This window comes from Halobaculum saliterrae, assembly GCF_009831625.1.
Classification (GTDB): Archaea; Halobacteriota; Halobacteria; order Halobacteriales; family Haloferacaceae; genus Halobaculum; species Halobaculum saliterrae.
The window spans coordinates 106,764-162,588 of sequence record NZ_WUUS01000010.1 but is presented as its reverse complement, the minus strand read 5'-3'; the positions used below and the strand labels follow the sequence as shown (position 1 = coordinate 162,588).

Below are 55,825 nucleotides of genomic sequence, written 5' to 3'. Positions count from 1 at the left end.
GGGTCCGTCCCCGCGGTACCGCTCATTGGGTGTGTGTGGCCGCGGTTCGGGCCTAAGGGTTTCGTTCGTGACGATCAGCCCGGATCGGTTCGATCCAGCTCATCCCCGTTGACTTCGTCCGGCAGCGTCGCAACTGGCTCGCTCGGAACTCACGTCGAGAAGTCGCACGAACTGTGCCGGGTCGAGTTACTGCAACTGGCCGGCGACCGCGTCGACGACGGCGTCGGTCACCTCGTCGCGGCGGCCCGCGAGGTACTCGATGCGGCCCTGGCGGACCCCGACGGCGGTGACGCCCGCGTCGGGCACCGCCATCGCGGCGTCGCCGGCGGCCGCGCGCACGTCGACGCCGTCGTCGGCGCGGACGTACAGCTCGTCGGTGCCGTACAGGACTGTCGCGTCACGGTCGTTCCGGCGCTGGAGTTCGTCCGCCAGCAGTGTCGTCGACGGGAAGTCGAACCGGTGGCTGTACGCGTCGGCGTCCAGCGTCGCGAACGTGCGACCGTCGACCTCACGCTCCTCGACGTTCGCCTCGGCGGTCTCCAGCTCCGTCTCGAGCTTCTCGCGGAACTGTCCCGCGATGTGGCCCGCGAGGTCGCCGCCCTCGGAGTCGAAGAGGATGTCGGTGATGAGCTCGCGCTTGTCCTGGTAGCTCTGGTAGTACGCCTCCAGCGCGACCGCCTCGCGGAGGTTCGTCACGCGCTCGTCGTCCACCCCCGCGTCCGTCGCGAGGTCCGCGTACGTCTCGGGCGTCTCCTCCCAGTAGCTCACTGCGGGGAGGTGCGCGAGGTCGTCGATCACGTCGTCGTTCACGGTCGCCGCCAGCACCGAGGCGAGCGCGCCCGTCGTCAGGTCGTCGGTCTCGGCGCCCGCGAGTCCGGGGTTGACGAGCGTCGCGACGGTGTCGGCGATCTCGGCGTCCGCCGTCGCCGCGTCGACGACGACGCGTTCGGCGTCGTACACGCCCAGCAGGTCGAGCCCGTCCTCGGACTCGACGGTGGAGCCGGTGCCGAGGAGGAGGACGAGCGGGAGCTGCTCGCCGTGGCGGTCCCGGTCCTGCAGCATCCGGGTGGTGTCCTTCGTCGCCGCGTCCATGTCGTACACCGGCTCGTCGATCGGTCGGCGCGTGAAGTAGTGGTACTCGGCGTCGCTCTTCGCGTGCTCCTCGCGAACGAGCGGCAGCACCGCGCGCTCGACGGCCGCGCCGGCGACGTAGCCGTCGGCGGTGGCGGCGTGGCGCACGACGATCGGGCGCGACTCGATGACTGCACGGCGGATGGACTCGGCGGCCTCGAGCAGGTCGTCGCCGACCGTGTCGATCGCCGGGTGGTCGCCGAGCGCGGCGACGCCCTCGGGGCGTGCCTCGTCGCTCAGCGCCTCGGCGAGCCGTCGTTCGACGGCCGCGGACTCATTTCCCTCGAGCGCCGCCAGCGCCTCGGTCTCGACCTGGATCTCGTTGCGCCGGACCTCGACGTCCCCCTCGAGCCGGACGATGTCGCCCACCTCGATCTCGGGGTACGCGCGGACGCCGGCCTGAACGAACGCCGCACAGTCGACCACGCCCGTCTCGTCGCGCAGCTCGAACACCGTCGGCCCGCCCGTCTGTCGGGCACCGACGACCTCGCCCTCGATCCGGACCGTCTCGCCGACTCGGTCCGACAGCGAGCCGATGTCGACGCGCTCGCCCTCGCCGTTCGGCGTCGACTGCTTCCGCTCGCGGAGCGCCTCGATGTCGTCGTCCTCGTCGGACCCGGCGTCGGACGGCTCCGATCGGTCCTCGCCTGCGGCCTCCTCGGCCCCGGATTCGTCGGTCTCGTCGTCGGTAGACCCGTTCCCGGCCTCGTCGTCGGCTGCGGCCTCACTGTCGTCGGATGCGGAGCCGCCGTCGTCGCGGGGATGGTCCGGGGTCGGCTTGTGAGTCACGGCGGAACCGTCGTCGCCGTCGTCGTCTTCCTCGTCGCCGTCCTCGGGGTCGACCTCCTGCGTTCCATCCTGAACCAGCACGCCACGGAACTCCCGTTCCTCCTGCCGAATAGACCACGCGAGGTCCACGTTCCCGTTGTCGCGGACGTTCTTGACCTGAACGAACACCTCGTCTCCGGGCTCCCAGTCGAGGGACTCGATCCGGCGGTCGAGCTCCGAGCGGTGGAGGAGACCGGTGACGTTCGATGACAGGTCGATGAACACGCCGAAGTCCGCGTAGCCGTCGACGATGCCGCCGTAGAACCGGTTCGGCTTCAGCTGGTTCGGATCGTTGCCGCGGAACTCGAAGACGACGTCTTCCTCGTGGGAGGAGCAGATGCGTCCGTCCACGGACGCACCACAAATGATACACTTGCCCATTTGTGTGAACGCAGTGGTCCCTGCCTAAAACGGTTGTCGAAACGTCGACGCTCCCCGTCGATACGCGATGGCCACGTGGCCCCCGATATCGTCGATAGGACCGTCGTAAGTCCCGTGACCGATCGGTCGGATGTCGACGAGTGACGGCGTCAGATGATGTACCAGCGGGTCAGCAGCGTCGCTATCGCGTCGAACCCGCGGAAGCCGTAGCCGAACACCAGCGACGCCGGAACGACCGTCGCCGCGACCGCCCGACCCGTTGTCGTGCCGTGAACCGACCGAACGCCCACGACGAGCAGGCCGGCACCGTACAGCGCACACGCCGCCCGGAGTTCGGGGATCGGGGCTCCCGCCAGCGCGCACGGAGCACTCGCGTACGCGAGCACCTGCACCGTCTCGCTGATCCCCGCCCGGTCACGAACGAACACGATCAGCAGGACCGTCTGCAGCGCCGCCGTCAGGTGGAGGCTCGCGGGCGCGACGAACACGGCCACGAACAGCAACGAGACGAACGCGGAGACGGCCGCTCCGCCGAACGCCGTGGGGATCGTCGTCGGATCGAGGAGGAACCGGACGCCGGCGAACGCGACGGCGACGCAGACGGCGAACACGAGCCCCGGCGCCTGATCGCCCGGAGCGATCCCGCTGGCGAAGAACCGGACCGGTCGAACGAGCACCTCTCCCCACGCTCGGGCGACCGCGGTCGGGCCGCGCGCCCGTCCCCCTTCAGGATCGTCGACCCACGTCGTCACACCCGGGATAACGACGGCCCGGCCATGACCGTTGCGGTCTCTCGGGCCGCCGCCGGCGTTCGCGCCCTCGGTCGATTCCCGATCGGGCTCAGTCGCGACGGAGCACGTGACAGTCCCGGCACCGGGCCTCGTAGCTCTCCTCGGCGCCGACGAGGATGGTCGGGTCGTCGGCGTGGGCCGGCTCGCCCTCGATGAGCCGCTGGTTGCGGGTCGCGGGCTCCCCGCACTCCGCGCAGATCGCCTGGAGCTTGTCGACGTACTCGGCGACGGCCATCAGGTCCGGGAGCGGGTCGAACGGCTCGCCGCGGTACGTCTGGTCGGTGCCCGAGACGATCACGCGGCGGTCGTCCTCCGCCAGCGTCTGGCAGACCTCGACGAGCGCGTCCGAGAAGAAGTTCGCCTCGTCGATCGCGACGACCATCTCGCCGTTGAGGCGGTCGCGGATGTCCCACGGTCCCTCCCCCTCGTTGTCGATGACGTTCGCCTCCCAGGACCGTCCGTTGTGGGTGCCGATAGTCGTCTCGCCGTACCGGTCGTCGAGCGCGGGCGTGAATACGGCGATCTCCTGTCCCGCGATCTCCGCGCGACGAAGCCGTCGGAGGAGCTCCTCGGTCTTCCCGGAGAACATCGATCCCGAGATGACCTCGATCCACCCGGAACCGGTGATCGCGTGCATACCAGTTGGGGGCGGTTCCTCCGCGGAAAACCGTTTCTCTCCGCGACTCCCACGCCGCTCGGGTCGACACCGTGGCCGTCGCTGGCGGGTGTAGTGTCGCGGAAGGATTGTGCGTGGGTGCTGTCTGTAGGGCGCCCCGAGGGGCGCACAGCACCTGCATCCGTGTGGATGCGTGGGACCGGATTTGAACCGGCGGACCTCTACAGGACAGCGCCCTCAACGCTGCGCCGTTGGCCTAGCTTGGCTACCCACGCATCGTGCGTCAGTACGCATGCCGTAGTACCCCGGTTATCGATAAAGGGCTTTCCATTCGGACGAGTCCGCGGTGGTGGATCGCATACGGCCGCGACGACGGGTCACGGCGGAGCTCGTTCGGAGCGTTCGGTCAGTTCTGACGCCACTCGGCGACGCCGCAGCGCCGACAGACCACCCGTCCGTGGGTGACTCGCATCTCCGTCGCTTCCCACGCGTGTCCGAGGACGCGACACACCACCCCTCCGCCGTTCGATGACTGCCCGAGACTCATTATTCAAGATATTACAGTAGTACCGCTTAAACTCTGTTATACATTCTACTCTCCGATCGAGTACCAAAATATCGGAGGGTCGAACACACATATCTGGTTGAATATTCAGATACGAGATGTCTCGTTACGCCGTCGAGGGGACCGCCCGGGCACACCGATCAGACAACGGCTTTGGTCTCCGCGTTCGTTCCACCCGACGATGAGTATGGACGGTACGTCGTCCGGTGGTCGTGTCTCCAGGTTCGCGCGCGAGCACAGCCTCGGCGTCGCCGGGGCCCTCTCGGCGGTCGCCCTCGGTCTCGTGTTCGCGGTCGTCGGCGGGGTCGTTCCCTCGACCGTTCTCCCACGCGCGCCGTCGGCGGTACTCGAAGCGATCCCGACGGCCAACGCCGCGGTCTCGCTTGCGGCGATCGTCACGATCACGCTGGGCGTTCGGGCGGCACGTGCACGCGACTTCGAGACCCATCGACGGTACATGGCCACCTCGACCGGGCTGTTCGCCGCGTTCCTCGCGATGTACCTCTACCGGCTCGCCCTCCTGGGAACGACCGACTTCGGCGGACCGGCGGCCGTCGAGCGGTTCGTCTACCTCCCGGTGCTCGCCGTGCACATTCTCCTCGCTATCGTCTGCGTCCCGCTCGTCGTGTACGTGCTGACGCTCGCGACGACGCGGCCGATCGCCGACCTGTTCGAGACCGCACACGGTCGGATCGGCCGGGTCGCGGCCGCGCTGTGGCTCGTCTCCTTCGCGCTCGGCGTCGTCGTGTACGTCCTCCTGTATCTCGTGTACTGAGGGTCCCCGCCGCGGAACCGTTGCTCGCGAGGACCGAAGCTTGAAATGCGGTACCGGGACCAACACCGTCGATGCGGTGAGCGTCGCCGCGGACCGACGGCGGGTGTGCGACACGACGGTCCGCGGGCGGAGCGTGTGTCGCCTGTTCGCCAGAACGCTCGTCCTCGCGTCAGTCGTCGGCGGGCGACGGCTCCCCCACCGTCGGCCGGCTCACCTCGCGGTCGGCCGCCTCGCCGTCGATATCGTACGGGTACTCCCCGGTGACGCAGCCGAGACACAGGTCCGCCTTCGTCGACGACAGCGCGCCGGCGACGGCGTCGACCGAGAGGTACGAGAGGGAGTCGGCGCCGATCTCCTCGCGGACCTCCTCGACCGATCGGTCCGCGGCGATGAGCTCCTCGCGGGTCGCCATGTCGATCCCCATGTAACACGGCGCGATGATCGCGGGCGCGCCGATGCGGACGTGAACCTCCTCGGCGCCGGCGTCCCGGAGCAACTGGACGAGCTGCGTCGAGGTGGTTCCACGCACGATCGAGTCGTCGATCAGGGTGACGGACTTCCCCTCGACGGTCGACCGGATCGGGTTCAGCTTGAGTCGCACCGCCCGCTCGCGCTCGTCCTGCGTCGGCATGATGAACGTCCGGCCGACGTACCGGTTCTTCATCAACCCCTCCGCGAACTCCACGTCTGCGCCGTCCTCCCCTGCGGCGTCGGCGTACCCGGAGGCGAACGCGCGTCCCGAGTCGGGGACGGGCATCACCACGTCCGAATCGACGCCGGCCTCGTCCCACAGCGCCCGCCCCAGGCTCCGTCGAGCCTCGTACACGAGCGTGTCGTCGATGACGGAGTCCGGACGCGCGAAGTAGACGTGTTCGAAGAAGCAGTGGGCGGTGTTGTCGGCCTCGAACAGCTGATACGAGTCGAAGCCGCTTCCGTCGCCGTCGAGGACGACGAGCTCGCCCGGGCGCACGTCGCGGACCAGCTCGCCGTCGAGCGTGTCTATCGCCGCCGACTCGCTGGCGATGACGTAGCCGTCCTCCAGTTCACCGATGCACAGCGGACGGTTCCCACCCGGGTCGCGCACGCCGATGACGGTGTCGTCGTGCATCACCGTGAGCGAGTACGAGCCGTGGATCCGACTCATCGTCCGCTTGACGGCCCGGATCAGGTCCGACTCCAGCAGGTTGCGCGCGAGGTCGTGTGCGATGACCTCGGTGTCCCCCTCGGAGGTGAACGCGTGCCCGGAGGAGGCGAGTTCGTCGCGGATGTCGTCGGCGTTGACGAGGTTTCCGTTGTGCGCGAGCCCGAGCGCCCCGGACTTGAACGACACCGAGAACGGCTGGGCGCATCGGGCGTTGACGCCTCCGGCCGTCGGGTAGCGAACGTGGCCGATCCCTGCGGACCCGGCGAGGTCGTCCAGATCCGACTGCGTGAAGGCGTCGCCGACGAGGCCCATCTCGATGTGATTGTGCTGCTGGAAGCCGTCGTGGGTGGCGATCCCGGCGGAGTCCTGCCCGCGATGCTGGAGCGCGTACAGCGAGTAGTACAGCGGCCGCGCGGCGTCGCGGTCCTCGAGCGCGATGCCGACGACGCCGCACTTCTCGGTCGGGCCGTCGACGGGGGCCGGCTCACGCGAGCCGTCGCCGAGCGGTTCGGTGAGCGATGTGACCGGCGCCGCCCGGTCCCCGGAGTCGCCGTGTGACATGGTCGCTACTGGAGGCCGATTCCACAAAAACCCTCGTTATCGTGCGTAGGTCGCCACGAGAACAGACGGAGGTATTCACGAATTTGAATACATCAGCCCATCCGCTCCCCTCGGGTCGATCCATCGGTCAGTCCGGACCGGTCGAGGTCGGACGGCCTGAGACGATATCGGTCGGCAGTCGGTCCTCCGGGTGCCCGGTTCCATTTCCCGTCGGCCAGCGGTCAACGGCCCGATCGCATAGCGGGGGGAGGGCCGGTTCCGTCGGTCCGGCGACGCCGCTGATCGACGTGAGATCCTGTGAAGGAGAGAGAGGAGACGCCAGTCAGTTGTCGCCGGCCTTCGACTGCCACTCGTAGTCGCGCCGCTTGGCGGACTTGCCGAAGCCGCACGAGGAGCACTTCTTCTTCTTCACGTGGTAGGACTTCTCGCCGCAGCGTCGACACTTGACGTGCGTCGTCTTGTTCTTCTTCCCCTGAGACGGCGTTCCGGCTCCGGTCATACGTTGATCGAGACGACGTTGTCGCCACGGATAATCGTTGTGTCTTCGACCTCGTCGTCGGTCGATCCCTCCAGTTCCGTGGGATCGAGCACGACGTTCATGTGCTGATCGTAGCCGGCGAGCACGCCGAAGTGGGCGGTGCCGTCCTTGAGGTGAACCGTCACCGGCGTGTCCAGGGTCTCCTCGAGTACGTCGAGCGGGCGGCCAGTCATGTTCGGTCCGTCGGCGGATTCGGGTTTAAGCGTACCGGACGCGCCCGCTCGGGTCGCGACACTGATCGCCGGCAGGGATGTCTCCATGAGGATCGTTGTCACGTGCGTGCATCGAACCCGAGCAGTTTTACCACCGGGCCTGTACTGTGCAGGTATCAGAGCCCGCGGGTAAGTACGGGGACCACCCCGTATAGCGGGATGCGGACCGACGCGCTGTAAGACGCCGGGGTCCACAGCGACCCGTACCGGGGCTTTCCGTACGAGCATCGGCCGCGCGTGACGCGCGGGATTCACGCTCGCAACGCAGACACCGAAACACAATGGAAGTAGAAATCGCAACAATCGGCGGCTACGAGGAAGTCGGTCGCCAGATGACGGCAGTTCGCGCAGGGGACGACATCGTCGTGTTCGACATGGGGCTCAACCTGAGTCAGGTCCTGATCCACGACAACGTCGAGACGGAGAAGATGCACAGCTTGGACCTCATCGACATGGGCGCCATTCCGGATGACCGGATCATGAGCGACATGGAGGGCGACGTGCAGGCCATCGTGCCGACCCACGGCCACCTCGACCACATCGGCGCCCTCTCGAAGCTGGCCCACCGATACGACGCGCCCATCGTCTCGGCGCCGTTCACGATCGAGCTGGTCAAACAGCAGGTCAAGAGCGAGAACAAGTTCAACGTCGACAACGACCTGGTCAAGATGGAGGCCGGCGAGACGATGTCCATCGGCGACTCGGGGAACGTCGAACTGGAGTTCGTTCACGTCACCCACTCGATCATCGACGCGATCAACCCGGTCCTCCACACGCCCGAGGGCGCGGTCGTCTACGGCCTCGACAAGCGCATGGACCACTCGCCCGTCCTCGAGGACCCGATCGACATGGAGCGGTTCCGAGAGATCGGCCGGGAGGGCAACGGTGTCCTCTGTTACATCGAGGACTGCACCAACGCGGGTCGGAAGGGCCGCACGCCCTCCGAGTCGCACGCCCGGAACCACGTCAAGGACACCCTGATGAGCATGGAGGACTACGACGGCGGGATCGTCGCCACGACGTTCTCCTCGCACGTCTCGCGGGTCTCCTCGCTCGTCGAGTTCGCCCAGGAGATGGGCCGCGAGCCCGTGCTCCTCGGGCGGTCGATGGAGAAGTACAGCGGGACCGCGGAGCGACTGGACTTCGTCGACTTCCCGGACGACCTCGGGATGTACGGCCACCGGAAGTCCGTCGACCGCACGTTCAAGCGGATCATGCAGGAGGGCAAGGAGAACTACCTCCCCATCGTCACGGGTCATCAGGGCGAGCCGCGCGCGATGCTCACCCGCATGGGTCGCGGCGAGACCCCGTACGAACTGGACGACGGCGACAAGGTCGTCTTCTCGGCCCGGGTCATCCCGGAGCCGACGAACGAGGGGCAGCGCTACCAGTCCGAGCGCCTCCTGAAGATGCAGGGCGCGCGCATCTACGACGACATCCACGTGTCGGGCCACCTCCGCGAGGAGGGGCACTACGAGATGCTCGACGCGCTGGAGCCCCAGCACGTCATCCCCGCCCACCAGGACATGAAGGGCTTCGCGCCCTACGTCGATCTCGCGAGACGGAAGGGATACAAGCTGGGGCGTGACCTCCACGTCACGGAGAACGGGAACATGATCCAGCTGACGGAGTAACGATGACGCAGGACGCGACGGCCGATCGGGTGCTCGCGGCGGTCCGCCAGCGCCGCGACCGCGTCAACGACGCCATCGACGAGGACCTCCCGATGGCCGAGCCGCAACGACTGTACGAGGCCAGCCGGTACATCCTCGAGGCGGGCGGCAAGCGCCTCCGGCCGACGGCGGCGCTGCTCGTGGCCGAGGCGCTCGCGGAGATCGACGCCGACGCGACGACGGACTACCGATCGTTCCCGGCGCTCGACGGCGAGCCGTTCGACCTCATGCGCACGGCCGTCAGCGTCGAGGTGATCCAGTCGTTCACCCTGATCCACGACGACATCATGGACGACGACGACCTCCGGCGCGGCGAGCCGGCGGTCCACCGCGCGTACGACACTGAGACGGCGATCCTCGCCGGCGACACGCTGTACGCGAAGGCGTTCGAACTGCTCTCCGACACCGGCGCGGATCCGGCGAACACGGTCGAGGCGGTCAACCGACTCGCGTCCGCGTGTACCCGGATCTGTGAGGGACAGTCGCTCGACGTGGAGTTCGAGAGCCGCGACGACGTGACGCCCGAGGAGTACCTGGAGATGGTCGAGTTGAAGACGGCCGTGCTGTACGGCGCGTCGGCGGCCATCCCGGCGGTACTCATGGGGGCGGACGACGAGACCGTGGAGGCGCTGTACCAGTACGGCGTCGACTCCGGGCGCGCGTTCCAGATCCAGGACGACGTGCTCGATCTCACGGTCCCCTCCGAGAAGCTGGGCAAACAGCGCGGCTCCGACCTCGTCGAGGGGAAGGAGACGCTCATCACGCTCCACGCGCGCCAGCAGGGCGTCGACGTGGACGGGCTCGTGAGCGCCGAGACCCCCGCGGAGGTGAGCGAGGCGGCCGTCGACGAGGCGGTGTCGACGCTGGACGACGCCGGATCGATCGACTACGCCCGCGAGATGGCCGAGGACCTCACCGAACGGTCGAAGGAGCGCCTGACCGTGCTCCCGGAGGGCCCGGCGAGCGACCTGCTCGCCGACCTGGCCGACTACCTCATCACCCGGGGCTACTGACGCCCCCGACTCGGGGCCGTGTCCTCGACGGACGAGGACCGGAGAGGACGCGTCGGCGACTCGCGTCGCTGGCGGGCCGCGATCCGGTCGTTCCGTCCGAAACGGAAACGCCGAAGTCCGTCCCGACCGCCCACGCACCTGTGAGTCTTCCGTGAGTACCGTCCGGAACGGGGCGCTGTTTCTCGCGCTCGGGATCTGCTGGGGCGGCAGCTTCCCGGCCATCGAGGTCGGACTGACCGAGCTCCGCCCGCTGCTGCTCGGCGCCTACCGGTTCGACGTCGGGGCGCTCGTCGCGCTGGCGTACGTCGGGTGGCGCGCCGAGGAGCCGGTCCCGCGCTCTCGGACCGACCTCGGCGCGGTCGCCGTCGCGGCGCTGCTGTTCGTCGTCGCCAACATCGCCTTCCTCGCGTACGGCCAGCGGTACACGACCGGCGGGATCGCCTCGATCGTCTACAGCCTCAACCCCATCCTGACGACGTTCTTCACCGTGTGGCTTCTCGACGAGGGAAGCCTCGACGCCCGCGGCTACGTCGGCGTGCTGCTCGGCGTCCTCGGCGTCGGACTGGTCGCCCAGCCGTCGCCGTCGAACCTCGGCGGCGACACGACGATCGGCGTCGCGCTGGTGTTCGTCGCCGCCGTCGCCGTCTCCTTCGGGAGCGTCGCCACTCGTTGGCTGGAACCGGAGTCGGAGGCGCTGCCGCGCACGGCGTGGGGGATGGCCCTCGGCGCCGTCGTCCTGCACGCCCTCAGCGTCGCCGCGGGCGAACCACAGGCCCTTCCGACGGAGCTGTCGCCGTCCGTGGTGTTCTCGTTGGCGTTCCTCGGCGTGTTCGCCTCGGCGATCGGCTACGCGATCTACTTCGGGCTGCTCGATCTGCTCGGTCCCTTCGAGATCAACCTCGTGAGCTACGTCGTTCCGATCGTCGCGACGATCGCGGGCGCGGTCCTCCTCTCGGAACCGGTCACGCTGCTGACCGTGGTCGGGTTCGTCGTGGTCGTCGCCGGCTTCGTGCTCGTGAAACGCGAGGCGATCCGCCGGGAACTCCGCGGGCACCGCTGGTGACGGAGGCGACAGTTCTCGGGAGTGAATCGACGTGCGGCGGGGATGCGAGTCGAGCGGTGAGGTGACGCCGAGTCGAACGGTGTGGTATCGAGTCGAGCCTACGAGTCAGCTTCACGCAGCTCGTCGATGTCCGCCAACAGCTCCTCGGCGTGGTCCTCGGGCGAGACGCCCTCGTAGACGCGCTCGATCCGACCGTCGGGACCGATGAGGTACGTGTTGCGGAACACGCCCTCGACCTCGTTTCCGAAGACGTTCTTCTCGCCGTAGGAGTCGTACGCGTCGGAGACGGAGCCGTCCTCGTCGGACAACAGCGGGAACGGGAGGTCGTGCTTCCGGGCGAACGCCTCCAGGTCCTCGACGGGGTCGTCGCTCACGCCGAGGATCGCCGCGTCGCGCTCCTCGAACTCGTCGTAGGCGTCGCGGAACCCGCACGCCTCGGTCGTGCACCCGGGGGTGTCGGCTCGGGGGTAGAAGTACAGAACGACGCGTCGTCCCTCGAACTCCGCGAGCGAGACCTCGCGACCGACGTGGTCGGGAAGCGAGAAGGCGGGCGCGTCCGTGCCGGTGTCGAGCATGGGCGTCGATCGGACGGCGGGACGAAAAGCGGTGTCGGTGTCGATGTCGGATTCGCCGGCGACGGGAGAGACGGCGTCGGCGACGAGCGAGTCGCCGCCGGGATCACTCGATCGGTTCGGCAGCGTCCCGCTCGACGAGGGGGTCGGCGTTCTCCGTGGGCAGCGTCACCACGTCGTCGTTCGCGAGCTCGTACTCGCGCTCGTCGACGCCGAGTATCTGTCCAACGTCGCGGGTGATCCGAACCGTCCGGCGGTCGGCGGCGTCGGCCGACGTCTCCGACCCTCCGCCGGCGGCGGGAGCCGTGGACGCGGTGGACTCGGTGGCGTCGGTGGAATCCGTGTTCGCGCCGCCCGCCCGGTCCGGTTCGGATCCTGGGACGAACTCCTCGGGGGGCGCGTCGGGATCGCCCGTCGATCCGGCGTGCGACTCGGCCTCTCCGGCTCCCGTCGACCCGGCATCGGCGGCCGCCGCCGACTGCGCCTCGGTCGTCGACCTGGTCGCCGAGTCGGTCGCGGTCGATCCGTCGCCGCCCATCGCGTCCGCGAGGACGCCGCTCCCGTCGGCCGCGTCGCCCCCGCCGCCGGGGGGCCCGCCACCGGCGTCGCTCGCGTCGGTCGTCGGGTCGGCCTCAGCCCCCCGCTCCGGCGGGGCGGGTTCGGGGGTTTCCGCGGCCGACGCCTCCCCGCCCTCCGGTGTCGTCGACTCGGGTTCGCCGGCGGGGGCGGCCGTCGCCGTGGCCTCGGTGGGGGCCGTCGCCGCGGCCGCCGCGTCGGCCTCGTCGCCCGCGAGGTCCACGTCGGCGCCGCCCTCCAGCACGTCGAGGACGCGGCTCTTGTTCTGCTCGATCCGGACGACCAGGTCCTCGAACAGCTCCGCCTCCTGTACGGTCATGCCGTCGGTGTCGGTGGGCGCGCCCGCGGCGGCGAACGAGGCGAGCTTGACCACCTTGCCGACTCGGCGCTCGTACAGCGACTCGACGACCTCCTCGGCGGTCTCGATCTCGTTGGAGAGCTTGCGGACCTGTTTGTCGGAGAACGGTTGGTCGACGCTCGCGGCGCGCTCGTCGCGCTGACGCTTGCGCTCGGCGATGTACGCGGCCACGTCCTCGTAGAAGGAGTCGCGCAGGTGTTGGAGGCTGTCCTTCGTGCGCTCCTTCGATTGTACCGAGCGTAGTTCGTCCAGATCCATCGTGTGTACTCCGTCGAGGCGCTACTCCCGCGCCTTCTCCGCGCGTCCGCGCGCCATGAGGAACACGCCGACGTACTCGGGGACGGATACAATTCCCTCCTCCACCTTATCTCTGTCGTCCCCCACGTCGACCGGCCCCGGATCGTGGACGTCGACGAGGATGTCGCGGCCGCGGAAGCGCTCGGGGACGGCGTCCGTCAGGGGATCGAAGTCGTCGATCGCGTCCCGGTCCAGCGGGCACACGAGCAGGCCGCTGCCGCCGTGGATGGAACCGGGGAGCCGAATGAGTCGGCGGATGTCGGTTGTCACCGGCTCGTCGATCGGCGCGGTCTGCTCGGCGGTGACGCGCTCGGCGATCGCTCGCACCAGCGTCGACGCGCCGGGGCCCAACTCGACGTTGCCCGACTTCACCCCCTCGGGGTTGCGCTCGAGGACGCCGTAGATCGTTCGGGCCGTCTTCTCGCCGACGCCGTCGAGCTCCTGTAGCTCCGCGAGCGCGTCGTCCTCCTCCATCGCGCGCAACCCCTCCGCGTAGGCGACCAGTTCCTCGTGGACGCGCCGTCCCCACCCCCCTTCGCGGCGGAGCCGCTTCTGGAGGGTCGTCCCGCGCTCGTTCGGCCGACGCTCGATCAGTCCGTCGTAGTTGAGGTCGACCGCGCGGACGTAGTCGACGACCTCGCGGCGGGCCGTCGAGTCCAGCTCCGCGACCGAGCTGTCGCGGACGTGGACGTGGTAGCCGCGACCGCCCGAGAAGACGACCCGCATGTCCGCGTCCGCGAAGCCGAAGTCGTCCTCGAGGACGTCCAGCAGCGCGAGCAGTTCCTCCTTGCAGGCGGCGAGCATGTCGCCGTAGCTCGTCTCTTCGGGGTCGACGCCCGGGAGGTGGTCGGCGTCGAGGTCGAACACCAGATCGGCCGAGCGCCACCCCTTCTCGCTCATTCGCTTGTTCGCCGGGTCGTCGTAGCGGGCCGCCGAGAAGTACGCGTGCCGCGGCGTCTCGCGCGCGAGGAACTCGCTCACCTCGCCGATGTCGAGCAGCGACTGGTGGCGAACCATCGTGGTGCCGTCGCCCGCCGTGAAGGGGATGTGTCCCCACTCGCGCTCGTTGGCCTCGGGCGGCGGGGAGACGGACGCGCTCCGGTAGTAGTCGCCGAAGCGGCCCCTCAGGTACTCGCGGGTGCGGCGGTTCATCTGACGGAGAATCGGTAGTGGCGACGCCGGTATGAGTGTTGCCGTCTCGTCCCGCCGAGCGGGACTCGGAGCGCCCGAACCTGGTGTGGACGGTCCGGGAAGTTCGTGCTTGGCGGAGGCGAGTTGGAGGGAAGGAGGGACGGGAGGAGCTGGGTCCCGGAACACCTAACCCCGAATGCGCCGACCACGCACGCATGATAGACGAGACGGTCGCCGAGATACGCGAGATGCAGACGCACTCCTCGTCGGTCGTCGCGGTGAAGGCAGCCCGCGCGCTGGGAGAGCTGCTCGACCGCGAGTACGCCACGCTCGACGAGTTCGAGCGCGACCTCGACCACAACACCGGCGCGTTGCGGCGAGCGAACCCCTCACACGCGAGTCTCCACCGGGCGATGCGCGCGGTCGCGGACGCGGTGATCGGGACCGCAGAGTCGGTCGATGGCGGCAAACAACTGCTGGAGACGGCGATCGAGCGGGAGGTCGAACGGATCGAGACCGGGAAGCGCGAGGCCGCGGCCAACGCCGCTCGGACGTTCGAGGACGGGGAGACGTTCCTCACGCACGACTACTCGTCGACGGTGCTGGAGGCGGTGGAGGCGGCGGCCGTCGACGGGGCACACATGACGGCGTACGTCACCGAGGCGCGCCCACGGTTTCTCGGTCGCAAGACCGCCCGCACGCTCGCGGGCATGGACCGCGTCGACTCCCACCTCGCGGTCGACGCCGCCGCCGGCTACCTCCTTCGGGAGGTGGACCCGGACCGCGTCGTCGTCGGCATGGACTGTATCGTCGGCGACACCCTCTACAACCGGATCGGAACGTTCCCGATCGCGGCCGCCGCCGCCGAGGTCGACGTCCCGGTCGTCGTCGTCGGCTCGGGCACGAAGGTGATCGACGACGGGTTCCGCTTCGAGAACGAGTCGCGCCCCCCGAGCGAGGTGATGCTCGAACCCGTCGACGGGATCACGCTGGAGAACCCCGCCTACGACGCGACGCCGATCTCGCTCGTCGACGAAGTGATCACCGACGAGGGCGTCCGCGAGTTCTGAGTCGACGCGGCGGGCCGATCCGTCGTGACGGATCGATCGGCGTGACGGATCAGTCGTCGCCGGCGACGCCGTCCGCGTCGGTCGGCGTCTCCGACCGTCCCGAGTCCGGCTCCCCGTCGTCCCCGAGGCGTCGGACACGGACGCTCGACACCTTGTACTCGGGGATGCCGCTCGTGGGATCGACGTGATCGCCGGTGAGCCGGTTCACGGCGCCGTCGGCGAAGTGCATCGGCACGAACACGACGCCGTCGCCGGGGCGGTCGCCGATCTCGGCGCGCACCTCGATCGCGCCCCGCGGCGACTCGACGCGGACGCGCTCGCCGTCGACGATGCCGAGGCGGTCGGCGGTCGCGGGGTTCACCTCGACGAACGCCTCGCCGACGTGATCGAGCAGTCCGTCGACTTTCCGGGTCAGCGTCCCGGTGTGCCAGTGGTAGAGCACGCGGCCTGTCGTCATCGTGAGCGGGAACTCCTCGCTCGGGATATCGCCCGGTTCGCCCGTGTCGGCGGGGACGAACCGCGCCCTCCCGTCGGGGAAGTTGAACTCCTCCTCGTACAGGTACGGCGTCCCCGGGTCCGACTCGTCCTCGCAGGGCCACTGGAGCCCGCCCTCCTCGCGGAGCCGGTCGTGGCTGATGCCGCCGTAGATCGGCGCGACCTCGGCGATCTCGTCCATCACCGTGGCCGGGTCGTCGTACGCCCACGCGTCGCCCGCGTGGTCGATCCGGTTCGCCAGTTCTTTGATGATCGCCCAGTCCTGTCGCGCGTCGCCGGGGGGATCGGTCGCCCTCCCAACCAACTGCACGCGCCGCTCGGTGTTCGTGAAGGTTCCCTCCTTCTCCGAGAACGTCGCGGCCGGGAGCACCACGTCGGCGTACTCGGCCGTCTCGGTCGGGAAGACGTCCTGCACGACGAGGAACTCCAGCGCGTCGAGCGCCTCCTCGGCGTGGGCCAGGTCCGGCTCCGACAGCGCGGGGTTCTCCCCCATCACGTACAGCCCCTCGACGTTGCCCGCGAGCGCCTCGTCGAACACCTCCGGCACGGTCAGCCCCTCCTCGGCGGGTGGGCGGACGCCCCATGTGTCCTCGAACTCGTCGAGCACCTCGGGGTCGCCCGGATCGCGGTAGCCGGGCAGGAGGTTCGGGAGCGTTCCCATGTCGCCGCCGCCGCCCTGAACGTTGTTGTGGCCGCGGAACGGCGAGACCCCGGCACCGGGCTTCCCGAGGTTGCCGGTGACGAGCGCGAGATCCGCCAGCGCGAGGACGTTCTGCGTGCCGTGGCTGTGCTGGGTCATCCCCATCGCCCAGCCGAAGACGACCGAGTCGGCGGCGGCGATGGTCTCTGCCGCCCGCTTGAGATCATCGGGCGCGACGCCCGCGAGCCGCTCCACCTCCTCGGGCGTGAACGGCTCCACCTTCTCGCGCAGGGCGTCGAAGTTCCGGGTTCGTTCCTCGATGAAGTCCGTATCGTGGAGGTCGTTGGCGACGATGTACCGGATCAGTCCGTTGATCCACGCCACGTCGTACCCCGGCTCGGTTCGCACGTACTGGCTCGCGTGCTCGGCGATCTCGACTTTGCGAGGATCGAAGACGACGAGGTCCGCGCCGTCGTCGACGTTTCGCTTGATCCGGGTGGCGAGGACGGGGTGGCTCTCGGTCGTGTTCGACCCGGTGATGAGGTAGGCGTCTGCCTCGCCGATGTCCTCGTTGATCCGGTTGGACATCGCGCCGTAGCCGAGCGTCTGCTTGAGCGCCGCGACCGTCGAGGAGTGGCACAGGCGCGCGCAGTTGTCGACGTTCTTCGTCCCGAGGACGCCCCGCGCGAACTTCTGCATCAGGTAGTCCTCCTCGTTGGTACACTTCGAGGAGGCGAACGCCGCCAGCGCGTCCGGCCCGGAACGCTCGCGGATCGACTCGAACCCCTCGGCGACCCGGTCGAGCGCCTCGTCCCACGAGGCGGGGCGCAGCTCCCCGTCGTCGCCCCGAACCAGCGGCGTCGTCAGTCGCTCGTCGGAGTTCGCGAACTCGTAGCCGAACTTCCCCTTCACGCACGTCGAGAAGTCGTTCACCGGCGCGTCGGCCGGGTCGTCGGTCGGCACCGCCCCGAGAACCTCCTCGTCCTTCGAGACCAACTGGAAGCGGCAGCCGACCGCGCAGAAGCCGCAGGTGGTCTCCGTGAACTCCACGTCCTTCAGTCGATGGTCCGCGACCCGGCTCGCGGCGTCGAACAGCCAGCCCTCCCTCATCGTCCGCGCCGCCAACGACTCGGCGGCGTGTTCGCCCGCCAGCAGCGCGGATCGGCCGGCGTCGCCAGCCTTCCGCTTCGCCCACCTGAACGCCGAGGCGAGGCCGTCCGATTCGGCGCGTTTGCGTGTCGGGGCGGGGCCGTCGTCGCGGCCGCGTTCCTCGATCGGGGAATCGTCGTCGCCGGCGTCGACAACTCCGCGCCGGCCCCCGGTCTCGCTCGTCGCGCGGGCTGGCTTCTCTCTGTCCGCCGTCAGCGACTTCCCGACGCTGTTGGCGTGCGTGAACCCCGGGATCGGCAGCGTCGCGAGCCCGGCGAGCCCCTGCTCGGTGAGCGACCCCGTGGGGCACACCGTCGCGCAGTGGCCGCAGGAGACGCACGCCGAGTCGGCCATCGTCTCGGCGTCCGACTGAAACCCGATCTCGGTTTCCTCGCCGGTCCCCTCGATCCGGAGGACGCCCGACACCTGCACGCCGTTGCAGGCGTCGACGCAGCGCGCGCAGGTGATGCACTTGTTGCGGTCGATCTGGATGAACGGGGAGGTGTCGTCCAGCGGCTCGTACTCGCTCCGCTCGTCGAAGACGCCGAACCGTGGCTCCTCGACGCCCGTCTCGATCGCTGCGTCCTGTAGCTCACAGCGCCCGTTCTGGTTGCAGGTCGTACACCGGAGGTTGTGGTCCGACAGCACCAGATCGAGGTTGACCTCGCGGCTCTCGCGGGCGTCGGGATCGTCCGTCCGGACTTCTACCCCAGCTTCCGCCGGCTGCGAGCAGGCCGCCACCAACTCTCCGTCGGCCTCGACGGTGCAGGTCCGGCACGTCGAGCGCGGCCCGATGTCGTCCGAGCAGTCGCCGCCGTCGCGGTCGTAGGCGCACAGCGCCGGGACGGTTCCCTCGTGCTCGACGCGTTCCATCGCGTCGAGCAAGGTTGCGCCCGTCGGAACCGACACCGCCGTACCGTCGACGGTGACGGTCACCGTCCCCGCCTCGCCTCGCTCGCCGGCATCGTTGCCATCAGCAACGTCTCTCTCCCCACAATCACACGAGCCACAGCCACCCCCGGCGTCGTCACTCGTGCCCACCGGCGGGTCCGAGGCGGTTCCGGGCGCGAACGTCTCGGTCAGCGGCGTCGACGTACGGGGGTCGGAGACCCGCGTCGCGTCCGGAACCCGCGGGAGCGGGTCGCGTCCGCCGCCCCCGTCACCCCCGCCGGCCCCGCCAGCGCCGTCGGCGCTCACGGGTCACACACCCCCGCGGGACAGCGGCCGTCGGCGTGCGCACGCAGGTAGCCCCCGAACTCGTCGAGCGCGGTCGCGAGCGGCCGCGCGGCGTCGCCTCCGAACTCGCACAGCGAGGTCCGGCCCATCGTCCGCGCCAACTCACGCAGTCGTGACTCGGCGAACGAGCCCGCGTACACCTCGCGGAGCAGCTCGTGGGCACGGACGCTCCCCGTGCGACACGGGACGCATCGACCGCAGTTCTCCTCGCGGGCGACGCGCATCCGTCGTCCCACGACGACGACCGGGCAGCCGCCCCCCGATCCCTCCTCGAACGGCTCGATCGAACCGTTCGTTCCCAGGCCGGCCCCGCGCAGCGCCGGCGCCGACGCCGGCGTGTCGAGATCGCGTGTCAGTCCGCCGAACTGACCGCCGACGCAGGCGAACGCTTCCGTGGGTCCGGTCTCTCCGAGGTCCCCGCCTCCGGCGTCCTCGGTCGCCTCCTTCCCGAACTCCTCCGCTACGAGCGCCCGCGAGAGGCTCGTGTCCGTCGGGAGCTCGACCGTGCGCCGCTCGGGACCGACGACCGTCACGAGTCTGGTTCCGGGGTCGGCGGCGTCGGCATCGAGGCGCTCCGGGTCGGCGACGGCACGTTCGACGGCCGCGAGCGTTCTGGGCGTGTGCACGAGCGTCGGCCGCTCGAACAGCCCCCACGTCTCCGGGTCGGGAGGTCGCCGTCGAGCCTCGATCCGGTCGTTCCCCTCCAGCGACTCCAATACGGCGGTGTGTTCGGCGGTCATGTAGTCGGGCTCGGCGGCGACGACCTCCACCGTCAGATCCGTCACCGCGGCGACGCGGTCGCCGACGGCACGAACTCGTTCGGCGACGACGGGATCGTCCTCGGGAAGGACAGCGACGACGTCCTCGGCGTCGACCGCGCTGGCGGCGACGACCGCGCCGGCCACGACCCGGCCGGGCAGGCTCCCGAGCAGCAGGCGGTCGCCGTCGGCCTTGGGGTCCGCGTCGAGGCCGTTGATCACGACCACCGGGTCGCCGTCGGCGTCGCGGGCGTCGCGCCAACCCGCTGCAAGCGGTTCGTCCTGTCGGGCGTCCCCCCAGCCGCGGCCGCGGACGCCGAGGTCCGACACGGTTTCGAGCGCCTCGTCACCGAGGGTTCCCGGCGACTCGAACGTGGTCGGGTCGGCCCACCCCGCGCCGCGGAGCGTCCGTCGCGTCCCCGCCGAGAGCGGCCCGTCGCCGACGGGGAAGTCGTCGGGCTCCGGCTCGTGGTCGACGACGGCCGACGCGCCGTCGACGGGGAGGTCGTCGTCGCCGTCGGCGAGTAGGCTCACCAGACTCGCGGCGCCGTTCGGATCGACCGACCGATGGACCGCGGTTCGACCCTCCCGAGTCACGGCGACCAGCGGCAGGTGGACCGTCCCCGGCGACCCGACGGCGAGCGTCTCTATCGGGGGTCCCTCCGCCTCGGCCGCGGCGTCGGCGGCTCGGCGGGCCGCCTCCAGCACCGCACGCCCGTCGGGGCCGTCGAACGCGACCCGGACGGTCGTCCCGACCGCGTCGGCTGTGGTCATGGCTCACGGTTCCGCGGATTCGGGCAAAAACGTTCGCACGGTCGGGGAGGACTGACGTGCTGCGCTTCGTGGCCCGTGTCAGTCGAGGTCGACGCGGGCGCCCTCGGCGTCGGAGCGTTCGACGGCGTCGAGCACGCGCTGGACCTCGTAGCCGTCGTCGAAGCTCGGGGAGAACTCCTCGGATCGCGCCACGCTCGTCAGGAACTCGTAGTTCTCGTGGACGAACGTGTGCTCCCAGCCGATGACGTGTCCCGGCGGCCACCAGTGCTCGATGTACGGGTCGTCCTCGTCGGTCACGAGCACGGTCTCGTAGCCCCGGGCGTCCCCGGTCATGACCTCCAACTCGTTGAGCCGCTCCAGCGAGAACTGCAGGCTTCCATCGCTCCCGTGGACGGCGATCGTGTGGTCGTTCTTGTGACCCTCCGTCACTCGCGAGGCCTCGAAGGTGGCCATCGCGCCGGAGTCGTACTCCACCTGCGCCGAGTAGGCGTCGTCGACGGTGACCGGGCGCGTCTCGTCGTCCCCGCCCTCGACGGGCCGCTCCTCGGTGAACGTCTGCAGGTGTCCGGAGACGCTCGCGGCCTCGCCGACGCGGTCGCCGACGAGGAAGCGCGCGAGGTCGACGGTGTGTGCGCCCAGGTCGCCGAGCGCGCCCGAGCCGGCCAGCTCCTCGTCGTTGCGCCAGCTCCACGGCGCATCCGGGTCCGAGAGCCAGTCCTGGAGGTATCGGCCGCGGACTTGTCGGATCTCGCCGAGTTCGCCCGCATCGATCAACCGTTTCGCGTACCGGACCGCCGGAACGAACCGGTAGTTGAACGCGCAGCCGGCGGGCACGTCGGCAGCGGCGGCGGCCTCGCGCATTTCCTCGGCCCCCGCAAGCGTCGGGGCGAGCGGCTTCTCACAGAGGACGGGCTTGCCGGCCTCCAGCGCCGCGATCGACGGCTCGACATGGAGGTGGTTCGGTCCGAGGTTGTAGAAGGCGTCCACCTCGTCGACCACGTCGCGCCAGTCGGTCGCGGTGTGCTCGAATCCGAGCGTCTCCGCGGCCTCAGCCAACGCCTCCTTGTCGCGCCCGATGACGGTGTGGCGGTTCGTCTCGGGCGCGTCCTCGAAGAACATGGGCAGGCGGTCGAGCGCGTTCGCGTGCGCCTTTCCCATGAAGCGGTACCCCAGTACGCCGATGTCGATGGGTTCGTCGGTCATGCGTTCGTCCCCTCACTCCGCCCAGTATGCGTCGCCCGGCGTCGTCTCGAAACGCGCGCGCTTCAGGAGGTCGACGGCCTTCTCCAGCCCCTCGCGGGAGGAGGTGAGCGCGTCCTCGTGCTCGATGGAGAGCGCGCCGTCGTAGCCGACCATCCGGAGCGTGCTGACCACGTCCTTCCAGTGCTCCTCGCCGTGACCGTAGCCGACCGACCGGAACAGCCACGAGCGGTTCTCGCCGTCCGCGTAGTCGGTCGTGTCGAGCACGCCCTTCTCGCGCGAGTTCGACTCGTACACCTTCGTGTCCTTCGCGTGGACGTGGTGGATCGCGTCGTGCTCGCCGAGCACGCGGATCGCCTCGGTCACGTCGATCCCCTGCCAGTAGAGGTGCGAGGGGTCGAAGTTGACGCCGACGCGCTCGTTCGTCAGCTCGCGAAGCTTCAGCATGCCGTGGGGCTCGTACACGAGCATGTTCGGGTGCATCTCGATCGCGAGGTCGACGCCGTGGTAGTCCGCGTGCGCGGCCAGATCCGACCAGTAGTCCTCGGCGACCTCCCACTGGTACGCCTCGGCCTCGGCGTGCTCGGTGGGCCACGGCGCCGTGATCCAGTTGGGCACCTCGTCGTTCGGACCGCCGGCGGGCAGCCCCGAGAAGCAGGTGACGGCGTCGACGCCGAACTCGTCCGCGAGCTCGATGGCCTCCCGGAGCTCGCGGTCCGCCGCCTCCGCGGTCTCGTCGTCCGGGTGTAGCGGGTTGTTGTGTGTCGCGAACGCGCTCACGCGCAGTTCGTGCTCGTCCAGGTCCGCCCGCAGCGCCTCGCGCGCGCTCTCGTCGGTCAACAGCCTCTCGCGGTCGGTGTGGTCCTGCCCGGGGTGGCCGCCGACGCCGAGCTCGACCGTCTCGACGCCGATGTCGGCGAGGTACTCGAACGCGTCCGCGCGCGACTCGCCGCCGAGTGGTACGGTCAGTACGCCGATGTCCATGACCGCGGCTTGTACAACGAACCGAATAAACCTATATGTCGGACGGGGAACCGGAACCTCCGCGCGACCGACGGCGGGTCGTCGGCCCGGCGGTCCGGCCCGGTGACGACCGGCTCAGGCCGCGGCGTCGCGCTCGGCCGCGCGCCTGTCCATGGGGTCCTCCAGTTCGCCCATCACCTCCTCGAAGGCGTCCGTGGCGGTGACCAGTCCGCGGATCTCCCCGTCGGAGACGACGAGCGCGAGCTCCTGTCCTTCCACCTGGAAGCGGTCGATCGCGTCGGAGACGGTCGCGTCCGGCGACAGCGTCATCGGCGGGGCCGCGATCGCTTCGAGATCGAGGTCGGGGTCGTCGAGCACGTCGACCTCGCGGAGGAACGCCGGGACGTACACGACCCCGAGGAACTCCTCGCCGTCGTCCCCCAGCAGCGGGAACCGGGTGTGCGGGTACTCGCGCATCCGCGCGAGGTTCTCCTCCCACGGATCGCCGGCCGACAGCGACACGATCTCCGCGGGCGGAACCATGATCTCCGAGACGGTCCGTTCCCCGACCCGAAGCGCGTTGACGATCTCATCGCGGCGCTCCTCCGGGAGGTCGCCGGCCTCCAACGTGGACGAGAGCTTCCGTCGCAGGTCCGCTCGCGACTCGATGACGTCCTCCTCGGTCTCCAGCCACGCGCCGGTCATCTCCACGCCGAACAGCTTCAGCGTCCCCTTCGCGACCCAGTCCCCGAAGGTGATGACCGGGGAGATCAGCATGTGGAAGTAGTACAGCGGGGTCGCCCCGTATCGCGACACCTGTCGCGAGCGCTCGACGCCGAGATACGTCGGCGTCTGCTCGCCGTGCGTGAGGTGAAGGAGGTTGATGATGACGAACCCGAGGATCGCGCCGGCTCCCACCGACGCCAGTCCGGTGTTCGCGAACACCGGCTCGAACAGCGCCGCGAGCGCCGGCTCGGCGACGATCCCGACGGCGATGCTCGAGGCGGTGATCCCGACCTGACAGGTCGTCAGGTAGATCTCGAGGTTCTGGGTCATCTCCCACGCGCGTACGAGTGCTGGGTTGCCGCCGACGAACTCCGCCTCTGTGAACTGTCTCGCCCGCGTCAGCGCGAACTCGATCGCGACGAAGAAGCCGTTCGCGAGGATCAACCCGACTCCCGCGACGAGCCTGACCAGGATCTCCGCCGTGCTCATCGCTGTCGTAACCATCGCCTCCGGGTTGCCGAGGGGACCCCAAAAACCGGACGGCCGTCGAAGGGGGCGCGGCCGCCTACTCGTCGATCCGGACCGTCCGTCCCTCGTCGGTCGAGCGGTAGATGCCGTCGATGACGCGCTGGACCGTCAACGCCTGTTCGACGGTGTTTCGGATCGGCCCCTCGCCGGTCGCGACCGCCTCGAGGAACGCCGCCTGCTCGGCGCGGTGCGTGTCGACCTCGCGGGTGTCGACGGCCGTGTCGGTGAGGTGATGGCCGCCGCCGATGCCGTTCTCGAACAGCGTCAGGTCGCCGTTGCCGCGGTCGAAGCGGGCGCCGGCCTCGGTCCCGCGGACGAAGAAGTCGTTGTTCTCCGGGCGGTTCGTCGCCCACGCGGCCTCCAACGAGACGGTGGCGCCGTCGGCGGTACGGATGAACGCCGAGACCGAGTCGTCGACGTCGAAGTCCTCGGGGCCCGAGTCGTCGCCCCACATGTCGATGTAGGTGTAGTCGTCGCGACCGCCGAACTCCGAGCGCGCGACGCCTGAGACCTCGACGACCTCCGGGAAATCGAGGAAGTACAGCGCGAGGTCGATCGCGTGGACGCCGATGTCGATGAGGCTGCCGCCCCCGGAGACCGCCTCGCTCGTGAACCACGAGCCGCGACCGGGGACGCCTCGGCGCCGCACGTAGTTCGCCTCGACGTGGGTCACGTCGCCGAGGCGTCCCTCGGCCTGATAGTGCTTCAGCACCTCCACGGGCGCCGCGAAGCGGTTGTTGAACCCGACCATGCAGATCCCGTCGGCCTCGCGAGCGGCCTCGGCGATACGCTCGGCCGACTCCAGCGTGTGTGCCAGCGGCTTCTCCAGCAGAACGTCCAGCCCCCACTCCAGTGCGGAGACGGCGTACTCCTCGTGGAACCGGTTCGGCGTCGTGATGAGCACGGCGTCGACCATGTCGTACAGCTCGCCCGCGTCCTCGAACGCGTGCGCGTCGAACTCGCGGGCGAAACGGTCACGCGCGCCGGCGTCGACGTCCATCCCGCCGACCAGGTCCGCCCCGAGCGATTCCAGCCGCTCGGCGTGGTGATGGCCGATGCCGCCGAGCCCGACGATGCCCACGCGGACCCCCGACGGATCGAAGCCGTCGACGAGCGTCATCGTCGCACCTCGGGGAGATTACTCGAAACAGAGGACCACATCATGGTCGCTTGGAGGGGAAGGGGGTCAGTATAGTTGTCGTTCCCGTTCCTCCCGTTCGGCCTCGGTCCGCTCCTCGGGCCGACCGCGACCGTGGAGGGGCCGACGGGAAACCGGGAGCAACCGGTTCCTCCCGTTGCACCCCGGCGCGTACAGGCCGTCCTTAGCGGGACGAACGGCAGCGTCATAGCCACACGGGAGGCCGTCATCCGCATCACTGACCGCCCGCCGAACGCTCGCTGCACGACGTCCTCGGATGCGAGCGTGGATCATTCGGTCGCCGGCGCGTCGACGATCGTGAGCCTCGTTCCCTCGACGTCCTCGACGATCGCACCCCACCCGCCGACGCTGACGTGCTCGCCGTCGACGTCGAGGTCGACGGTGACCTGCCCGGCCAACTCGAAGCCGGTGTCGGCCTCCGAGGCGAACGGTACCCGGACATCGACGACGGCTCCCTCGACGGTGCACTCCTCCCCCGTCGAGGTCTCGTAGCCCTCGACGCGGAGACGGATGGGGTTCTCCTGCCAGTTTCGCTCCCTGAGGGCGCGAACGAGGTGCCGAACGTCGAGATACTCGGTCGGGAGCCCCGGATCGGCCGCGTCGTACACGGTCTCCCACGGCTCCCACAGCGTCGTGAGGAAGTACCAGTAGAAGACGTAGGTGTGCGTTCGATCGTTCACGAGCACGCCGTACCGGTCGTACGAGTCGGGGTGGTGGGCGAACGACGCCTGTCTCCGGTCCGCGAGCGCCACGAACGGCGCGGGGAACGGTCGATGGCGCGCCTCGACACAGATGTCCTCGAACAGCGACGAGTCCGGCCGCTCGTCCGCGTCGTCGGTGTGGACGGAGATCCGAACCGAGACGCCACGGTCGGTCGCCTCGCGAAGGGCGGGCGCCAGCCGGCGGAGGTTCGCGGTCGTCGTCGACAGGAGGATCTGATGGTTCGCGTCCTCGATGAACGTCTCCGCCCGCTCGATGACGGTCCGAAACCGCGTGACGATGCTGGCGCCGCCAGCCTCCAACTCCGGCTGTTCCCACCGTTGTTCCACCTCGTCGGCGGCCGCCTCGAACCGGTCGGCCCGGCTCCGGAGGTCGTCCAACACGACCGAGGGACTGTGCGCCCGCGCCTGCAGCGAGCCGGCCTCGTACGTCTCGATGTACTCCCGCCCCTCGAGCGTCCGCAACACGTCGTAGATACGCGGCGCCGGGACGCCGCTCGCCTCCGCGATGTCGGTCGCCGATGCCGTCCCCAACTCCAGCAGCGCGACGTACGCCTCCGCCTGGTACGGCGACAGGCCCGCCGACTCCAGCGTCTCGACGAGCGACTCGGTCTCCATACTCGGGGACGGGACGGAACGGAGAAAACCGTACCGTCTGAACGGGTCGTTCCGGACCGCTCCGATCGGTCTCTCGCCGATCATCCGATGCCGACTCGCTTCCGTCAGTCCTTCCCGGCCGCGGGCCACCGCGGGGTCTTGGGCGCCTCGATGCGTGCGGCCTCCTCGTCGCTCAGATCCACCGAAACCGCCCCGACGTTCTCCCGGAGGTGTTCGCTCGATCGCGGCCCGATGATCGGCGCGTCGACCACCTCACGGTGAAGCAGCCACGCGAGCGCCACCTGCGCCGGCGTCGCCCCCTTCGCCTCCGCGAGCGCACGGATCTCGTCCAACACGTCCCAGTTCTCCTCGATGAAGTACCCGCGAACCGACTCGGAGGCGGCGCCGCGGGTGCCGTCGGTCGGATCTCCGTCGCGTTCGTACTTGCCGGTGAGGAACCCGCCCGCGAGCGGCGACCACGGGATGACGCCGACTCCCTCGGCCTCACAGACCTCGAGGAGGTTCGCCTCCTCGTGGCGTGCGACGGCGGAGTACTCGGGCTGCATACAGGCGAATCGGCTGTAGTCCTCGATGTCGCTCGTGTAGAGGGCCTTCGTGAACTGGTAGGCGGTCATCGTCGAGGCTCCGATGTACCTGACCCGGCCGGTCTCGACGAGGTGGTCCAGCGCCGCGAGCGTCTCCTCGATGGGGGTGTCGTCGTCCCAGCGGTGGATCTGGTACAGGTCGATGTAGTCGGTTCCCAGCCGGTCGAGGCTCGCCTCGACCTGATCGAGGATGTGCTTGCGGGACAGCCCGGAGCCGTTGGGACCGTCGCGCATCTCGCCGAACACCTTGGTCGCGAGGACGAGTTCGTCGCGGTTGGCGGAGGCGACCGCGTCGCCGACGATCTCCTCCGACTCTCCGGTGGAGTACACGTTCGCGGTGTCGAGGAAGTTGATTCCCAGATCCAGGGCCTCGTGGATGAGGTCGACGCTCGCGTCGCGGTCGTTCATCATCCACGACCGCTCGCTCCCGAAGTTCATGCAGCCGAGACACAGCCGGGACACGTCCAGCCCCGTGTCGCCGAGCGTCGTGTACGCCATGGAGTCCGACCCGGGCATGGCTCCCTCGCCGTCGCCGTCGGGCATAAGCGCCGGTGGTCTCGCCGTCAATTGCGTGCGGTTCTCACCCACGCAGCCGCCGGGATCGGTCGCAAAGACAATCCTTAAACGACGCGACGGGGAATCGAAATGCATGGCTGGAACCATCGAAGTACTCATCCCCGGCGGCGAGGCCAATCCCGGCCCGCCGCTCGGCCCGGAGCTCGGTCCGACGCCGGTCGACGTGCAGGCGGTCGTCTCCGAGATCAACGACCAGACCTCCGCGTTCGACGGCATGGAAGTCCCCGTCACCGTGGAGTACGAGGACGACGGCTCCTTCAGCATCGAGGTCGGCGTCCCGCCGACGGCGGAACTGATCAAGGACGAGGTCGGCTTTGAGACGGGCTCGGGCGAGCCCCAGACGGACTTCGTCGCGGACATGTCCGTCGAACAGGTGAAGAAGGTCGCCGAGCAGAAGTTGTCCGACCTGCTCGCGTACGACGTGAAGGCCGCGGCCAAGGAGGTCGGCGGCACCTGCGCGTCGCTGGGCGTCACCATCGACGGCGAGGACGCTCGCACGTTCGACGAGCGCGTCGACGCCGGCGAGTACGACGACGTGCTCGCCGACGAGGCGACGGCGTAACTCACGGGTTCCACTTCTCGCTCGCCGGCCGGGGGTACTCGGCGACCGGATCGTCCTCACCCCCACCAGCGACGGCCACGTCGTCGCCCACCGCGCGACCGGGGTCCGGTGCCTCCGGTTTCGTCGGGCCCGACCGTCGTAACCGTTACCCCCGGTCGGGCCGCCGGTCAACCGTGCACGACTACCACGCGCATTCGGCGTACTCCGACGGGGAGCAGCTCCACCGGATGCTCGACGCCGCCGCCGACGCCGGGCTCGACGGGGTGGGTTTCGCCGATCACTGTTCGCTGACGCGGGACCCCCACTGGCGCGAGCAGCGCGCCCGGTACGCCCGCACCTTCGATCTGACCTACGAGCGGCGACGGACGGCCATCGAGGCGCTCCGCGCCGACCGCGACATCGCCGTCCACGACGCCGTCGAGGTCGACTACGAGCCGGGCGCGGACGACCGGATCGGCGCGTTCCTCGCCGACGCCGACTTCGACTACGCCGTCGGCAGCGTCCACTACGTCCTCGGCCACACGGTCTTCGCCTTCGAGGACTTCTCGACGCCGGACACTCCCGACCCGGACGCCGTCGTCGACGCCTACTACGACGCTGTCGTCTCGCTGCTGGAAGCGGAGCTGTTCGAGGTCGCGGCTCACCTCGACGTGATCGAGGCGCATCCCCAGTTGGCCGGTCGGCGTACCAAGGAGCAGGTGCGACGCGTCGCCGACGCCGCCGCGGCCTCGCGGACCGTCCCGGAGATCAACGCCAAGCGACTGCTGCGCGAGGACGGCCCCGACCTTCACCCCACCGGCGCGCTCCGGACCGCGCTGTCGGATCGCGGCGTCTCCTTCACCGTCGGCACCGACGCCCACGGGCCGGAGGCGTACGACGGACGGGCCCGGGAACTGGAGCGGTTCTGCGAGGACGCCGGCATCGATCCCGTCGCCCCGACGGACCTCGCGGCGTGACGACCGTGTGAACGCGGACCGGGGGGACGGCCCCTTCGACGGCCTTAAGTGTCGCGTGGGTCGATTCCACGGTGAGACAGGCGTATGCCTGTTTCACTGACCCGTAGGAGCATTCCTGCGTACTACGGAGGTGAAAAATGGCAGATTCAATCGAGGACGCAGTATCCCAAGCACTGGAGGACGCCCCCGCTCGCAACTTCCGCGAGACCGTGGACTTGGCGGTCAATCTCCGGGACTTGGACCTCAACGACCCGTCGAATCGAGTTGACGACGAAGTGGTGCTTCCGGCCGGCACCGGCCAGGAGACACACATCGTCGTCATTGCGGAGGGCGAGACCGCCCTCCGCGCGGAAGACGTCGCGGACGACGTCCTGTCGGGCGACGACCTCTCGGACCTCGCGTCCGAGGAGAACGACGCCAAGGACCTCGCCGATGAGACCGACTTCTTCATCGCCGAGGCCGACATGATGCAGGACGTCGCGTCCAACCTCGGACGCATTCTGGGGCCGCGCGGCAAGATGCCGACGCCGCTCCAGCCCGACGACGACGTCGTCGAAACCGTCAACCGCATGAAAAACACCGTCCAGATCCGTTCCGGCGACCGGCGCACGTTCCACACGCGCGTCGGCGCCGAGGACATGACGGCCGACGAGATCAGCGATAACATCGACGTGATCGTCCGCCGGCTGGAGGCCGACCTCGAGAAGGGGCCGCTCAACATCGACGGCATCTACGTCAAGACGACGATGGGGCCGTCCGTGGAGGTGCCCGTATGAGCAGTTCCGCAGGGGAACGCAAGACCGACACCATCCCCGAGTGGAAGCGCGAGGAGGTCGCCGAGCTGACAGCGTTCGTCGACTCCTACGACGCGGTCGGCATCGTCGACCTCACGGGCATCCCGAGCCGTCAGCTTCAGGACATGCGCCGCGACCTGCACGGGCAGGCCGAACTGCGGATGTCCCGGAACACCCTCATCGAGCGCGCGCTCGACGAGGTGAACGAGGGCGCCGAGGACCTGGGGCAGTTCGTCTCGGGTCACGTCGGCCTCATCGGGACGAACGACAATCCCTTCGGGCTGTTCAAGCAGCTCGAGGCGTCGAAGACCTCCGCGCCCATCGGCGCGGGCGAGGTCGCCCCGAACGACATCGTCATCCCGGAGGGTGACACGGGGGTCGACCCCGGCCCGTTCGTCGGCGAGCTGCAGCAGGTCGGCGCGGACGCCCGGATCGACGGCGGGTCGATCAAGGTCATGTCCGACTCGCACGTGCTGGACGCCGGCGAGGAGGTCTCGAACGACCTCGCGAACGTGCTCGGCGAGCTCGGCATCGAGCCGAAGGAGGTCGGGCTGGACCTGCGCGCCGTCTTCGCCGACGGCGTCCTGTTCGAGCCCGAGGAGCTCGCCATCGACGTGGACGAGTACCGCGCGGACGTCGAGTCCGCCGCGGCGGCGGCGCGTAACCTCTCGGTCAACGCCGCCTACCCGACCGCCCGCACCGCGGGCACCCTGCTCGGCAAGGCCGCCGGCGACGCGAAGGCCGTCGGCCTGTTCGCCGCCATCGAGGACGAGGATCTGCTCCCCGACCTCGTGTCCCGCGCGGACGCGCAGCTGCGCTCGCTCGCGGCCGCCATCGACGACGACGAGGCGCTCCCCGAGGAGCTCCGCGGCGTCGAGGCGCCCGCGGCGGAGCCGGCCGCCGAGGCCGACGCCGATGCCGAGGAGGAGACGGACGAATCGAGCGACGACGAGAACACGGAAGCCGAGCCCGACGACGCCGACGACGATGACGACGACGGCGACGGAGCGGAGGGCCTCGGCGAGATGTTCGGATAAGACACACTACACAGGACCATGGAATACGTTTACGCTGCACTCATCCTGAACGAGACGGACGAGGAGATCAACGAGGACAACGTCACGGCGGTGCTCGAAGCCGCCGGCGTCGACGTCGAGGAATCCCGCGTGAAGGCCCTCGTGGCCGCGCTGGAGGACGTCGACATCGAGGAGGCCATCGACACGGCCGCCGCCGCGCCCGCCGCGGGCGCCGCTGGCGCCGCCGCCGGCGGTTCCGCCGACGAGGCGGAGGCCGACGACGGCGACGACGAGGCCGACGAGGAGGAGGCCGCCGACGAGGCGGCCGCCGACGATGACGACGACGACGAGGGCGACTCGGGCGAGGGCCTGGGCGAGCTCTTCGGCTGACGCCGGCGACGCTCACCTCGTCTCGATCGACTCGACGAGACCACACTTCTTTTGACCCCGACCGGCAGCGACCGCGCCGTCCCTGTGACCGGTACCCGACGAGGCGGTTCCTCGGCCCGACGTCCTGTGCCTTCTCGACCCGAACGTCCGCCGCGGTCCGAGCGTTGAAACGCGATGACGGGCGCACTCCTCCCCGGTGTTGTCGTTTCCCGCCGTCGCCCCGTCCGTGGGAACCGCCCTGCTCGCGTACACGCTCGCCGGGTGCGCGCTCGGCTGTTGCAGCGGACTGGTCCCCGGGCTGCACGCGAACAACTTCGCGTTCCTGCTCGCGGCCGCGGCGCCGGCGCTCGACGCCCCGCCGCTCCCGCTCGGCTGTGCGATGGTGGCCGCCGGCGTCGTCCACACCTTCCTCGACGTGGTGCCGTCGCTCGCGCTCGGCGTCACCGACGCGGCGATGGCGGCCGCGGCGCTCCCGGGACACACGCTCGTCGCGGAGGGTCGCGGCCGCGAGGCGATGCGGCTCTCGGCGATCGGGTCGGGGTTGGCGCTCGCGATCGCGCTCCCCGTCGCAGTCGTCGTCACCGCGGGGATGCGCGTCACGTACCCACACCTACGTGAGTGGCTGCCGGTCCTCCTCGCCGGGGTGGCGCTGTCGCTCGTGCTCACCGAGTCGACCAATCGGCGCCGGCTCGCCGGCGCGGTCTCGTTCGCGCTTGCGACGGCGCTGGGACTCGTCGCGCTCGACGCGCCGACGGACCCCGTGGTGTCGACCGGCGGGATCCTCGCCCCGCTGTTCGCCGGGCTGTTCGGCGTTCCCGTCCTCGTCGACGCGCTCGGCGGCGCCGGCGTCCCGCCGCAGGGAGACGCCCGGCTGGGGCTGTCCGGCCGCGAGTTGACGGGTGCCGCCGCGGCCGGTGCGGGCGGCGGCGCCGCGGTCGGCTATCTTCCGGGGGTGTCCGCAGGCGTTGCGGCCGTGCTGGCACTCCCCGCGACTGCCGGTCGCGACCCGACCCGCGAGTACGTCGTCGCGACCAGCGGCGCGAACACGGCGACGGCGGTGTTCGCGCTGTTCGCCTACTGGTCGTTCGACGCGGCGCGCTCGGGCGTGCTCGTCGCCCTGGACGACGCCGGCGTCCCGGCCGCGCTCCCGCCGCTGCTCTCGGCGGTGGTGATCGCCGGCGCGGTCGGGGCCGTCGCGGTGGTGCTGCTCGGCGACGCCGCGCTCCGCGTCGTCGGCGGGCTCCCACACGCGCAGTTGGTCGCGGCGGTGTTGGCGGGACTGGCGCTGCTGTCGGTCGCGTTCGCCGGCGTGCTCGGGCTGGTCGTGTGTCTCGCGGCGGCCGCGGTCGGGTTCGTCCCCGTCCGGCTCGGCTGTCGGCGGGTGCACCTGATGGGCGTGTTGCTCGGGCCGCTCGTGATCGCGTGATCCGTCCCGTCACACGACACCGATTCGCACGAACTCGGGGCGGGGCGTGGGGTCGGGGCCGTCTGAAAGACAACCGTTAAAACCCGCGCGCCGGTCACTACCCGTATGAGCCAGTCAGAGTCCGAGCAGCGTTCCGAGCGACGCTGCGTCTCCTGTGGCATCAACGTCGCGGGGACGGCCGCGGCGACGTTCAAATGCCCCGACTGTGGCACGCAGATCAGCCGCTGCGCGAAGTGCCGCAAGCAGAGCAACCTCTACGAGTGTCCCGACTGCGGCTTCCGGGGGCCCTGACCATGGGGAAGGTCGCCGCGAAGATGAAGGTCATGCCGCAGAGCCCCGACATCGACCTCGACGAGCTCCAGCAGAAGCTGGAGGAGTCGCTTCCGCAGGGCGCGGAGATCCGCAACGTCGACCGCGACGACGTCGCGTTCGGCCTCGTCGCCCTCCTGCCGATGGTCGTCGTCCCCGACGACGCCGGCGGCACCGAGGCCGTCGAGGAGGCGTTCTCCGGCGTGGATGGCGTCGAGAGCGTGAGTGTCGAGGAAGTCGGCCGCCTGTAGCCGGCCCCGTTCCCGCCGGATCGGACGCCGGTCCGACACCCACTTCTCACTGTTCCGCGCCGCCCGTGAGCCGTCGGCTCGTCGGCACGGCGCGTCCGGCCGGCTCGCCGTTCCGTGCGCCGCGCCGATCCGTTACGAATCGAAACCCGGATCCGAGAGACGGCGGGCGGTTCGTGGGAAGATTAATGCCGCCACGCCGTCAGGGTTCGACAGACCTTCCCATGGGGATGTACGACCGGATCCTCGTCCCGACCGACGGCTCCGACGGTGTCGAGCGCGCGGTACGCCACGCCGTCGACCTCGCGGTCCAGCACGGGGCCACCGTCCACGCGCTGTACGTCGTCAACTCGGCGTCGTACGCGGGGATGCCGATGGAGTCGAGTTGGGAGGGGATAGACGAGATGCTTCGGGGCGACGCCGAGGACGCCGTCTCGCTGGTGGAGGGGCTCGGCGACGATTACGACGTACCCGTGGAGACGGCGGTGATCGACGGCTCGCCGAGTCGGGAGATCGTCCGCTACGCCGAGGACAACGACTGTGATCTGATCGTGATGGGGACGCACGGTCGCGGGGGGATCGACCGGCTCCTGCTCGGGAGCGTCGCCGAAACGGTCGTCCGGTCGTCGACCGTCCCGGTACTCACCGTGCGGGTCGGGGACGCGACGTAGGGATCGAAAAACCGGCCGGCCAGCGGGTATCGTCCGTGTCGGCGACCGATGGACAGCGATCAGCCGTCGTCAGCGGCCGATCAACGGTCGACGGGGCGCAGGTGTTCGCAGTCGCCCGCCGTCACCCGGACGGTCTCCGCTCCCGTGTCGACCACGAGCGCGCCGGGGAACTCGATCCCGACGGCGTCGCCCTCGACGACGCCGCCGGGGGTATCGACACGGACGCGCCGACCCACGGTGTCCGCGTACTCCTCCCACGCGTCGACGGCCCCGCGGAGGTCGTCCGTGAGCGCGTCGAACTCCTCGAGGATCCGCTGGACGAGCACGCGCCGGTCGACCGGCTCGCCGCGCTCGGCGAGCAGACTCGTCGCATCGGCCGACGCCGGCAGGTCGGCGGGGTCGACGTTCGCGTTGAGGCCGACGCCGACGACGAGCCAGGAGACGCGGTCGGCCTCCCCCTCCATCTCGGTGAGGATGCCACACAGCTTCCGGCCGCCGCGCTCGGCCGGCTCCGTCTCGGTCTCCCGGCTGTCGCCGACGAGCACGTCGTTGGGCCATTTGATCCGCGCGTCGACTCCGGTCTCGCGACACGCGCGCGCCACCGCCACGGCCATCGCGAGCGTGTACGCGGGGGCGTGGGCCGGCGGCGCCTCCGGACGGAGGACGACCGACAGCCAGACGCCGCCCGGCGGCGAGACCCATTCGCGGTCGAGTCGTCCGCGCGAGGCGGTCTGCTCGTCGGCGACGACCACCACGTCGCGCGCGCCGGTCGCGGCGAGTTCGCGCGCCCGGTCGTTCGTCGAGCCGACGCTGTCGTGGTAGTCCACGTCGAACGGCGCGTCGAGCCCGTAGGCGATCGCCTCTCCGGAGTAGCCCGACACGTCCGTCACGGCGTAGCCGTCCTCGCCGCTCTCCACGGCGACCCCGGCCTCGCGCAGCGCCTCGACGTGGTTCCACACCGCCGCGCGCGACACGCCGAGCCGGTCGGCCAGCGCCGGCCCGGTCACCGGTCCGTCCGCGAGGGCGTCGAGTATCTCACGCCGGGACGCGGGAACGCCGGCGTCTCGGACGCCGGCTCCGCTCCCGTCGCCGTTGTCTCCGCCGCTCTCGTCCCCCTCGCCGCCGTCGGTGTCGCCCGTCACGGATCGTCGTGCCCGCCGTCGGTGGACACGAACTCCGTCGACTGACCGTTCGCGCGGACGGTGATGACCGTCGCATCGAGCTTCCCCTTCAGGAACGTCTCGATGTCGGGGTCCGAGAACAGTTTCCGGATCGTTCGGCGCCAGCGGCTCGCCTGCTTTGCGCCGATGACGACCACGTCCGCCTCCTCGGCCGCGACCTCGTCGAGGATGGTCTCCTCGACGAGGAAGCCGCGGCGAACGACGTACCGGACGCTGGGCAGTCGGTCGAACTCGCGTTCGACCGCGCGCTTGAGCTGTGTCCGGGTCACCTCCTTGCCGTCCTGATAGAGGTCGACGTGGAGGACCGTCAACTCGGCGTCGCGTTCGTCGGCGATCCGGATCGCCTCCGAGAGCGTCGCCCTGGAGTGCTTCGAGAGCGGGTATCGAACCGGTACGACGACCAACGTCATTGTCGGCCGGACGCGCCGACGCGTGTAAACACTTCCTCTTGGCTCGCCGTCGTCACGGGCGGTCGGTCGTCACTCGTCGTCGACCCGTCCGGACGCGGACGCGTCGCCCGGGCCGGTCGAGTCGCCCCGCGACTCCGAGCCGTCCCGCGACGCGGTGGCCGCGCCGTCGGCCGCCTCGATGGCGGCGGCGGCGGCCTCGCCGGACACGCGTTCGATCCGTCCCTCGATCGCGGGATCGATCCCGTGTTCGCGGACGTACTCGGCCAGCACCTCGTGTTGGATCCCGTGCTCGCCGGCGCGGTGTCGCTCCTCGATCGTCGGGAACTCGTGGTCCGAGTGCAGGAGGTACTCCGGCGTCGCGACGCGATACAGTCGATCGGGGTCGATCGGCTCGCCGTCGACGTTCGCGTCGATCAGCTCCTCGCGGTCGTCGTCCCAGACAACCCTCGCGCCGCTGAGGTGCCCGTGCCACCAGCCGTCCTCGCCGAAGTCGACGACCGCCGCCGACATCTCCGACAGCGCCGCGCGCAGCTCCGCCCCCGTGAGCTCGACGACGACGATCGGCTCCTCGAACGGCAGCACCGACAGGAAGTCCGCGAGCGTCACCTCGCCGGCCAGATCGTGGCCCAGACGGAGGCCGCCGGCGTTCTGGAGCCCGACGTCGGCGTCCGCTGTCCACCGATAGGCGTCGGCGACGAGGTTGCCGAGGCGGCACTCCCCGCCGTGGACCGTCTCCTCGCTGCGGACGATCGGCTCCTCGACGGTGCCGACGGGCTCGTCGAGGCCCGCGGCGGCGATGCGCTCGCGCAGCGCGTCCGCGAGGTGATCATCGACGGGTGCGCTCTCGGGACTGTGGCGGGTGACGCTCGCGCCGTCGTCGTCGAGCGTAACCTCAAGCACCGTCTCGCCGTTGACGCCCGGGCGGGTGCACACCACGCCGTCGACCTCCTCGGCGCGCTCGCTGTGGATGTGGCCGCCGAGGACCAGGTCGATCCCGTCGACGCGGGCGAGGTCATCGTCGCCGCCGCCGAGGTGGGAGACCGCGACGACGTAGTCGACGCCTCCGCCCTCGCCTTCAGCTTCGGCGTCGGCGTCGACTTCAGCGTCCATCGCCGCGACCGCCTCGCGGGCGGCCTCGTACGGGTCGGTGAACGTCATGTCCGCGGCCGCGGGGTTCAGGGAGTCCGTGCTCGGGTCGGTGACGCCGAGGAAGCCGACGCGCGCGCCGTCGACGCGCTCGACGGTCCACGGAACGACGCCCTCGGCCTCGCCGAACGGTTCGCCGGCCTCGTCGCGGACGTTCGCGGACACCCACGTCTGCGGGGAGTCGGCGACGATCGCGCGGGTCGCGTCGGTGCCGAAGTCGAAGTCGTGGTTGCCGAACGTCTCCACGTCCGTGCCGATCGCACGGAAGAAGTCGACCGCCTGACGCCCCCTCGAGACCGTCGCCGCGACGCCCGGTGAGGTGTTGTCCCCCGACCCGACGACGGCGGCGTCGGGGCCGTCGAGCTCGGTGATCAGACCGGCGAGGCGCCCCGCGCGCTCGGAGTCGTCGTAGACGTTCTCGATGTCGGAGTAGTGGACGAACCGGGGCATTCGAGTGGGTGAACGGTGTGGGGTGGCGGCCAAGAACGCTCCGGGTTCCGTCGGCGGGGGCGCGTCGCCCCCGCTACGGGAACGGATGGTATGCCCGATCCGGCTCCGGCTCGAACCCCATTGACGCCGACACCGACTCCAGTCTGTCCCCGAAGAACGGCTCGCCGGTGAACAGCGGTTGCGCCTCGGGGACGAGCACGCGCACGCCCTCGAAGCCGAGCGCGGCCACGTCGCGGGTGGTGAGGCGCGCGGCGTACGCGTCGAGGTCGGCGGCGGCGAGGCGGTCCACGACCGCCTCGACCTCGGCGACGCCGTCGAGTTCCGCCGCGTCGGCATCGGTCACGTCCCCCGCGGGGAGCGTCACGTCCGGGGAGACGAACTGCCGGACGCGCTCGGGGAAGTCGGCGTACGAGCCGATCGCGCCCTCCTCGCGGCTCGCCTGCTCGGGCCCCATCGCGCGCAGCTCCATCCAGTTCTGCAGCGCCTCCGCGAGCGCGCTCCGGGCGGCGGCCGCGGCGTCGAGGTCCGCCGCAGAGCCCATCGCGAACCGCGGCCACTCACCGGTCTCGGCATCGCGGTGGACCGCGGCGCCGACGACGGGCACGTCCACGTCCTGTGTGAGCAGCAGCGCGGTCACCGAGAGGTCCTCGGCCCGCGCCCGTTTGCGCAGCGTCTCGAACCCCTCGTCGTCGACGTCGAGGCCCATCGGCTCGAACGTCGAGTACCACGCCAGCATCGACGCGTCGCGCTCGACGGTCTCGTACAGCCCCGACAGCACCGCCTCGGCCGTCGAGTTCCCCAGCCCGAGCCCCGTCGTGATCGCCGGGGCGAACCGCTCCTCGGGCGGCGGGAACACGACGAACTCCGCGGGGAGGGACGCCGACTCGCGACTCGCCAGATCGATCCCGGATACCCACGGGATGTGGTCGTCCGATTCCGGCGTCTCGGCGTCGGCGGGGCGGACGAACCGGTCCACCGGGACGGCATCGACGACGCCCGCCGTCGGCGCCGACCGGAACGACGACGCGCGGTAGGTGCCGGCACAGTACCGTTCGAGCGCCTCGCCGATCGCCTTCGCGTATGCGGCGTCCCAGTCGGCGGCGACGCCGGCCCCGAACTCCGCACAGCGCGTGTCCGCGAACGCGGCGGTGTCGGTCGTCCGTGCGATGTAGTACGGCGCCGGCACCGACTCGCGCTCCCCCACCTCGGTGACGACGCCGAGGCGGTCGTCGACCGCCCGGTCCATCCGGTCGACGGCGTCGTCGAGGCCGACCGGCTCCTCGGGGGCTCGAAGCTCGAACCCCGTCGAGGCGGCACCGCAGTCGCATCCGGGGGAGGGAAGGAAGCGTCGCTCCGGACCGTCGACCTCGGTGACGGTCCCCGCCACGCCGTCTCCCGAGAGGTGTTGAATGGCGCGTCGACCCGCGAGGGCCCCCGCGAAGCGGACGGCGCTTCGGGTTCCCTGTGGCGTCGTGTCCGTCGTCGGGACGTTGGCGCGAACGCGGTCGCGCAGGCAGTCGTAACAGCCGGTGTCCGCGGAGAAGACGGTGACCGCGGCGTCGAGTCCCTCGATCGCGCGGCCGCCGACGCCGCCGATCTCGACGGCGACCCAGTCGTCGACGAGCCGGGTCGCGGTGCGGAACGCGTCGTCGCCGGTGGTACCGACGACGACGGCGAAGTCGAACCCGTCCAGGAGGCCGGCATTCACCTCCATCACGTTCGCTTCGATGTCGGCGAAGGCGCCCCGGATCGGCTCGGCGGCGGGGTCCGGGCCGACGATGGCGATGTCCATGCCCGCCCGTGGAGTGAGTCGCACAAAAAGGTGGCCGGTCGGGCGGATACGTCCGCCGTGGAGTCGGATCCGGCGGGCGCGCTCGGCGTGGGGCCCGGTCGGCTCGGTCGCTCGCCCGGCTCAGTTCAGCATCCGGTGGGCGACGCTCGCCAACTCGTCGCCGGAGGCCTCGCGAAGCCGGTCGTCCCCGAGCTTCAGGCGGAGGCGGGGACGGCCCACGTCGATGGGCACCTTCTCGGTGTCGATGAGGCCCAGGTCCTCGAGCCGCGTCTTCGTACGAGAGAACGTCGCCTTCGAGGCGATGCCGATGTCCTCGCCCCACTTGCTGATGTCGTACAGGAGCACGTCGTTCTTCGCGGCGACGAGCAGCGAGATCGTCACCTCGTCGAGACCGTCGCCGTCGCCGCGGGCGGTCTCGAGCGAGGTGAGCACCGCGTCGAAGTCGGCACGGACCGCCTCCCCGATGTCCTCGTCGAGGGTCTCGCGGACGCGAGAGAGCGCCGGCGTGCGGAGGGAGAACGGCTCCGCGTCCGCCCACTGACCGCGGTACGTCTCATAGGCGTCCGCGGCGAACGACTCGTCGTCGGCCGCGAGCGCGGCGACATGTTCTCCCGCCGACACGATTGCGTACAGCTCGTCCTCGCCGGCCACGAGCGTGTTGTCGGCGTCGCCGTCCAGCTCGCGCAGCGTCATCGACCCGGCGTCGACCAGGTCGGCCGCGTCGCCGGCGACGAGGAAGTCGTCCATCACGTCCTTGAGCATGCGGCTGTCCGCGAGCACGTTCAGCGTCGGGAGGTCGTCGTCGTAGTCGGATCCCACGTCGATGAGCGACTCGAGCGTCGCCGCGTTCGGATCGACGATGACGAGTTCGCCCGCGGACCGATCGAACAGGGACCGGAGGACCTCGTTCATCGATCGCTCGAATACGTTGGTGGCCATTGGTACCTACAGAGACGCCGGTTGAATATTTAATACTAACGGAGATTCGGTAGAATAAAGCGCTCTACGTGGGGAATACGTCCGCGAGGGACCGAGATATAATCTGTCCTAACTGTTAAGTACATACATGATTATTGTGAATATATGGTCCGCCCGCTCGGCGTACGAACGATCGGATCGGTACTGACGCTCGGCGACAACCGACACCTGTGGATCGCGGTGGCGACCGTGCTGGCGGTCGTGTTGGCGTTGGCCCTCACTGCGGATGCGGCTGTGGCAACGGAGTTCGCGACCGACCCGACCGGCGTCGGCGACGTGTCGTCGGGGCCCTGACGACAGCGTTCGAGTGCGCCTACGGCCCCCGGAGGTCCTCGGCCAGCTCGTTCGACCAGCGGAGTTCCCCGTCGAACAGCACGGGGGCGTCCGCGTACGAGAGGAACTCGATCAGCGACGGACGGTCGACAGTGAACTCCCTGCGCTCGCCCAAGAGATGCGTCTCGTCGCCCTCCTGCAGGTACGGCCGGAAGAACCCGCCCGCCATCCAGGGCGCGCCCATCGAGACCGTCACGTCGAAGCCGTCCGATCCGGCGTGAGTCACGCGAACGTCGGTGCCGACGATGTGCTCCGACTTCGTCAGGACGTGCGTTCCGTCGCCGACGACGGCGTAGTCCTTACCGGTCATGATCTGGCGCCGCGACTTGTCGAGCGCCCGCTCCATGCAGTAGCCCGTGACGAGCAGCCGGGCGAACATCGTTCCGACCGTCGCGGCCTGCCCGTCGAGCACCTCGCTGAACGTGACCGCGCCCGCGACGCTCCCCTTCCGGATCAGCTCCACCCCCTCGTGGAAGGAGCCGCAGGCGTTCAAGAAGAACGTCTGGGCGTTCGACGCTGAGAGCGACGACGCCGAGAGGTAGCCGTCGGCACACCGGAGGCCGTCCCGCTCGCAGTGGCCGATGTAGTGGACGAGGTCGGTGCGCGACTCGAACGTCGAGGCGAGCTCGTCGACGCTGAGGTGCTCCCGGACCGACACCTCGAGGCCGAGTGCCTCCGCGCGCTCGCGGTAGTGGGCGGCGACGGTGTCGTGCTCCTCGCGCATGTCCCCGTCGTTCAGGATCGCGACGATCGAGATCGGCTCGCCCGCGGAATCGAGGTATCGGCCTCGGTTCTCGTACGCCTCCGGAACCGTTTTGAACGCGTCTATCGGTACGCCCTCGGCGAGCCAGCCGTGCGTACGTCCCGGCCCCAGCGACGGTCGGACGGGGTCGACGGACGCGACCTCTCCCGCGTCGCGTCGGTAGAAGTCGGACAGCGAGGTGTCGAGCCACTCCGACTCCGGCAGCGCGGTGGACTCCGCGACCCGGACATGCGGGACGTTCGCGAGGAGGTGCGACAGCGTCGGCACGTGGTCGTACCGGGGGTCGATCGACATCGACAGGTGCCACTCGGGGAACCGATCGCGGACCGACTCGAACGGCGTCTCGAGGTACGCGTCGAGCCGTTCCCCCGGCGATGCGGCGTACAGCGACTCGGCGTCGAGATCGAGTTCCGAGGCCACCGCTCCGACCGACAGGTCCGAGCCGTGCGGGCCGGCCTCCCTGACGACGCAGTCGAGGTGGAACGTCCGTTCGAGCAGCGAGGCGACCGCGTCCTGCAACTCGGGGAGCCCCGGGAGCGTGCGGATCCCGCCGGGCGTTTCGAGACGGGGGCGACCCCCCGGCTCGACGGCGATATCGGCGCCGACGTAGTGGGCCAACGGCGAGACGACGAACAGGTAGTCGAGGTCCGGAGGAACGACGACACGCACGTCGGCGTCGGCGCGCGACTCACGCAGCGTCTCTGGAACCGAGACCGATTCCCCGAACGCGATCCGCGGCGGCATCCCGCGCATGCTGTCGAACGAGCGGTCGGCGGTCGAGGTGCGATGCCCGGCCGGAAACGTCGAGAGCGCCGTCGCGACTCCCTCGGGCGTCCGCGGCACCGTCACCGTCTCCGGCTCGTCGTGGACGCCGCCGGCGAACCCGATCTCGACGGCGGTCGTCGTCGGGAACCGAACCCGAAGCCGCTCGTATCGCGGCTTCTCGATCGTCACGGCCCCCTCGAAGCGGACGTACACGTCGACCCTGCTCTCGACGCAGAGCGCGTACGACCCCTCGGGGATCGACAGCGGGCCGGTGCCGCTGCCGAGGTCGTACATCTCCCCGGTGTCGACGTCGCGTATCGGCGCGTACACCGGCGGAAACCCGAGGGACTCGACCGACCCCGACACCGTCGCGTCCGGCGTCCAGGTGTCCCCGAGGTCGAGCGCGTCGATGGCGGACTCGAGCGACGGGATCGACGCGTCGGCGCGGTCGCTCCAGCCGTCCACCCGAACGTCGATGGACTGTTTGGCGGCGTCGACCGCCCGGAACCCCTCCTCGGTCCGTTCGACCTGCATTCGACTGGACGGACCTGTGGGTCGGTCCCATTTATCGGTATCGCCCGGCCGCACGCGAGTACGCATGGCTTTTTGTCGACGCTCGCCCGACCATCGGTATGGAGTATCCCGAGGTACGCGAGACAGATCCGGCCGTCGCGGACGCCCTCGAGGGCGAGGTTCGCCGACAACAGGACACGCTGGCGATGATCGCCTCCGAGAACCACGTCTCCGAGGCCGTGTTGGAGGCGCAGGGCAGCGCCCTCACGAACAAGTACGCCGAGGGGTATCCCGGCAAGCGCTACTACGCGGGCTGTGAGTTCGCCGACGACGTTGAGGAGCTCGCGATCGAGCGCGCCACGGAGCTGTGGGGCGCCGAGCACGTCAACGTCCAGCCCCACTCGGGCACGCAGGCCAACATGGCCGTCTACCTCGCGACGCTGGACCCGGGCGACAAGATCCTCTCGCTGGAACTCGAACACGGCGGGCACCTCAGCCACGGTCATCCCGCGAACTTCACCGGCCAGCTGTTCGAGGTCGAGCAGTACGGCGTCGACCCCGAGACGGGCTACATCGACTACGAGGCGCTGGAGACGCAGGCCGAGGAGTTCGACCCCGACATCATCGTCTCCGGGTACTCGGCGTACCCGCGGGAGGTCGAGTGGGAGCGCATCCAGGCGGTCGCGGACGACGTCGGCGCCCACCACCTCGCGGACATCGCCCACATCACCGGACTCGTCGCCGCGGGCGTCCACGACTCGCCCGTCGGCGTCGCGGACTTCGTGACCGGCTCCACCCACAAGACGATCCGCGCCGGTCGCGGCGGCATCGTCATGTGCGACGAGGAGCACGCCGACGCCGTCGACGCGGCGGTGTTCCCCGGCGGGCAGGGCGGCCCCCTGATGCACAACATCGCGGGCAAGGCCGTCGGCTTCGGCGAGGCGCTGGAGCCCGAGTTCGAGGGGTACGCACAGCAGGTCGTCGACAACGCCGAGGCGCTGGCGGAGTCGTTCGCGGACAACGGCTTCGAGGTCGTCTCCGGCGGCACCGACACCCACCTCGTGCTCGTCGACCTGCGTGAATCCCACCCCGACACCTCCGGCGGCGACGCCGAGGAGGCGCTCGCCGACGCCGGCATCGTCCTCAACGCGAACACGGTGCCCGGCGAGACGCGCTCGCCATTCGACCCCTCGGGCATCCGCGCCGGGACGCCCGCGCTCACCACCCGCGGCTTCGACGAGGCCGACTGCCGCGAGGTCGGCGACCTCATCCACCGGGTCGTCGACAACGTCGAGGACGAGTCGACCATCGCCGAGGTCCGCGAGCGCGTCGACGAGCTGACCGACGCGAACCCGCTGTACGAGTAGGTCGGCGGGCGGCCACGTCAGCCGGACCGAACACCACATCTATGCATATTCTCGTCTGAATATGGCGGTCGGTATGCACGAACCCGAGGATTCTTACGCGTCGCCGCCGCCCCATCGACCATGACCGATATCGACGGGAACGCCGTCGCCGCCGAGATCCGTTCGGGCGTCGCTGACTGCGTGGAGACGCTCCAAGCGGAGGGCGTCGACCCCGCGCTCGCGACCGTGCTGATGAGCGACGACCCCGCCAGCGAGACGTACGTCTCGATGAAGCAGAACGACTGCGAGGAGGTCGGGATGCGAGGGATCCACGTCGACGTGGACAACGACGCGCCCGCCGAGGAACTGTACGACACGATCGAGGAACTGAACGCGGACGACGAGGTCCACGGGATCCTCGTCCAGATGCCCGTTGTCGACCACGTCGACACCCGACGCGTCCTGCGTTCGGTCGACCCCGCGAAGGACGTGGACGGCTTCCACCCGGAGAACGTGGGGCGCCTCGTCGCAGGCAACCCGCGATTCAAGCCCTGCACGCCCCACGGCATCCAGCGCCTGCTCGCGTCGGCGGACGTGGACCCGGAGGGGAAGGAGGCGGTCGTCGTCGGTCGCTCGGACATCGTCGGCAAGCCGATGGCCAACCTCCTCTTCGGTCGCGGCGAGGGCGGCAACGCGACGACCACGGTGTGTCACTCCCGGACCGACGACCTCGCCAGCCACACCCGCCGCGCGGATATCGTCGTCGCCGCCGCCGGCATCCCGGAGTTCATCACTGCCGACATGGTGAGCGAGGGCGCGACCGTCATCGACGTGGGGATCAACCGCGTCGAGCGCGACGGCGAGTCGACGCTCGTCGGCGACGTGGACTACGACGGGGTCGCCGGGAAGGCGGGCGCGATCACTCCCGTCCCCGGCGGCGTCGGTCCGATGACCCGCGCGATGTTGCTGTACAACACAGTGAAGGCCGCGGGCGAACAGCACGGCGTCGAGATCGACCTTCCCTGAACGGGACGCCGCCGCGACTCGTCTTCTCCGTTGTCGTTCGCCCCCCGGCAACCGATTTATTCTCCGCCACTTGGTATCGTCCCGCATGGACAGAGACGCGGACCTCGACCCCGAGGCGAGGGAGCTGTTGGAGACGATGGACGACGCCGACGTGCCGGATCTGCACGACCTCCCCCCGCGGGAGGCTCGCGAGTTCTTCTCCGACTGGCGCGGCGAGCCGACGGACGTCCCGGAACTGGCGACGGTCACGGACCGCACAGTCCCCGGGTACGGCGACGGGCCGGAGGTCCCGATCAGGGTGTACACGCCCGAGGGCGAGGGGCCGTTCCCGGTACTCGTCTACTTCCACGGCGGCGGCTGGGTGATCGGGTCGCTCGACACGGTCGACGGGATCTGCCGGGTGCTCGCCGACGAGGCGGACTGCGTCGTCGTCTCGGTCGACTACCGGCTCGCTCCGGAGGACCCGTTTCCCGCGGGGGTGGAGGACGCGATCGCGGCGACGGAGTGGGTCGCGAACGGCCCCGAAGCGGTGGACGGGGACGGTCGGCTCGCCGTCGGCGGCGACAGCGCGGGCGGCAACTTCGCCGCGGCGGCCGCCCTGCATGCCCGCGAGACGGGCGGCCCGGCCATCGACCACCAGACGCTCGTCTATCCGGTCGTGGACCCCGCCGGAGACTGGCCGTCCTACGAGGAGAACGGCGAGGGCTACTACCTCGAACCGGCGGACATCGACTACTTCAGACGGCACTACTGGCGGAGCGACCTCGAACTCGCGAACCCGTACGCGTGTCCGTTGGCGGCGTGCAGCCACGCCGACCTCCCGTCGGCGACGGTCGTCACCTGCGGGTTCGACCCGCTGCGCGACGAGGGAGTCGCTTACGCCGAGGCGCTCGCGGACGCCGGCGTCCCCGTCGACCACCTCCACTACCCGTCGCTGATCCACGGCGTCGCCGGGATGCTCGGCGAACTCGGTGTGAGCGCGGCCCGCGGGGTACTGGCGGACACGGCCGCGGCGCTTCGCGAGGGGTTCGAGAAGAGCGACGGGTGAGGCGAGCGGTCGGCCCCGCAGTGCGGCCTCACTCGGTGTCGTCGAGGCGCTCCCGCGCGCTCGCCAGGGCCTCCACGTCGTCGGCGACGAGGTACCGACCCAACTCGACGGCCGCGTCGACGAGCGCGTCCGCCTCCGCGGGCGCAACGTCGCCCTCCAGCGCGTCGATCCGCTTCGCGCGGTCGCGGACGGCGCCGAGCGTCCTGCTCGCCTCCGGGTCCGGGTGGTCCTCGAGGTACCTCGCCACGTCCGTGCGGTACTCGAGTACCGCCTCGGCGGCGGCGAGGCCCCGCGCCTCGTGCATCCGCGGCGGCACCTCGCCCGCACTCGGTCGCTCGCCCGTGTCGGTCGCGCGCAGGAGGGCCGTGACGTACCACTCCTCGTCGTCGGTGACGCCCGGGGAGGTCCCCTCGGGCCCGCGCTCGCCCATGGTCGCGTCCGCTCGGCCGCCGCCGGGACCGGCGATCCGTCCGTACACGTCCGCGGCGTGGCGTAACTCGGCGGCCGCGAGGTACGCGTCGTCGAGCGGCGCGAGGTCGCCGCCGCGGATGAACCCTCGCTTGCGGAGATACGCCCGGCACTCCGATTTGATCTCGTCGACGAGGTCCACGAGGGGAGTACCGTCGATCTCGGCCAACACGGAGGTGAGATCCAACTCCGCCGGCGCGTCGGTGTGTCTCCGTCGTTCGCCGGTGCCGACGCTCCGGAGGCTTCCGCAGTCCGGACACGCGACGCTCCCCGTCTCGAAGTACGACCAGCGGGTCCCGCACTCCTTGCACTCGCGATCGCCCCGGACGTCCATGCCCGCCCGTACCGGCGGTACGGGGAAAAACGCCTCGTCGCCACGGCGACGTGCACCTCTCCGTCGCGGCGGCGGCACGGGACCATCGCCGCGAGCGCCACGGGCCCCCGTGAACACCCTCGATCCGCCGGAAACCCCTTGGTCGCGGGGGGCGACGGACGGCCCGTGACACCGAACTCGTTCTTCCACGTGGCGCTGAAGGCCGACGACGTGGATGCGACGGCGGCGTTCTACGAGGAGGCGTTCGACGGGACCGTCATCGAGCGGGGCCACGCCGACGACGGCGAGGGCGCGACCGCGGTCGAGCACGTCGCCCTCGAGGTGGCCGACAAGCGCGTGTACGTCTTCGATCGGGCGCCCTACGAGGCGACCGGCGACGTGGAGTCGATGCCGAACGGCCTGCTCCACTTCGGGTTCGTCGTCGACGACGTCGACGCCGCCCGCGAGGCGATCGACGCCGCCGGCGCCGGCGTCGACTGGGTGATGGGTCCCGAGCGCTTCGGCGACCTCCGGATCGCGTTCCTCGTCGACCCCGCCGGCACCATCGTCGAACTCATCGAGCACGTGTCGTAGGCGGCCGTTCTCCGGGTTCACGCTCCGGACCCGTCCCCGACCGCCTCCGTCTCGACTTTCGACTTCGTCTCGACCTCCGTCTTGACTTCCGACTCCGTCTCGATACCGGTCCGACCGCACCCCGGCACGCTTTTGCCGTCCCCGCCGCAGATGCCACCGAATGACGTTCTCCATCGCCGCGCGCGATCCCGAGACCGACGCGGTCGGGGTCGCGGTCCAGTCGAAGTTCGTCTCCGTCGGAGCCGTCGTCCCGTTCGTCTCCGCCGACGCCGGCGCGATCGCCACGCAGAGCTTCGCGAACGTCGCGTACGGGCCGGACGGGCTCGACCTCCTCCGCGAGGGGCACACCGCCGCCGAGGCGATCGAGGCGCTCACCGACGCCGACGACGAGGCCCCACAGCGACAGATCGGGGTCGTCGGCCTCGACGGCGAGCCGGCGGCGTTCACCGGCGACGAGTGTTTCGATGTCGCCGGCGACCGACATGGCGAGCACTACACGGTTCAGGGGAACATCCTCGAGAACGAGGCGACGATCGACGCGATGGCGGAGGCGTTCGAGGTGTCCGAGGGGGGACTCCCGGACCGGCTCATCGCGGCGCTGCACGCCGGAAACGACGCCGGAGGCGACTCCCGCGGCGAGCAGTCGGCCGCGCTGTACGTCGCCAAGCCCGAGGGGGGCTACGACGGGCGCAACGATCGCTGGGTGGACGTTCGCGTCGACGACCACGAGCGCCCCATCGACGAATTGGAGCGGGTGTTCAAGCTCTACGACGTGACGCTGCTCGCCCGCGAGGAGCCCGACGACCCCGCGGAGCTGACCGGCGACGCGGCGCTGGCGGTCTCGGCGACGCTCGCGGACCTGGGGTTCCTCGACGCGGAGCCCGACGCCTCGTTCGGGGAGGAGGAGCGGGCGGCGCTCGAGGACTTCCGCGGCATGAACAACTTCGAGAACCACTCGCTGACGGTCATCGAGGACGCCCTCGCCCGGGGGTGGGAGGAGGCGGCCGGGGACGACCGCGGCGCCGCCGGACGCAAGGGGGACGGCGAATCGCGGATGGTCGACGCCATCTGGCACGGACTCCAGCGCTACGACCGGCTGTAGTTCCCGTGTCCGCCCCCGCCCTCGTCGCCCCCGACGCCGCCGCTGTCGCCCCGATCGCGCAGCTTCCGGCGTTCCAACTGCTCACCGTCGTGCTCGCGTTCGTCGGCGCCGGCGTCGCGCTCGCGGCGGGGATCGGTCTCGTCGCCGTCTACGTCCGCCTCGAGGACGGCGTCGACGCCGCGGTCACCCGGCGGGCGTTCGGACTGTGGGCCGCGGGCGCCCTCCTGCTCGCGGCGGGCACCCCGGCCGTGTTCCGCGCGTCGCTGTCGGCGTCGCCGACGCTGCGCGCGCTGGCGCTCGTCGCCGTCGCGGTCGGCGTCCTCGCCGTCGGCGCCGCGCCGATGTACCTCTGGCAGGCGACGCTCCCGGACGCCTGAGGCCGCTGGACTCGGCGTCGGCTTCCCCGATAGGACCGACGTGGGCAGCGCCGCCGACGGGACTACTCCGGACCCGAGTGCGAACGCCGTCCGCGCTCGCGGAGCAGTCTGTCGACGATGTCGCCCGTCGAGAGGAGTTCGCCCTCGTAGCGTGGTTCTCGGCCCGTTGCGCGCGCCACTTCGGCGTCGATGCCCTCGGCCGCGAGCGCGTCGGCGATGGCGGACTCGTCGTGGTGTTGATCGAATCCGAGCACGATCACGTCCGGTCCGATCTCGCGGACCGGAACGAACAGGTCCTCCGGATGGCCGAGGTGTGCCTCGTCGACGATCTCGAGCGCGTCGATCATGTCCCGACGCTGTCGGTCGGGACAGACGGGCTTCGACTTGTGGGTGACGTTCTCCCGGCGGGCCACGATGACGTGGAGCTCGTCGCCGCGCGCGGCCGCGTCCTCGAGGTAGTGGAGGTGTCCGGGGTGGAGGATGTCGAAGGTCCCCTGTGCGAGCGCGATCCGCGGGGAGTCGGCAGCGTCCTCCTGCACGCCCCCGTCGTCATCCCGGCTCCCGTCGCTTCCCTCACTCATCGTACAGCTCCGCGTCGATGTCGGTCTGGTCGAAGTCGAAGAACGCCTCGTCCTCCGGCAGCGGCACGTCGATCACGTCGAGATCGCGGGGGTCACCGTCGGAGTCGAACGCCCGCCAGCAGTCGCGCTCGTAGGGCGCCCCGATGATGATGTGGGCCTCCCCCGCGTGGAACGTCGCCAGGTCGGCGTCGGAGGGACGGAGGACGCCGTTCGGGTGTGAGTGGACCGAGCCGACCGCCCGCGAGGAGTTCGGCTTCATGTGTTCGCGGACGGTCGCCGACTCCGGCGTCGAGGTGGTGCCGGGAATCACGAGCACGTCGGTGATCACCTGCCCGGTCCGGTCGAGGCCGAGGTCGCGCGCGTCGGTCGCCCGGAGGAAGCCCATGTACTCGTTCGGGTGCGTGTCCCGGGAGGCCTCCAACGCGAACCGGAGTGTGTCCGCCGCGATGCCGAGCAGCTCGCTCGACCGGAACAGTCGCATTACTGGAACACGGGTTGGACGCCAACTAAGGGTGTCGATACCCCCGCTTGCCGGACGCCTCACGGCCGACCGCTCCGCGGTCGTTCGTCGCCGGAGCGATACTACAACCCTTAACACTCGCCGTCACCCACCGTTCGGTATGAGTGATTCCGCCGCCGGAGACCCCGGCGAGAACGGGGAGGGGGATTCCCGACCCGTGGTTTACGATCTCGATCCCGCCTGCACGCTCTCCGACGTGGATGTCGGCGCACGCTACCGCGCGGAGGTCAACGGCGTCGTCGACTACGGCGTCTTCGTCGACGTCTCCGAGAACGTGTCCGGCCTGCTCCACGAGTCGAACCTCGACGGCCGGACGTTCGCCGTCGGGGACGAACTGGTCGTCGTGCTCGAGGAACTGAAGGAGAACGGCGACGTGTCGTTCGACCTCGCCGACGTCGACCTCGACGAGGCGAACGTGCTCGCGGTCGAACACGAGCCGGAGATCACGACGATCGGCGACGCGACGGTCGGCGACAGCGTGACCGTCGAGGGAGAGATCACCCAGATCAAACAGACCGGCGGCCCGACGATCTTCCACGTCGCCGACGAGTCCGGCGTGCTCGCGGCGGCCGCCTTCGAGGAGGCGGGCGTCCGCGCGTACCCCGCCGTCGGGATGGGCGATATCGTCCGCATCTCCGGCTCCATCGAGACGCACGACGGCTCCAGACAGCTGGAGGTCGACGACGTGACCGTGCTCTCGGGTGAGACGGCGGCGGCCGCCCGTGAGCGGCTCGATGAAGCGATGGGCGAGCGCGCCGAGCCCGAGTCGGTCGAGCCGCTCGTCGAGTGGGAGGCGTTCGAGAAGCTCCGGCCCGAACTGGAGGAGCTCGCGCGGACCCTCCGGCGGACGGTGTTGGAGGGACGCCCGATCCGGATCCGCCACCACGCCGACGGCGACGGCATGTGCGCGGCCATCCCGGTCCAGCTCGCGCTGGAGAACTACATCGAGGAGGTCCACGAGGGCGACGACGCGGCGCGGCACACTCTCAAGCGACTCCCGAGCAAGGCGCCGTACTACGAGATGGAGGACGTGACGCGCGACCTCAACTTCGCGCTGGAGGGGCGTGCCCGTCACGGACAGAAGCTCCCGTTCCTCCTCATGCTCGACAACGGATCGACCGAGGAGGACGTGCCCGCCTACAAGAACCTCACGCACTACGACGTGCCCATCGCCGTCGTCGACCACCACCACCCGGACCCCGACGCGGTGGACGACCTGCTCGACCACCACGTCAACCCCTACATCCACGACGAGGACTACCGCATCACGACGGGAATGATGTGCGTCGAGCTCGCACGGCTCATCGATCCGAGCGTCACCGACGAGCTCCGTCACGTCCCCGCGGTCGCTGGGCTGTCGGACCGCTCGAAGGCGGAGGTGATGGAGGAGTTCCTCGAGCTGGCTGAGACGGCCGGATACGACCCCGAGGCCATCGAGGACATCGGCGAGGCGCTCGACTACGCCGCCCACTGGCTGCGATACAGCGAGGGCAAGACGCTCGTGAGCGACGTCCTCAACGTGGGCAGCGACGACGAGGAGCGTCACCGCGAGCTGGTCGAGTTCCTCTCGACGCGCGCCGAGCGCGACGTGGAGGAACAGCTCGACGCGGTCGAGCCCCACGTGGAACACGAGCGGCTCGACTCCGACGCGCACCTCTACCGGATCGATCTGGAGAACTTCGCCAAGCGGTTCACCTACCCCGCGCCCGGCAACACGACGGGCGAACTCCACGACAGGAAGGTCCGCGCGACCGGCGAGCCCGTCATCACGATCGGCTACGGCCCGGACTTCGCGGTCCTTCGCTCGGACGGCGTTCGGCTGGACATTCCACAGATGGTCACCGAACTCAACGAGGAGGTCGTCGGCGGGGGCGTCTCCGGCGGCGGTCACCTCGTCGTCGGCTCGATCAAGTTCGTCGAGGGGCGCCGCGAGGACGTCATCGACGCGCTCGTCGAGAAGATGGCCGACGCCGAACTCGACGAGGAGCTGTCGACGACGATCGAGCTCGACGACTGACGCGAACCCGACGATCGACGCGGGAACCGCATCCGGTGGTGCCGATCGCGGGCTCGACTGCGACCGTGACGGTCACCCGACCGGTCCGTCGCGATCGGTCCCGTCCCGCCCCCCGTCCGTGTCCTCGATCGTCAGCCGCCGACGGAGGAACAGCGTCGCCCCGGCGACGGCCCCGACCGCGCCGACAGCGACTGCCGGCGGGAGTTCGCCGAACGCGGACGCCACTCCTCGACCGGCCCGCCAGTCAGCCTCGAAGCTCTCCCGGTAGTACGCCGCGACCGCCTCGCCCTCCAGCGCGACGACGACCTCGCGGTTCTCGCGCGCGCTCGTCGGGTTCCAGTTGAGCGACCCGACGAGCGCAGTGTCGTCGGCGACGACCCCCTTCGCGTGGATCTCGCCGTAGCGGTCGGTCGGCTCCGCGACCCGCGCCTCGAACGGGACGCCAGCGGCGTCGGCCCAGCGGTTCAGCTCGTCGACGAGCGCGGCGTTCTCCTCCGCGAGATGCCAGGTGCCCGACAGCAGCAGCCGCACCTGTACGCCCCGCTCCGCCGCCCGGCGGAGCGACGCGAGCATCGGCCCGTCCTCGACAGTCGGTTGGAGGACGTCGACACCGCTTTCGGCGTCGTCGACGGCCGCGACGACCACCGACTCCGCGTTCCCGGGCGCGGTCAGCAGCCGCACGCGCTCGACTCGCACCTCCGCCGGCGGATGGCGTGCTGGGTACGATCCTGTCGCCGCGTCGGCTCGCTCGAACGATCGTCCGCCGCGATACCGGTCCCACGGGACGGCGTCGCGCCACCCGGCGTCGGCGCGAAACAGTTCCGCGAGCGCCTCCGCGGCGGGCGGCGACCGGAGGGTGACGCCCCACCCGCGGCTGTCGCCCCCGCCGGTTCCGCTGGGCTTCCAGTTCTCCGTGAGCACGACCGCGGTGTCGTCGGCGACGGCGTACTTCGCGTGATGGTACCGGAATCTGGCGTGCGGACCGGCGATCACCCGGACCTCGACGCCGGCGGCGACGAGCGAATCGAGGAGGTCGGCTTGCCGCGCGGAGACACCGCCGACCGGGCCGCCGTCGAGGAGCACCCGCACCGAGGCGCCCCGTTCACGGGCGGCGATCAGTTCCTCGGCGACGCGTTCGGAGCCGAAGGTGTACCCCGCGAGGAACACCCGCTCGTCGGCCGCCCTGATGGGGACGATCGGTTCCGACGGGGCGTCCGGGAGCACGAACGCCGTCGCGTTCGCGGCCCCCAACGGAACCGGGTCGCGGAACTCGAGCCCGACCGGTTGCCACCGCGGATTCCCGTCTCGGACCCACCGCTCGCCTTCCGGAGCGCGTCCGTACTCGACGGCGTCGACGATCGACCCGTTCGGCCCGCTCCGTCGGAGCAGGACACGCTCGCCGGCGTTCGACAGCGCGAGCCCCGGGGTGACGACGCGCCATGGCGTGGGCACGGACGGCGCCTCCGGGTCGCCCGTCACGACGACCCTGCCGGCCCGTCGCTGGCGGATGGTGACACTCCCCTCTCCGTCGTCGACGGTCCAGTTCCCGGGCGGCAGCCACAGGAGGACGTACTCCCCCGCGTCGTCGGTGGTGACGGGGTTCGGGAGAAGCCCGACGAGTCGGGGTCCGTTCGGCTCGTCGTCCGTCTCCGTCGTGTTGTTCGTGGTCGTGGTGACCGCCGTCTGACTCGCCGAGGGTCCAGCGACCGTCGTCGGTGCCGGCGGCTCCGCGTTCGTCGCGAGGGCCGCCGGCGTCGCTGGCGTCGCCACGACGAGGAGGAGAACGGACGCGATCACGGCGAGGAGGCGAACCACTGCGATGGTCTGGCCGCTTGTTCGTATTTCAACCCTCGCCGCGTTGCCGCCGGGTCCGTCCGGGGCGACTCGGTGTTCGCATCCGGCCGGCTTCGGTGCGTTTTTGCTCCGACGACGGCGGATGGGTGGTATGGTCACCATCGCCGAGGGGGTCAGGCTCGCCGGAGCCGCGTTGGGCGCCGTCGGCGGCGCCCTCATCGCCGTGGAGTTCTTCCAGGTCCCTTCGTACGTCTCATATGAGGAGGAGTGGGACAGCTACGACGTCGATATCGCGCCCAGCGAGGTCACCGAACACACGAACCTCGGTCGGGTCGGGGGGCTGCTCGTCTCGTTGGGCTTCGCGCTGCTGTTCGTCGGGGAACTGCTGTAGCGGCGAACCGAACTCGTCGGGTGACGCCGGGGAACTGCGAGGAGGAGTCGTTCGCGGTTCGGGTCCCGTCTTACGCGACGACTTCCTCGCCCGCGGCGTCGAGGGCGTCGCGCGCCTTCTCGGCCTCGGTCTGCACGATGAACGTGCGGTCGTCGTCGAACTCGGCGGCGGCCTCCAGGGCCGCCTCGGTGCCGATCTGGCGCAGCGCCCACAGGGCGGCCGCACGGACGTTGTCGCTGTCGTCGTCGGCCGCGGCGTCGGCAAGCGGGTCGACGGCGCGGGCGTCGCCGATGAGTCCGAGCGCGCGGGCGGCGTACGGCCGCACCTCGTCGTCGTCCATGACGAGCTTGTTCACGAGGGGCTGTACGGCGTCCTCGTGGCCGATCTCGCCGAGCGCCTTGAACGTCACCTTCTGCAGGACCGGGTTCGAGTCGGAGTCGACGTACTCGACGAGCGTCTCGACGGCGTCCTCGGCGGCCATCTTGCCGAGCGCGCGGATCGCGGGTTGGTCGCGCTTCTGTGCGCGCTGGTGCATCGCCTCGAAGGCGCCGTCGTCGTTCATCCGGGTGAGCGCGTCCAGACAGTGCTCCTCCATGAACTCCGACTCCAGCGAGTCCAGCGCGAGCAGCACCATCTCGACGTTCCCCTGCTGTTCGTGCTCCTTCAGCGCCGACAGCTCCGGCGGGAAGTCCTTGTAGTGCCCGAGCACGTCGTAGAAGCCCTGCGCCTGGAGCTGCTCGTGGGTCTGGAGGTCGTCCCACTCCTCGGCGTCGTCGACGCCCGTCCCCAGCCCGTCGGTCGCCTCGAGCAGCGCCGCGATGGTCTCCGCATCGTCGTCGGCGTCCAGATCCGCCTCCTCGACGGCCGCGACGGCGTCGTCGAGCGCGTCGGCCAGCGATTCGGGGTCGTCGTCGCCCGCGCGGTTGAGATCCGTCTCGAGCACCTCGTTCATCGCGTCGAGGAACTCGTCGACGACCGCGGGGAGGTCGGCCTCGCCCGACTCGGTCCACCGCGTGTCGGCGATCGTCGACTGAGCGGACTCGACCTCGTCGACGGCGTCGGACGCGTACGGACCGCGCTGGTCCGCGAGATCGTCGCGTTGATCCGAGAGCCGCGACTCGAGGTCGGCTCGCGGGTCCTCCGCGTCCTCGTCGTCCTCGTCCGGTTCCGGGAGGTCGGCGCGCTCCAGGTCCGCCTCGACCTCGTCCAGATCGGCCTCCACGTCGTCGAGGTCGGCCTCGGTCTCGGCGGCCTCGAGCGCCTCGGCGGTCTCGTCCAGCCGGGCGTCGAGGTCCTCGACGGACACCTCGGGGACGAGTTCCGTCTCCTCGGCGTCCTCGGGGTCGCCTGACTCCTCGGCCGGGTCGTCGTCGCTCATGCCCGTCGATGGGTGTGTCGGCTACAAGGGCGTTTCCATATTCCGAGCGACGGCACCCCTCGCAGGTGGGACGCGGTTCGAATCCGGCCCGTCGTCCACTCCCGTCAACCCCGGCTATTATTCCAGTTGACGGCGACGCGACGATCATGGCCACCGTCGCCGTCCCACAGCTCTCCGTCTCGGATCTCGACGTGGAGGGAAACCTCGACACCGTCGCCGCTCGCGCCGCCGGCCTCCCCGACTGCGTCGACGTGGCGCTGTTCCCGGAGTACGCGCTGACCGGATTCGTCGCCGACGAGCGCATCGAGGCGGTCGCACTCGACCGCGACGGGCCGGAACTCGACCGGATCCGCGCCGTCGCCGACGCCGACGACCTCGCGGTCCTCGCGGGCTACGTCGAACGCGGCACGAGCGACGGGTCCCTGTACAACGCGCTCGCGTACGTCGATCCGAGCGGAGACACGACCGTGTACCGGAAACGGCACCTCTGGGCCGACGAGTCGGACATGTTGACCGCCGGCGACGAGCAGGTGACCGTCGAGACGCCCGCGGGGTCGACCGGACTGCTCACCTGCTACGACCTCAACTTCGTCGACGACAGCGCCGCGCTCGCGGCCGAGCGGGTCGACGCGCTGTTCGTCGCCGGCGCCTGGCCGGCCGCCCACTCGGAGAACTGGCGGCTCCTGTTGCGCGCTCGGGCGCTGGACGGCGTCCGCTGGGTGATCGGGGCGGGCCGGACCGGGGCGC

The 55,825-nt window shown here is 70.2% G+C and carries 54 protein-coding genes and 1 tRNA gene (2 of these 55 only partly in view); 24 read left to right on the top strand and 31 right to left on the bottom strand.

Translation table 11 applies throughout. From position 1 onward, the window contains the following. The 6 genes from GRX01_RS15750 to GRX01_RS15725 all read right to left on the bottom strand — a co-directional run. Positions 1-26: the 5' portion of a tRNA uridine(34) 5-carboxymethylaminomethyl modification radical SAM/GNAT enzyme Elp3 gene (locus tag GRX01_RS15750; RefSeq protein WP_159669726.1), read on the bottom strand. Its footprint begins 1,735 nt before the window's first position; 26 of the gene's 1,761 nt are visible here — the first part of the coding sequence; its start codon is at positions 24-26; the stop codon falls past the left edge of the window. A 160-nt stretch (positions 27-186) separates the two neighbouring features. Then, a complete protein-coding gene (locus GRX01_RS15745; RefSeq protein WP_159669723.1) occupies positions 187-2,340 on the bottom strand; it encodes a DHH family phosphoesterase in 2,154 nt (717 codons plus the stop codon). A 149-nt stretch (positions 2,341-2,489) separates the two neighbouring features. Next, a complete protein-coding gene (locus tag GRX01_RS15740) occupies positions 2,490-3,092 on the bottom strand; it encodes a YIP1 family protein (protein ID WP_321168156.1) in 603 nt (200 codons plus the stop codon). 88 nt (positions 3,093-3,180) lie between these two features. Next, entirely contained in the window at positions 3,181-3,768 is a 588-nt protein-coding gene (locus GRX01_RS15735; RefSeq protein ID WP_159669721.1) for a thymidine kinase, read from the bottom strand. Between the two features lie 169 nt (positions 3,769-3,937). Further along, positions 3,938-4,022, bottom strand: a tRNA-Leu gene (locus GRX01_RS15730). 131 nt (positions 4,023-4,153) lie between these two features. After that, on the bottom strand, positions 4,154-4,294 hold the full coding sequence (locus GRX01_RS15725; protein WP_159669718.1) for a hypothetical protein: 141 nt from the start codon (positions 4,292-4,294) through the stop codon (positions 4,154-4,156). A 205-nt stretch (positions 4,295-4,499) separates the two neighbouring features. Between GRX01_RS15725 and GRX01_RS15720 the strand changes: the two genes are divergently transcribed. Next, positions 4,500-5,087, top strand: a complete 588-nt coding sequence (locus GRX01_RS15720) for a DUF420 domain-containing protein (protein ID WP_159669715.1) — start codon at positions 4,500-4,502, stop codon at positions 5,085-5,087. A gap of 169 nt (positions 5,088-5,256) precedes the next feature. On the opposite strand, the gene purF is transcribed toward GRX01_RS15720, so the two are convergent. From purF to GRX01_RS15705, 3 genes are all read right to left on the bottom strand, one after another. Then, positions 5,257-6,792 (bottom strand): amidophosphoribosyltransferase, encoded by a 1,536-nt coding sequence (gene purF, locus GRX01_RS15715; protein WP_159669713.1) that lies wholly within the window; start codon positions 6,790-6,792, stop codon positions 5,257-5,259. Positions 6,793-7,114: 322 nt separating this feature from the next. Continuing rightward, a complete protein-coding gene (locus tag GRX01_RS15710) occupies positions 7,115-7,291 on the bottom strand; it encodes a 50S ribosomal protein L37e (RefSeq protein WP_159669710.1) in 177 nt (58 codons plus the stop codon). Next, positions 7,288-7,503 carry an LSM domain-containing protein gene (locus GRX01_RS15705; protein WP_159669708.1) on the bottom strand — a complete coding sequence of 72 codons (216 nt, stop codon included), beginning with the start codon at positions 7,501-7,503 and terminating at the stop codon, positions 7,288-7,290. The genes GRX01_RS15710 and GRX01_RS15705 overlap by 4 nt, the downstream gene beginning before the upstream one ends. Before the next feature lie 320 nt (positions 7,504-7,823). Between GRX01_RS15705 and GRX01_RS15700 the strand changes: the two genes are divergently transcribed. The 3 genes from GRX01_RS15700 to GRX01_RS15690 all read left to right on the top strand — a co-directional run bounded on the left by GRX01_RS15700 (position 7,824) and on the right by GRX01_RS15690 (position 11,291). Continuing rightward, the gene (locus tag GRX01_RS15700; protein ID WP_159669705.1) at positions 7,824-9,176 is read left to right on the top strand and encodes a ribonuclease J; all 1,353 of its coding nucleotides are present in this window, start codon (positions 7,824-7,826) and stop codon (positions 9,174-9,176) included. A gap of 2 nt (positions 9,177-9,178) precedes the next feature. Then, positions 9,179-10,228: a geranylfarnesyl diphosphate synthase gene (gene idsA3, locus GRX01_RS15695; RefSeq protein WP_159669703.1), complete on the top strand. Its 1,050-nt coding sequence runs from the start codon at positions 9,179-9,181 to the stop codon at positions 10,226-10,228. Between the two features lie 151 nt (positions 10,229-10,379). Next, complete coding sequence (locus GRX01_RS15690) at positions 10,380-11,291, top strand: DMT family transporter (RefSeq protein WP_321168155.1); 912 nt, start codon at positions 10,380-10,382, stop codon at positions 11,289-11,291. Between the two features lie 98 nt (positions 11,292-11,389). On the opposite strand, the gene bcp is transcribed toward GRX01_RS15690, so the two are convergent. The 3 genes from bcp to priS all read right to left on the bottom strand — a co-directional run bounded on the left by bcp (position 11,390) and on the right by priS (position 14,246). Further along, positions 11,390-11,866, bottom strand: a complete 477-nt coding sequence (gene bcp, locus GRX01_RS15685) for a thioredoxin-dependent thiol peroxidase (RefSeq protein WP_159669700.1) — start codon at positions 11,864-11,866, stop codon at positions 11,390-11,392. Between the two features lie 103 nt (positions 11,867-11,969). Beyond that, on the bottom strand, positions 11,970-13,055 hold the full coding sequence (locus GRX01_RS15680) for a DNA replication complex subunit Gins51 (protein ID WP_159669697.1): 1,086 nt from the start codon (positions 13,053-13,055) through the stop codon (positions 11,970-11,972). 21 nt (positions 13,056-13,076) lie between these two features. Beyond that, a complete protein-coding gene (priS, locus tag GRX01_RS15675; protein ID WP_159669694.1) occupies positions 13,077-14,246 on the bottom strand; it encodes a DNA primase small subunit PriS in 1,170 nt (389 codons plus the stop codon). 194 nt (positions 14,247-14,440) lie between these two features. On the opposite strand from priS, the gene GRX01_RS15670 reads away from it, so the two are divergent. Continuing rightward, complete coding sequence (locus GRX01_RS15670; protein ID WP_159669692.1) at positions 14,441-15,295, top strand: translation initiation factor eIF-2B; 855 nt, start codon at positions 14,441-14,443, stop codon at positions 15,293-15,295. Between the two features lie 49 nt (positions 15,296-15,344). Here the strand turns inward: GRX01_RS15670 and fdhF are convergent, their stop codons facing one another. The 8 genes from fdhF to GRX01_RS15630 form a co-directional block, all read right to left on the bottom strand. Then, a complete protein-coding gene (gene fdhF / locus GRX01_RS15665; protein ID WP_321168154.1) occupies positions 15,345-18,776 on the bottom strand; it encodes a formate dehydrogenase subunit alpha in 3,432 nt (1,143 codons plus the stop codon). Next, positions 18,773-20,347 carry an NADH-ubiquinone oxidoreductase-F iron-sulfur binding region domain-containing protein gene (locus tag GRX01_RS15660; RefSeq protein ID WP_159669689.1) on the bottom strand — a complete coding sequence of 525 codons (1,575 nt, stop codon included), beginning with the start codon at positions 20,345-20,347 and terminating at the stop codon, positions 18,773-18,775. The genes fdhF and GRX01_RS15660 overlap by 4 nt, the downstream gene beginning before the upstream one ends. 78 nt (positions 20,348-20,425) lie before the next feature. Further along, complete coding sequence (locus tag GRX01_RS15655; RefSeq protein WP_159669687.1) at positions 20,426-21,550, bottom strand: Gfo/Idh/MocA family protein; 1,125 nt, start codon at positions 21,548-21,550, stop codon at positions 20,426-20,428. 12 nt (positions 21,551-21,562) lie between these two features. Further along, positions 21,563-22,531, bottom strand: a complete 969-nt coding sequence (locus tag GRX01_RS15650; protein WP_159669684.1) for a sugar phosphate isomerase/epimerase family protein — start codon at positions 22,529-22,531, stop codon at positions 21,563-21,565. A gap of 114 nt (positions 22,532-22,645) precedes the next feature. Next, positions 22,646-23,725, bottom strand: coding sequence for a CNNM domain-containing protein (locus tag GRX01_RS15645; RefSeq protein ID WP_159669798.1), 1,080 nt, complete (start codon positions 23,723-23,725; stop codon positions 22,646-22,648). A gap of 76 nt (positions 23,726-23,801) precedes the next feature. Continuing rightward, positions 23,802-24,884, bottom strand: coding sequence for a Gfo/Idh/MocA family protein (locus tag GRX01_RS15640; RefSeq protein ID WP_159669682.1), 1,083 nt, complete (start codon positions 24,882-24,884; stop codon positions 23,802-23,804). 308 nt (positions 24,885-25,192) lie between these two features. Then, complete coding sequence (locus tag GRX01_RS15635; RefSeq protein ID WP_159669679.1) at positions 25,193-26,260, bottom strand: TrmB family transcriptional regulator; 1,068 nt, start codon at positions 26,258-26,260, stop codon at positions 25,193-25,195. A gap of 104 nt (positions 26,261-26,364) precedes the next feature. Next, positions 26,365-27,342, bottom strand: coding sequence for an aldo/keto reductase (locus GRX01_RS15630; protein ID WP_159669776.1), 978 nt, complete (start codon positions 27,340-27,342; stop codon positions 26,365-26,367). Positions 27,343-27,493: 151 nt separating this feature from the next. Between GRX01_RS15630 and GRX01_RS15625 the strand changes: the two genes are divergently transcribed. From GRX01_RS15625 to GRX01_RS15585, 9 genes are all read left to right on the top strand, one after another. Beyond that, positions 27,494-27,982, top strand: coding sequence for a 50S ribosomal protein L11 (locus tag GRX01_RS15625; RefSeq protein ID WP_159669677.1), 489 nt, complete (start codon positions 27,494-27,496; stop codon positions 27,980-27,982). A 173-nt stretch (positions 27,983-28,155) separates the two neighbouring features. Next, positions 28,156-28,938: a PHP domain-containing protein gene (locus GRX01_RS15620; RefSeq protein WP_321168153.1), complete on the top strand. Its 783-nt coding sequence runs from the start codon at positions 28,156-28,158 to the stop codon at positions 28,936-28,938. Positions 28,939-29,075: 137 nt separating this feature from the next. Further along, complete coding sequence (locus GRX01_RS15615) at positions 29,076-29,714, top strand: 50S ribosomal protein L1 (protein WP_159669675.1); 639 nt, start codon at positions 29,076-29,078, stop codon at positions 29,712-29,714. After that, on the top strand, positions 29,711-30,769 hold the full coding sequence (locus GRX01_RS15610) for a 50S ribosomal protein L10 (RefSeq protein WP_159669672.1): 1,059 nt from the start codon (positions 29,711-29,713) through the stop codon (positions 30,767-30,769). Before GRX01_RS15615 ends, GRX01_RS15610 begins: the two co-directional genes overlap by 4 nt. An 18-nt stretch (positions 30,770-30,787) precedes the next feature. Continuing rightward, positions 30,788-31,138, top strand: a complete 351-nt coding sequence (rpl12p, locus tag GRX01_RS15605; RefSeq protein WP_159669669.1) for a 50S ribosomal protein P1 — start codon at positions 30,788-30,790, stop codon at positions 31,136-31,138. Between the two features lie 226 nt (positions 31,139-31,364). Next, the gene (locus GRX01_RS15600; RefSeq protein ID WP_321168152.1) at positions 31,365-32,564 is read left to right on the top strand and encodes a tripartite tricarboxylate transporter permease; all 1,200 of its coding nucleotides are present in this window, start codon (positions 31,365-31,367) and stop codon (positions 32,562-32,564) included. A gap of 105 nt (positions 32,565-32,669) precedes the next feature. After that, positions 32,670-32,855, top strand: coding sequence for an HVO_2753 family zinc finger protein (locus GRX01_RS15595; protein ID WP_159669663.1), 186 nt, complete (start codon positions 32,670-32,672; stop codon positions 32,853-32,855). Between the two features lie 2 nt (positions 32,856-32,857). Further along, complete coding sequence (locus tag GRX01_RS15590) at positions 32,858-33,124, top strand: elongation factor 1-beta (RefSeq protein ID WP_159669660.1); 267 nt, start codon at positions 32,858-32,860, stop codon at positions 33,122-33,124. A gap of 221 nt (positions 33,125-33,345) precedes the next feature. Continuing rightward, the gene (locus GRX01_RS15585) at positions 33,346-33,792 is read left to right on the top strand and encodes a universal stress protein (RefSeq protein WP_201289622.1); all 447 of its coding nucleotides are present in this window, start codon (positions 33,346-33,348) and stop codon (positions 33,790-33,792) included. Between the two features lie 80 nt (positions 33,793-33,872). Here the strand turns inward: GRX01_RS15585 and GRX01_RS15580 are convergent, their stop codons facing one another. From GRX01_RS15580 to tbsP, 5 genes are all read right to left on the bottom strand, one after another. Beyond that, positions 33,873-34,826 carry a biotin--[acetyl-CoA-carboxylase] ligase gene (locus GRX01_RS15580; RefSeq protein ID WP_343161381.1) on the bottom strand — a complete coding sequence of 318 codons (954 nt, stop codon included), beginning with the start codon at positions 34,824-34,826 and terminating at the stop codon, positions 33,873-33,875. Between the two features lie 104 nt (positions 34,827-34,930). Continuing rightward, entirely contained in the window at positions 34,931-35,383 is a 453-nt protein-coding gene (locus GRX01_RS15575; RefSeq protein ID WP_159669657.1) for a universal stress protein, read from the bottom strand. Between the two features lie 69 nt (positions 35,384-35,452). After that, positions 35,453-36,979, bottom strand: a complete 1,527-nt coding sequence (locus GRX01_RS15570) for a bifunctional metallophosphatase/5'-nucleotidase (protein ID WP_159669654.1) — start codon at positions 36,977-36,979, stop codon at positions 35,453-35,455. A 73-nt stretch (positions 36,980-37,052) separates the two neighbouring features. Then, positions 37,053-38,771 (bottom strand): YcaO-like family protein, encoded by a 1,719-nt coding sequence (locus GRX01_RS15565; RefSeq protein WP_159669651.1) that lies wholly within the window; start codon positions 38,769-38,771, stop codon positions 37,053-37,055. Between the two features lie 120 nt (positions 38,772-38,891). Next, on the bottom strand, positions 38,892-39,710 hold the full coding sequence (tbsP, locus tag GRX01_RS15560) for a transcriptional regulator TbsP (RefSeq protein ID WP_159669648.1): 819 nt from the start codon (positions 39,708-39,710) through the stop codon (positions 38,892-38,894). A gap of 144 nt (positions 39,711-39,854) precedes the next feature. Between tbsP and GRX01_RS15555 the strand changes: the two genes are divergently transcribed. Further along, positions 39,855-40,043, top strand: coding sequence for a hypothetical protein (locus GRX01_RS15555; RefSeq protein WP_159669645.1), 189 nt, complete (start codon positions 39,855-39,857; stop codon positions 40,041-40,043). Between the two features lie 19 nt (positions 40,044-40,062). Here the strand turns inward: GRX01_RS15555 and GRX01_RS15550 are convergent, their stop codons facing one another. Then, positions 40,063-42,144 carry a hypothetical protein gene (locus GRX01_RS15550; protein WP_159669642.1) on the bottom strand — a complete coding sequence of 694 codons (2,082 nt, stop codon included), beginning with the start codon at positions 42,142-42,144 and terminating at the stop codon, positions 40,063-40,065. A gap of 98 nt (positions 42,145-42,242) precedes the next feature. Between GRX01_RS15550 and glyA the strand changes: the two genes are divergently transcribed. From glyA to GRX01_RS15535, 3 genes are all read left to right on the top strand, one after another. Then, complete coding sequence (gene glyA / locus GRX01_RS15545) at positions 42,243-43,490, top strand: serine hydroxymethyltransferase (protein ID WP_159669639.1); 1,248 nt, start codon at positions 42,243-42,245, stop codon at positions 43,488-43,490. Between the two features lie 120 nt (positions 43,491-43,610). Continuing rightward, positions 43,611-44,495 carry a tetrahydrofolate dehydrogenase/cyclohydrolase catalytic domain-containing protein gene (locus tag GRX01_RS15540; RefSeq protein ID WP_159669636.1) on the top strand — a complete coding sequence of 295 codons (885 nt, stop codon included), beginning with the start codon at positions 43,611-43,613 and terminating at the stop codon, positions 44,493-44,495. A gap of 85 nt (positions 44,496-44,580) precedes the next feature. Further along, positions 44,581-45,543: an alpha/beta hydrolase gene (locus GRX01_RS15535; RefSeq protein WP_159669633.1), complete on the top strand. Its 963-nt coding sequence runs from the start codon at positions 44,581-44,583 to the stop codon at positions 45,541-45,543. Between the two features lie 28 nt (positions 45,544-45,571). Here the strand turns inward: GRX01_RS15535 and GRX01_RS15530 are convergent, their stop codons facing one another. Continuing rightward, positions 45,572-46,345, bottom strand: coding sequence for a DUF7117 family protein (locus GRX01_RS15530; protein WP_159669630.1), 774 nt, complete (start codon positions 46,343-46,345; stop codon positions 45,572-45,574). A 165-nt stretch (positions 46,346-46,510) separates the two neighbouring features. Between GRX01_RS15530 and GRX01_RS15525 the strand changes: the two genes are divergently transcribed. The 3 genes from GRX01_RS15525 (at position 46,511) to GRX01_RS15515 (ending at position 48,397) form a co-directional block, all read left to right on the top strand. Then, positions 46,511-46,918: a VOC family protein gene (locus tag GRX01_RS15525; protein WP_201289621.1), complete on the top strand. Its 408-nt coding sequence runs from the start codon at positions 46,511-46,513 to the stop codon at positions 46,916-46,918. A gap of 160 nt (positions 46,919-47,078) precedes the next feature. Continuing rightward, complete coding sequence (locus GRX01_RS15520) at positions 47,079-48,020, top strand: DUF1028 domain-containing protein (RefSeq protein ID WP_159669624.1); 942 nt, start codon at positions 47,079-47,081, stop codon at positions 48,018-48,020. Between the two features lie 5 nt (positions 48,021-48,025). After that, positions 48,026-48,397 carry a hypothetical protein gene (locus tag GRX01_RS15515; RefSeq protein WP_159669621.1) on the top strand — a complete coding sequence of 124 codons (372 nt, stop codon included), beginning with the start codon at positions 48,026-48,028 and terminating at the stop codon, positions 48,395-48,397. Positions 48,398-48,459: 62 nt separating this feature from the next. Here the strand turns inward: GRX01_RS15515 and GRX01_RS15510 are convergent, their stop codons facing one another. Next, complete coding sequence (locus tag GRX01_RS15510; protein WP_159669618.1) at positions 48,460-48,978, bottom strand: adenylyltransferase/cytidyltransferase family protein; 519 nt, start codon at positions 48,976-48,978, stop codon at positions 48,460-48,462. After that, positions 48,971-49,459, bottom strand: coding sequence for a Mov34/MPN/PAD-1 family protein (locus tag GRX01_RS15505; RefSeq protein WP_159669615.1), 489 nt, complete (start codon positions 49,457-49,459; stop codon positions 48,971-48,973). The genes GRX01_RS15510 and GRX01_RS15505 overlap by 8 nt, the downstream gene beginning before the upstream one ends. A 139-nt stretch (positions 49,460-49,598) precedes the next feature. Here GRX01_RS15505 and GRX01_RS15500 point away from each other — a divergent pair, with 139 nt between their 5' ends. Beyond that, entirely contained in the window at positions 49,599-51,515 is a 1,917-nt protein-coding gene (locus GRX01_RS15500) for a DHH family phosphoesterase (RefSeq protein ID WP_159669612.1), read from the top strand. 72 nt (positions 51,516-51,587) lie between these two features. Here GRX01_RS15500 and GRX01_RS15495 read toward each other — a convergent pair whose 3' ends face one another. Then, on the bottom strand, positions 51,588-53,330 hold the full coding sequence (locus GRX01_RS15495; RefSeq protein ID WP_159669609.1) for a phospholipase D-like domain-containing protein: 1,743 nt from the start codon (positions 53,328-53,330) through the stop codon (positions 51,588-51,590). A gap of 130 nt (positions 53,331-53,460) precedes the next feature. On the opposite strand from GRX01_RS15495, the gene GRX01_RS15490 reads away from it, so the two are divergent. Beyond that, complete coding sequence (locus tag GRX01_RS15490; RefSeq protein ID WP_159669606.1) at positions 53,461-53,700, top strand: hypothetical protein; 240 nt, start codon at positions 53,461-53,463, stop codon at positions 53,698-53,700. A gap of 70 nt (positions 53,701-53,770) precedes the next feature. Here GRX01_RS15490 and GRX01_RS15485 read toward each other — a convergent pair whose 3' ends face one another. Then, complete coding sequence (locus GRX01_RS15485) at positions 53,771-55,078, bottom strand: HEAT repeat domain-containing protein (RefSeq protein WP_159669603.1); 1,308 nt, start codon at positions 55,076-55,078, stop codon at positions 53,771-53,773. A 146-nt stretch (positions 55,079-55,224) separates the two neighbouring features. Between GRX01_RS15485 and GRX01_RS15480 the strand changes: the two genes are divergently transcribed. After that, on the top strand, positions 55,225-55,825 hold the 5' portion of the coding sequence (locus GRX01_RS15480) for a carbon-nitrogen hydrolase family protein (protein ID WP_159669600.1). The gene runs 179 nt beyond the window's last position; the window shows 601 of its 780 coding nt (coding positions 1-601); the start codon lies at positions 55,225-55,227; the stop codon falls past the right edge of the window.

Excerpts from the sequence above, each read along its gene's own strand:
- GRX01_RS15660 (WP_159669689.1), bottom strand. The coding sequence starts at position 20,347 with ATGACCACAGCCGACGCGGTCGGGACGACCGTCCGGGTCGCGTTCGAC.
- rpl12p (WP_159669669.1), top strand. The coding sequence starts at position 30,788 with ATGGAATACGTTTACGCTGCACTCATCCTGAACGAGACGGACGAGGAG.
- GRX01_RS15550 (WP_159669642.1), bottom strand. The coding sequence starts at position 42,144 with ATGCAGGTCGAACGGACCGAGGAGGGGTTCCGGGCGGTCGACGCCGCC.
- GRX01_RS15590 (WP_159669660.1), top strand. The coding sequence starts at position 32,858 with ATGGGGAAGGTCGCCGCGAAGATGAAGGTCATGCCGCAGAGCCCCGAC.
- GRX01_RS15655 (WP_159669687.1), bottom strand. The coding sequence starts at position 21,550 with ATGACCGACGAACCCATCGACATCGGCGTACTGGGGTACCGCTTCATG.
- GRX01_RS15520 (WP_159669624.1), top strand. The coding sequence starts at position 47,079 with ATGACGTTCTCCATCGCCGCGCGCGATCCCGAGACCGACGCGGTCGGG.
- GRX01_RS15510 (WP_159669618.1), bottom strand. The coding sequence starts at position 48,978 with ATGAGTGAGGGAAGCGACGGGAGCCGGGATGACGACGGGGGCGTGCAG.
- GRX01_RS15555 (WP_159669645.1), top strand. The coding sequence starts at position 39,855 with ATGGTCCGCCCGCTCGGCGTACGAACGATCGGATCGGTACTGACGCTC.
- GRX01_RS15570 (WP_159669654.1), bottom strand. The coding sequence starts at position 36,979 with ATGCCCCGGTTCGTCCACTACTCCGACATCGAGAACGTCTACGACGAC.
- GRX01_RS15630 (WP_159669776.1), bottom strand. The coding sequence starts at position 27,342 with ATGGCGTACACGACGCTCGGCGACACGGGGCTGGACGTGTCCCGGCTG.
- GRX01_RS15705 (WP_159669708.1), bottom strand. The coding sequence starts at position 7,503 with ATGACTGGCCGCCCGCTCGACGTACTCGAGGAGACCCTGGACACGCCG.
- GRX01_RS15625 (WP_159669677.1), top strand. The coding sequence starts at position 27,494 with ATGGCTGGAACCATCGAAGTACTCATCCCCGGCGGCGAGGCCAATCCC.
- GRX01_RS15710 (WP_159669710.1), bottom strand. The coding sequence starts at position 7,291 with ATGACCGGAGCCGGAACGCCGTCTCAGGGGAAGAAGAACAAGACGACG.
- GRX01_RS15650 (WP_159669684.1), bottom strand. The coding sequence starts at position 22,531 with ATGGACATCGGCGTACTGACCGTACCACTCGGCGGCGAGTCGCGCGCG.
- priS (WP_159669694.1), bottom strand. The coding sequence starts at position 14,246 with ATGAACCGCCGCACCCGCGAGTACCTGAGGGGCCGCTTCGGCGACTAC.
- GRX01_RS15670 (WP_159669692.1), top strand. The coding sequence starts at position 14,441 with ATGATAGACGAGACGGTCGCCGAGATACGCGAGATGCAGACGCACTCC.
- GRX01_RS15585 (WP_201289622.1), top strand. The coding sequence starts at position 33,346 with ATGGGGATGTACGACCGGATCCTCGTCCCGACCGACGGCTCCGACGGT.
- GRX01_RS15565 (WP_159669651.1), bottom strand. The coding sequence starts at position 38,771 with ATGGACATCGCCATCGTCGGCCCGGACCCCGCCGCCGAGCCGATCCGG.
- GRX01_RS15700 (WP_159669705.1), top strand. The coding sequence starts at position 7,824 with ATGGAAGTAGAAATCGCAACAATCGGCGGCTACGAGGAAGTCGGTCGC.
- GRX01_RS15610 (WP_159669672.1), top strand. The coding sequence starts at position 29,711 with ATGAGCAGTTCCGCAGGGGAACGCAAGACCGACACCATCCCCGAGTGG.
- GRX01_RS15735 (WP_159669721.1), bottom strand. The coding sequence starts at position 3,768 with ATGCACGCGATCACCGGTTCCGGGTGGATCGAGGTCATCTCGGGATCG.
- tbsP (WP_159669648.1), bottom strand. The coding sequence starts at position 39,710 with ATGGCCACCAACGTATTCGAGCGATCGATGAACGAGGTCCTCCGGTCC.
- GRX01_RS15500 (WP_159669612.1), top strand. The coding sequence starts at position 49,599 with ATGAGTGATTCCGCCGCCGGAGACCCCGGCGAGAACGGGGAGGGGGAT.
- GRX01_RS15575 (WP_159669657.1), bottom strand. The coding sequence starts at position 35,383 with ATGACGTTGGTCGTCGTACCGGTTCGATACCCGCTCTCGAAGCACTCC.
- GRX01_RS15640 (WP_159669682.1), bottom strand. The coding sequence starts at position 24,884 with ATGACGCTCGTCGACGGCTTCGATCCGTCGGGGGTCCGCGTGGGCATC.
- GRX01_RS15505 (WP_159669615.1), bottom strand. The coding sequence starts at position 49,459 with ATGCGACTGTTCCGGTCGAGCGAGCTGCTCGGCATCGCGGCGGACACA.
- GRX01_RS15615 (WP_159669675.1), top strand. The coding sequence starts at position 29,076 with ATGGCAGATTCAATCGAGGACGCAGTATCCCAAGCACTGGAGGACGCC.
- GRX01_RS15745 (WP_159669723.1), bottom strand. The coding sequence starts at position 2,340 with ATGGGCAAGTGTATCATTTGTGGTGCGTCCGTGGACGGACGCATCTGC.
- GRX01_RS15540 (WP_159669636.1), top strand. The coding sequence starts at position 43,611 with ATGACCGATATCGACGGGAACGCCGTCGCCGCCGAGATCCGTTCGGGC.
- GRX01_RS15720 (WP_159669715.1), top strand. The coding sequence starts at position 4,500 with ATGGACGGTACGTCGTCCGGTGGTCGTGTCTCCAGGTTCGCGCGCGAG.
- GRX01_RS15680 (WP_159669697.1), bottom strand. The coding sequence starts at position 13,055 with ATGGATCTGGACGAACTACGCTCGGTACAATCGAAGGAGCGCACGAAG.
- GRX01_RS15485 (WP_159669603.1), bottom strand. The coding sequence starts at position 55,078 with ATGAGCGACGACGACCCGGCCGAGGAGTCAGGCGACCCCGAGGACGCC.
- GRX01_RS15595 (WP_159669663.1), top strand. The coding sequence starts at position 32,670 with ATGAGCCAGTCAGAGTCCGAGCAGCGTTCCGAGCGACGCTGCGTCTCC.
- glyA (WP_159669639.1), top strand. The coding sequence starts at position 42,243 with ATGGAGTATCCCGAGGTACGCGAGACAGATCCGGCCGTCGCGGACGCC.
- GRX01_RS15645 (WP_159669798.1), bottom strand. The coding sequence starts at position 23,725 with ATGAGCACGGCGGAGATCCTGGTCAGGCTCGTCGCGGGAGTCGGGTTG.
- bcp (WP_159669700.1), bottom strand. The coding sequence starts at position 11,866 with ATGCTCGACACCGGCACGGACGCGCCCGCCTTCTCGCTTCCCGACCAC.
- purF (WP_159669713.1), bottom strand. The coding sequence starts at position 6,792 with ATGTCACACGGCGACTCCGGGGACCGGGCGGCGCCGGTCACATCGCTC.
- GRX01_RS15635 (WP_159669679.1), bottom strand. The coding sequence starts at position 26,260 with ATGGAGACCGAGTCGCTCGTCGAGACGCTGGAGTCGGCGGGCCTGTCG.
- GRX01_RS15530 (WP_159669630.1), bottom strand. The coding sequence starts at position 46,345 with ATGGACGTCCGGGGCGATCGCGAGTGCAAGGAGTGCGGGACCCGCTGG.
- GRX01_RS15490 (WP_159669606.1), top strand. The coding sequence starts at position 53,461 with ATGGTCACCATCGCCGAGGGGGTCAGGCTCGCCGGAGCCGCGTTGGGC.
- GRX01_RS15725 (WP_159669718.1), bottom strand. The coding sequence starts at position 4,294 with ATGAGTCTCGGGCAGTCATCGAACGGCGGAGGGGTGGTGTGTCGCGTC.
- idsA3 (WP_159669703.1), top strand. The coding sequence starts at position 9,179 with ATGACGCAGGACGCGACGGCCGATCGGGTGCTCGCGGCGGTCCGCCAG.
- GRX01_RS15535 (WP_159669633.1), top strand. The coding sequence starts at position 44,581 with ATGGACAGAGACGCGGACCTCGACCCCGAGGCGAGGGAGCTGTTGGAG.